The sequence below is a fragment of the Methylobacterium sp. E-066 genome (assembly GCF_022829635.1).
Taxonomy (GTDB): Bacteria; Pseudomonadota; Alphaproteobacteria; order Rhizobiales; family Beijerinckiaceae; genus Methylobacterium.
In genome coordinates this window covers 1-55452 of record NZ_JAKSYO010000183.1, presented here as the reverse complement: position 1 = coordinate 55452, position 55452 = coordinate 1, and the positions used below count along the sequence as shown (strand labels likewise).

The window sequence follows — 55452 nt, the reverse complement described above, 5'->3', positions numbered from 1 at the left end:
CCCCTGTACAGGGCCAGGGGGAGGCGCCGGTCGTTCAGGTAGACGTCGTTACCGCCGCCGGTCTCATACCAGCCGCCGATCTTGTAGCTGCCGGCATAGCTCGAGCCGCCGATCTTCGGGAACCAGCCCGCCTCGGACATGATGATCGCGCCGGTCCCCTTGCTGAAATTGAAGCTGAAGCCGTCGACGAGGTTGTCCGGATTGACTTGGTAGGCCCCGACCTGGACGTAGGCGGTGTCCGCCGTACCGACGCGCAGGCGCGTCGCCCACTGGCTGACCGGGAAGTTGTAGAGGTAGTAGCCGGCGAGCTTGCCAGTCGGGGCGCCACACAGCACGTTCAACTGGAACTCGCAGGCGAAGCCGGCAAAGTCGTCGCCGGACGGCATGCGGCCGATCTTCAGATCGACCCAGGGGCCAAATTTCTGGTCGTACCAGAACTGGCTCAACCGCCAGATCCGGCCGCGGCCGAAGATCTCCTCGACACTCGACTGCGTGCCGAGATGCGCGTCGGAAGTCAGGTCACGGCCGTGCCGGTGGCTGAGCGTGACCACGCCCGAGCCGCCCTCCAGACCGAACATCTTCTCGAAATCGAACAGGCCCTTGGCGGTGAATTGGGCGGCCCCACGCGCCAGCGTGCGATCCCCGCCGGCCGCGTTCGTAGCGCCCTCGTAGACGTAACCAAGATTGAGCAGGATGCCGTGCTCCCAGAGCGTGTCGCGGACGCCGCCGAGATTCCCGAGCAGGCCGAATTTCGGGCTCACGGTCCGTGGATCCACCGAGCCGACGGCGGGACGCGTGTTCGGCGCCGGCGTCGACGGCCGATCGAGCGGCAACCGTTGCGGCGCATTCGGATCCGGTATGATCGTTGATTCTTCCGTGTCTTGAGGCGCCGAAGGTTGTGCCTGCGCAAGTCCGATAAATGAACCCGCACCGATGACCAGCAACGCAACTGCACATCTCGAAAGAAATCTAGATTTCATGATCCATAACGCCCTCAGCCGACGGTTTTTCGTTCGGCGCCATGGGCTTACAGCATCGTAAAACCGCAGATTGCAAGCTTACACAGGCGATTGATCTTCAATAAATCGGAAATTATAATTCGCCAATCAGATCTTATTTGAACCGAACAGTGAATAAAACCCAAAGATGAGCAGTTTTTAATACGATTTCTGCGCTCAATACCGAAACACTTGGAACCGATAGAGAGACGAGGAGATCTTTCTCGTACGGCAATGCGCACGGTAACCGCATTCATGGCGATTACCGCCCGCCCTATCCCGGTCGGCAGCCGGCTTCGCACATTGCGAACAGCATCGCGACGGCCGAGGCTTCGCCGCAACACCCACGGTGGAATCCACTCGGATCGGTCCGTTTTGCGTGTGCGAAGCCGGCTCAGCGTCCCAACACGCCGGCCAGATGCGTGACCAGCCGGCGGGCAACCTCGTCCTTGCCGAGGCGCGGCCAGGTCTCCAGCGTGCCGTCGCGGTGGATCAGGTGGACCGTGTTGTCGGTGCCGCCCATGACGCCGCCCGCGACCGAGACGTCGTTGGCGACGATCAGGTCGCAGCCCTTGCGGGCGATCTTGGCCCGGGCGTGGTCCAGAACCGTGTCGGTCTCGGCGGCGAAGCCGACCACCAGGGGCGGGCGCCCAACCTCCATCCGCGACACGGTGGCGAGGATGTCGGGATTCTCCACGAGGGTCAGCGGCGCCGGGCCGCTGCCGTCCTTCTTGATCTTCTTCGAGCCGGCCTCGGTTTCCGGACGCCAATCAGCGACGGCGGCCGCGAAGATCGCGATCTCGGCGGGCAGGGCCGCCTCGACGGCGGCGAGCATCTCCCGGGCGGTCTCGACCCGCACCACGGTGACGCCCGCGGGGTCCGGGATCGAGACCGGCCCGGAGATCAACGTCACGGCGGCACCGGCCGCGGCGGCGGCGGCCGCGATGGCGTGGCCCTGGCGGCCGGAGGAGCGGTTGGCGAGGTAGCGCACCGGGTCGATCGGCTCATGGGTCGGCCCGGAGGTCACCACGACCCGCCTTCCGGCGAGGGGGCGGGCGGGCGGGCTCTGGCGGCCCGACAGGAAGCCGAGGCCGGGAGCCCCGGCACCGGCCTCGGTTAGCATCCGCTCAACGGCATCGGCGATCTCGTTGGGCTCGGCCATGCGGCCGGGACCGGTTTCCGCCTCGGCCATCTTGCCGGCATTGGGCCCGACGAGGCGCACGCCGTCGGCCTCCAGGGTGGCGCGGTTGCGCCGGGTCGCCGGATGCGCCCACATCTGCACGTTCATGGCCGGGGCGATCAGGATCGGCAGGGTGGTGGCCAGCAGGATCGTGGTGGCGAGGTCGGCGGCGTGGCCCCCGGCCATGCGGGCCATCAGGTTGGCGGTGGCCGGTGCCACCACGACGGCATCCGCCTGCCGGGCCAGCTTGATATGGCCGATATCGGCCTCTTCGGCCCGGTCGAACAGGTCGGTATGGGCCCGCTCACCGGCGAGCGCCGCGGCGGCGAGCGGCGTCACAAATTCCTGCGCGCCCGCGGTCAGGACCGGGCAGACGCTGGCGCCGCGTTCGCGCAGGCGCCGGATCAGGTCGAGGGCCTTGTAGGCCGCGATGCCGCCGCCGATGACGAGCAGGACGCGGCGGCTGGCGAGAGTCTCGGTCATGGTGGAAGCCTCTGCCTGAGGCGGCGCGCCCGTCAAGCGGGCGCGTGCGTTCAGGCCGCCGCCGGGACCGCCGTCTTCAGGCCGCCGAAGCGGCGGTCCCGGCGGGCGAACTCGGCCACCGCCGCGGCGAGATCGTCCGGGCCGAAATCGGGCCACATCCGGTCGGTGAAGTGGAGTTCGGCATAGGCCGCCTCCCAGAGCAGGAAATCCGAGAGCCGCTGCTCGCCGCCGGTGCGGATCACGAGATCGACGTCCACCGGCGAGCCGTGCATCTGTCCGGCGACCAGCGCGCCAAAACTCTCGCGGGTGGCGTCGGCGCCCTGGAGGGCCTGCGCCGCCGCGATGATCGCGTCCCGGGCGGAATAATCGACGCAGATGCGCAGGTGCAGGCGGCGGCCCGCGGCGGTGGCCTCCTCGGCGGCGGCGATCGCCTCCGGGATGCCCCGGGGCAGGCGGTCGCGCCGGCCGACGACGCTGAGCCGGGTGCCGGTGCGGGCGAGCCGCTGGGTCTCGTTGCGCAGGTAGGAGCGCAGCAGCCGCATCAGGCCGCCGACCTCGTCCTCCGGCCGCTGCCAGTTGTCGGCCGAGAAGGCGTAGAGCGTGAGCGTGCCGATGCCGAGATCCGGGCAGGCCTCGGCGGTGCGCCGGATCGCCTCGACGCCGCGATGATGGCCGGCGAGCCGCGGCAGGCCGCGCTGCGTCGCCCAGCGCCCGTTGCCGTCCATGATGATCGCGGCGTGCAGCCCCCCCGGCCCCGCTTCGCTTTGCATCGTAAAGTCTCCCGGCATGGGCGTAGCGTTGAGGTTTATGCGGTTTGCGTTGACAATCTCTGCGCGATTCGGCGGTCTCAGGCCGGTTTCGTGGCCGGATCGAGGCCGCGCACCCCGCCCTCGGGACTTCGCTCCGCCGCCGAGGCCGCGTCGCGCACCACCTGCTCGAGCACCCCGAGATAGCCGATGAAACGCCTGCGCCCGGTCGGCGTCATGCGGCAGATTGTCTGTGTGCGGTTGAAGGCGAAGCCCTTCTCGAGGCTCACCAGCTCGGCCTCACTGAGAACGGTCAAGTGCCGGCTCAGGTTGCCGTCGGTCAGCCCGCACAGGCGTTTGAGGTCCGGGAACGGCAGGCCCTTGGGATGCGCCACCAGGGAGGTGAGCACGCTCAGGCGTGCCCGCTCGTGGATGATCCGGTCGAGCCCCTCGTAGGAGAAGCGTCCGTCGTCGCGGTCAGAGGTCATCATCGAAGGCCCGGGCGCCGCGATGGATGATGCCGGCCAGCCAGCTCTGGCCGACCAGGAAGGGGAGCCCCATGGCCCAGGGCGACAGGGCGTGGCTCTCGGCCGAGATGGCGAGCACGGCGAGGCCGCTGAGCAGATACCAGGCGCCGACCCCCTGGACCGCCCGGGGCAGGATCCGCGCCGAGGCGAACAGACCGAGGCCGACCAGTACCTGCCAGAGGCCGGGCAGCATCCAGATCTCGGCCGGGGCGAAGCGGGCGATGACCAGGGCGAGGCAGGCCCCGGTGCCGGCGGCCGGCAAAAACACCTCGATGGCGTTCCAGACCATGGCGTCGGCGAGGCCGGAATGAAGCCGGCGGCTGCGCCGCACCGCCTCGACGCCGATCAGCGCGAAGGCCACCAGGGCGGCAGCGATCCAGAGGCCGAAGAACAGGACCGGCCGGGCGGCCGGATCGCCGAGCCAGAGGGCCTGGCCGATCGCGCAGGCCAGTGCCAGGCCGCCCGTGCCGGCGACGGTGGCCGCGCCCAAGCCGCGGAACGCCGTGTCGCGGGCGATCTGCGAACGGATCGCCACGATGTCGGCCAAGGCCTTGTCCAGATCCTGCATGAGCTTCAGCCCCCGCGCTGCATCATGCTTTGCACTGCAAAGTACCGGCGGGCCTCGGCCGCCGCAAGCCAATTCGCCGGGTGATGATGGCAAATTTTCTCAGCATCGGCCCGGTTGGTCCAGGCCAATGCACGGCGAATTCTACCTACACGTTGAAATTACCCATCTTCGCGGCGGAGATTGTCCAGATCGAGCCGCACTGTGACCATCCGCAGGGCGCCGTCCGGGTCGCGGGGCCATTCCGCCTCCGGGCGGTCCCGGTACAGCTCGACGCCGTTCCCGTCCGGATCGCGCAGGTACAGGGCTTCGCTGACGCCGTGGTCGCTGGCGCCGTCCAGGGGGATGCCGGCGGCCTCGACCCGGCGCAGGGCATCGGCCAGGGCGGCCCGATTCGGGTAGAGCAGGGCGAGATGGTACAGTCCGGTGGTGCCCGGGGCCGGCGGTGATCCGCCGAGGCTCTCCCAGGTGTTGAGCCCGATATGGTGGTGGTAGCCGCCGGCCGCGACGAAGGCGGCGCGCTCACCGTAGCGCTGGGTCAGGCCGAGGCCGAGGACACCGCAATAGAAGCCGAGCGCCCGGTCCAGGTCGGCGACCTTGAGATGCACGTGCCCGATGCGGGTCTCGGGATGGATCGGTTCGCTCATCGATGAGGCTCTCCCGTAGATGCCGAAAAACTCCGCGCCGCATAGGGTTTCTCGCGGCGTGTGCGCGGCCCATATTGATCCCATGCCTGCTCCGAAGAAACCGCGCGCCGCGTCCGTCTCGGCCACCTCCGCCAAGGCGTCGAAGCCCGAGCTGAAGCCGCTCGATACCTATCTGGCCGCGTTGCTGAACCCGGCGCTGAACCGCAACCGGCCGCCGCCGATCGCGCCGGAGCCGGAGAAGCCGCGCCCGGGCAAACCCAAGGGGCGCCCCGCCAAGGAGCCGATCAGCAAGGCCGCCACCCGCCGCGCCGAGATCGCCCGCGACGGTTTCGCCGAGGCGCCCCAGGCCGGCTACGCGCTCGGCGACGCGGCCGAGGTCGATCCGCGCCTCGCCCAAGCCCTCGGGCTGATTCCGCCCGAGGACGGGCCTGTGCCCGAGGGCGCCGAGCTGCCGGATCCGGCGGGCGACGGCGGCGCCTCCGCGACCGTGACGGCGCTGGAGCGGCTGCTCATTGAGGGTAACCCGCTGTTCAAGGACGGCCAAACCTGGGTGCCGCACCGGCCGGACCGGCCGCAGAAATCCGAGGGCGGCCTCCGGTTCACCCTGAAATCCGACTTCGAGCCGGCCGGCGACCAGCCCACCGCCATCGCCGAACTGGTCGGCGGCATCAGCGCGCTGGAGCGTGACCAAGTCCTGCTCGGGGTCACCGGCTCGGGCAAGACCTTCACGATGGCCAAGATCATCGAGCAGACCCAGCGCCCGGCGCTGATCCTCGCCCCGAACAAGACCCTGGCGGCGCAGCTCTACGGCGAGTTCAAGTCGTTCTTTCCCGACAACGCGGTCGAGTATTTCGTTTCGTATTACGACTACTATCAGCCGGAGGCCTACGTCCCGCGCTCGGACACGTTCATCGAGAAGGAATCGTCGATCAACGAGCAGATCGACCGGATGCGCCACTCCGCCACCCGCGCCCTGCTGGAGCGGGACGACGTGATCATCGTGGCCTCGGTGTCGTGCATCTACGGCATCGGCTCGGTCGAGACCTACACGGCGATGTCGTTCACCGTGAGCCTCGGCGAGAAGATCGAGCAGCGCCAGCTCGTGGCCGACCTCGTGGCCCTCCAGTACAAGCGGATCCAGGCGGATTTCGCCCGCGGCACCTTCCGGGTGCGCGGCGATTCGATCGAGCTGTGGCCGGCCCACTTGGAGGATCGCGGCTGGCGAATCGGCATGTTCGGCGACGAGATCGAGTCGATCGTCGAGTTCGACCCGCTCACCGGCAAGAAGATCGCCGAGCTGAAGTTCGTGAAGGTCTACGCCAATTCCCACTACGTCACGCCGCGGCCGACGCTGCAGCAGGCGATCAAGGGCATCAAGAATGAGCTGAATGGCCGGATCGAGGAGCTGACCAAGATGGGCCGGCTGATCGAGGCCCAGCGCATCGACCAGCGCTGCACCTTCGACATCGAGATGATCGAGGCCACCGGCGCCTGCAACGGCATCGAGAACTATTCGCGCTACCTCACCGGCCGCCGGCCCGGCGAGCCGCCCCCGACCCTGTTCGAGTACCTGCCCGACAACGCCCTGGTCTTCACCGACGAGAGCCACGTCACCGTGCCCCAGATCGGCGGCATGTACCGGGGCGATTTTCGTCGCAAGGCGACCTTGGCCGAGTACGGCTTCCGCCTGCCGTCCTGCCTGGACAACCGGCCGCTGCGGTTCGAGGAATGGGACGCGATGCGGCCCCAGACGGTCCACGTCTCGGCCACCCCCGGCAAGTGGGAGATGGAGCGCACCGGCGGCGTCTTCGCCGAGCAGGTGATCCGCCCCACCGGCCTGGTCGATCCGGTGATCGAGATCCGCCCGGCGCGCGCGCAGGTCGACGACCTGCTGGGCGAGGTCAAGGCGGTCGCCCTGGCCGGCTACCGGACGCTGGTGACCACGCTGACCAAGCGCATGGCCGAGGACCTCACCGAGTACCTGCACGAGAACGGCGTGCGGGTGCGCTACATGCACTCCGACATCGACACCCTGGAGCGCATCGAGATTATTCGCGATCTGCGGCTCGGCGCCTTCGACGTGCTGATCGGCATCAACCTTCTCCGGGAAGGTCTCGACATCCCGGAATGCGCCCTGGTGGCGATCCTCGACGCCGACAAGGAGGGCTTCCTGCGCTCCGAGACCTCCCTGGTCCAGACCATCGGACGGGCGGCCCGGAACGCCGACGCGCGCTGCATCCTGTACGCCGATTCCATCACCGGCTCGATGGAGCGGGCGATGGCCGAGACCGAGCGGCGGCGGACCAAGCAGCTCGCCTACAACGAGGAGCACGGCATCACGCCCCAGAGCGTGAAGCGCGGGATCAGCGACATCCTCAACAGCGTCTACGAGCGCGACCACGTCCAGGTCGATACCGGCCTGGCCAAGGACGCGATCACGGTGGGCCACAATCTCAAGGCGGTGCTGGCCGACCTGGAGAAGCGGATGCGCGCGGCCGCCGCGGATCTCGACTTCGAGGAGGCGGCGCGCCTGCGCGACGAGCTCAAGCGGCTCCAGGCCACGGAGCTGCTGGTCTCGGACGATCCCATGGCCCGGCAGGGGGACGTGGAGCGCGAGGCCGGCAAGTACGGCCGCAAGGCCCCCCGGGGCACGGGCTCTACCCGCATCTCGAAGCCCGACCTCGACAATATGGGCCCGGGCACCGACCGGGAGATGCCGGCGAACGCCGTGCCGTGGCAGGAGCGGCCCAAGCCGCGCTCGACCCAGGGCCTCGGCGGCCAGAAGCCGAAATACAAGGGCGGGGGCGGGCGGAAGCGGGGGTGACCGCTTCGGTCAGGCCCTATGGGCTACACCGATTTTGGTTGTCGCAGCGATGATGCCGTGGGCGCAGAAGGCGCTGGTCCCCTCTTCCGCTCGGGTTAGCGGATTCACACATCGCTGCCGGATGTGAGCCAAGGCAACCCCAAGCGCGTCTCCCTCCCCCCTCTGCGGGGGAGGGTGGCCCCTGCGTCAGCGGGGGTCGGGAGAGGGGAGCCCGGCTTCCGGATGAAGCAGAGCGGGCATGAAGGCCGCAGCCATATTATGCACCGTCGCTCCCCTCTCCCGACCCCCTCCGGGGGCCACCCTCCCCCGCAGAGGGGGGAGGGAGAGCCGCGGTGTCTCCGGCGTATCCTGCTGGCCGCGATGGGTGAATCTGCTAGCCCGCACGAGGGAGGGGGCGCGTTGAGCCCTGCAAAAGCACCTGCGCCTCAAACCCGTGCAGCCCGCAGACTTTAGGCGGCCCGGTCGTCCCGGCCGGCGAAGCGGCTTGCCACCGCCTCGCCCTCGTCGACCAGCGCCTCGGCGATCCGGAGGGCGAGGGCGTTGCAGGCCTCGTCATAGGCATGCGGATCCGCCTGGACGGCAGCGCGGGTGACCGCACCGACCCGGTCTCGGACGATCTCGCGGGCGACGCGCAGCGCGTCGGCGAAGGGCTCATAGGGGCGCGGCATGGTCGTCGCTCCGGCGGCATCGGGCCGTCACGGCCCGCGTGGCGGCTGCAACGGCCGTCCGGCAGAAAGCGTTCCCGCCAGCCGGCCGGATCGACCTGCTTGGAACCTTACGCGCTCCCAGGCACCCAATTGCGAGAAACCCGCCGCGTCTTGTCCGGATTGCGCACCACGTAGATGGCGACGACCTTGCCCTCCTGAACGTGCAGGGCCGTCGTCTGCACGATGCTGGGCGCCTCGACGGTGACGAAGCCCGGCAACCCGTCGATGACGGCGTAGCGCACGAGCCGGGACGGAGTCTGGATGAAGTCGCGGGCCATGGCCGCGTGGCGCACGAGCACCGCGTGCTGCCCGACGAGCGGCTGCGGCGATGCGGGAACCTTGCCGCCGCCATCGGCCGTGGCGACCACATCGTCGGCCAGGAGGGCGCGCAGCGCGGCCATGTCGCCGCTGCGCGAGGCGGCGAAGAACGCGGCGGCGATCTTCAAACCGTCCTCCCGAGGCACGGCAAAGCGCGGCCGGGTCTCCCGGAGATGCACGCGAGCACGGCTGGTGAGCTTACGGCACGCCGCTTCTTCCCGCCCGATCGCCTCGGCCACATCCGGGAACGCCATGCCGAACACGTCGTGCAGGAGGAAGGCCGCCCGCTCCAGCGGCGACAGGCGTTCCAGCGCGATCATCAGCGGCAGGGTGATGTCGTCGAGATCGTCCGGCTCGTCGGGATCGATGATCGGCTCGGGCAGCCACGGCCCGAGATAGGTTTCCCGCCGATGGCGGGCCGATTTGAGCTGGTTGAGACAGAGGCGCGTGACCACAACCCGCAGGAACGCGGCCGGCTCCCGCACCGCCGCCCGATCGGCGGCCAGCCAGCGTGCATAGGCGTCCTGAACCACGTCTTCCGCGTCGGCCATCGATCCGAGCATGCGGTAGGCGAGCCGGATCAGGCCCGGACGCGACGCCTGGAAGCCTGTTGCGGGGGCCGCCCCGTTGGACGACGCGCTCACAGACTCAGCGCCTCCCGGCCGCGCACGAACTGCCGCGTGATCTGCGCGACGCGCCGGCCGAGATGGCGCGCGGTCGCGAGGTCGGCCTCCGGCGGCGCGCGGTCGGGACCCTCGTCCGTATTCGATTGTGCCGCCGCGCCGAGCCAGCAGCCGAGCCGGTTCAGATCCTGCTCCGACCCCGTGGTCGAACAATTCGCGGGCGGGAGGTCGAGGCTGACCCAATGCATGCCATGTTGTGCCGCGAACAGGGCCATCTGGATGAGGGTGGCGAGCTTGTCGCCGGCCATCGCGCCGGAATTGGTGAACCCGGCGGCGATCTTGTCCTTCCACAGATAGCCCTTGGCCATCACGAGGTTCGAGGTCGATTCCTGGAACGTTTTGAACGCCGCGGACGCCCCTGCCACGTAGGTCGGCGCGCCGAAGACGATCGCCGGGGCGGCCTCGAGGACGGCCCAGGACCGCTCCACTTCCGCGACGGGCACAAGCAGGGCGTCGGCGCCGTCGACCAGCCGCACACCCTCCGCCACGGCTTCGGCCTGGCGACCGGTATGGCCGTAGCCGGTGTGAAACACGATGGCGATGCGCATCGGTTCGGGCTCCGTCGCCCGGTCCTCACGAAGCGCCTGCACGATGTTGTCGACCATGATCCCCCCTGTCGGTCCAGTCCCGGACGACATGACAAGGAAGCCCGGCCCGGTGTGACATCGGTTTGTGTCCCGCACCGACAATCTCCGAGACAGCGCTCCGCGCCGTGCTGGACAGGGCCGGCTTGCCGTCCCAGATCTGCACGTGGTTGCAGCAGGCGAGTGACGATGAACCCCGAGACGAACACGCCCCCGGTCCTCGACGACGAGACCCTGGCCTTTGCCGGCCGGGTCTTCCAGTACGCCCGGATGGGCCATGCCGAGGAGCTGGCCGAGCTGTTCGGCCAGGGCCTTCCGGCGAACCTGCGCAACGACAAGGGCGACAGCCTGCTGATGCTCGCCGCCTATAACGGCCAGGCGGAGACGACCCGGGCGATCCTGGAGGCCGGCGGCGACCCGGAACTCGCCAACGACCGCGGCCAGACCCCGCTGGCCGGCGCCGCCTTCAAGAACGACCTCGCCGTCGCCCGGCTGCTGCTCCAGCACGGCGCTGCGGTGGACGGCACCGGGGGGGGCACCCGCACGGCCCTGATGACCGCGGCGATGTTCGACCGCACCGAGATGGTGTCGCTGCTCCTCGAGCACGGCGCCGACCCGGATTTTCGCGATGCCGCCGGCCAGAGCGCCGCCGACATGGCCCGGGCCATGGGCGCCCAGGCGACCCCTGGCCAGCTCGACGCGGCGGCGCGGAAGGCGGGGTGAGGGGTCAGGGGTCAGAGAGTTTCGGCCGGGGTTGCAGGAGACGACGCCCTTAGGACGATCGCGATGTCTCGGTTTTCTTCTTCGTTTGATTAGGCGACGGCAACAAGACCAATTACCCTGTCATTCCGGGACCGCGCAGCGGAGCCCGGAATCCAGAAACACCGACATTTCAAGATCTTGCGCCGTCGGCGGCTCTGGATTCCGGGCTCGCCTCCGGCGCCCCGGAATGACGAGGTGGATGCTAGAATTCCAGGCCCCTTAAGAGGCCTTGCAAGAACGATGTTTTCAGCAATCTTCATCACGCGCTTGAGATCCGACTGCCGCGGCTTGCCGGGATTCGCCCGCGCCAACCGCTGAGCAGTCCCAAGAAGCTCTCGGCTCACCGCCGGCCGCGCGGCTCGGGCGTGGCTTCCGGTACCTTGTGCCTTATGTAGGCGAAGCGCGGCTCCTTCAGTTCGAACAGCTTGTCGTTGAGCTTCGTGAGCGTCTTGGATGCCACCTTGAAATCGGGCTCGGCTTCGGAAGCCCGATAATGGACGTTGACGAGGATGAGGGGATCCCCATCGGCGTCCTCGGAATCGATGACCTCGACCTCGCTGACACCGAAGCGGCCGAGTTCCTGCCGAACGACGGCTTCGATCGCGGCCTGAAGCGCCGGGGAGATTTCGGTGCCGATCATGTCCGTGCCCTACCGCGCCTGAGGACGATCTACGTTCGAAGCAGACATCGGGCCGAAGATGAACTCAGCATAGACCCTTGGTGCGGGCTGTCGATCTCTTTTGCGAATGGGATGATGTGCCCGGATCATGAGCCGGTCACTTATCCGAAGCTTTCAAGGAGATCTCAACGAGCCGAATCGAGACGGCGGTGGCAACCCCAAGGCGAGCTGAAACCGCAGGTGGCGGCAATTCCTGCTGAGTTCGCCACGGCCATGCAGCGCCGGAGGCAGCGCGTTGTGTTCGCGAGCGGTGCATATGAGTGAACAGAGAACCAACCAACAAGAGGAAACGCCATACCGCCCATGACCGGATTTCGCCCCGCGCTGATCGCCCTCGCGACCCTCCTGCCACTCCCGGCCATCGCCGCCGAGACCCCTTGGCCGGCCTTCGGGCACGACCACAGCAACCGCAACTTCTCCGACCTCACTGAGATCGACCGCGCCAGCGTCGGCCGGCTGCGGCCGGCCTGGATGTTCCAGACCGGGGTGACGGGCTATTTCCAAGCGCAGCCCGTGATGGTCGACGGCACGCTCTACATTTCGACGACCCAGAACAACGTCGCGGCGCTCGAGGCCCGCACCGGCCGGCCGCTCTGGACCTACGTGCACAAGGCCCGCACGGAAAAGATCTTCGGGCCGCCCTCGAACCGTGGGCTCGCGGTGTCGGAGGGCCTCGTGTTCGAGGCGACCATGGACGGGCGGCTGATCGCGCTGGACGCCAAGACCGGCCGGGTGGTCTGGGACAAGGAGGCGGTGCGCCCAGAGGAGGGCGAGAGCGAGACCGCCTCGGACCTCACCGCCAAGCTCGGCGGCAAGGCGGTGCAGGGGTCGAGCCGGCTCGGCTTCAAGATGCCGCCTCTGGTGGCCGAAGGGCTGGTGATCGTCGGCGTCACGGGCGCGGGCTACGGCCTGCATGTCGAGGACGAGGCCGGCGGGCTCGATGGTGGCGCCGTAGTCGGGATCGAAGGCGGCTACGGACGGCGCGGCTGGCTCGCGGCCTACGATGCCAAGACCGGCGCGGAGCGCTGGCGCTGGTACGTCACCCCGTCGGAGGGCTGGGAGGGCGGCTTCGTCGCGCAGACCGTGGACGGCGTGCCGCTCCAGCGGGACATCGCCGCCGAGAAGGCGGCGGCGCCGGCCAATCGCGAGGCGTGGCGGGTCGGCGGCGGCTCGCTCTGGATGACCCCGGCCTACGACCCGGATCTCGGCCTGATCTTCCTCGGCACCGGCAACCCAGCGCCGCAGAATTTCGGCCTCTCGCGCCCGGGGGACAACCTCTACACGATGTGCCTCGTGGCGCTCGACGTCCGCACCGGGCAGTTGCGCTGGTATTCCCAGCAGGTGCCGCATGACGAGTGGGGCTACGACGTCGCCGCGCCGCCGTTCCTGCTCGACGGGCCGAACGGCACCAAGGCGGTGGCCTCGGCCAGCAAGACCGGCTGGATCTACGTCCACGACCGCGCGACGGGGAAGCTGCTCGAACGCTCGGCCCCGCTGATCGAGCAAAAGAACCTGTTCGCGCCGCCGACCCCGCAGGGCACCGTGGTGGCGCCGGGGCCGCTCGGCGCCGTCTCGTGGCCGCCCACCGCCTATGACGGGCGCCTCGCCTACGTGCAGGTCCGCCACGGGGCGACGACCTACACGGTCAAGACCGTGCCGGCCGCTGGAGACCGGCCGGAGATCCGCTACACCGAGACCGGCGAGGCGAAGGGCGAGCCGTCCTTCAGCACCCTCACCGCGGTCGACCTCACGGACGGCGGCAAGATCGCCTGGACGATGCGCTCGGGCAGCCGGCTCTCCGGCGGCACCCTGGCGACGGCAAGTGGCCTCGTCTTCTCCGGCGAGGAGGATGGCCATCTCGACGCCCACGATTCCCGCGACGGCACGCTGCTCTGGCGCTTCCAGTGCGGCGCCGGCATCAGCGGCCCGGCCATGACCTACGCGCTCGACGGCAAGCAGTACCTGGCGGTGGCCGCGGGCGGCGCATCCTTCACCAAGGCGGCCGGGTTCGGCACCGGCGACGCACTGCTGGTCTTCGCGCTGCCCGATTGACGCCCGCCGAGCTTGACTGGAGGAGTTCCAGCCTTTGGCGGCGGGGATTCGTCCGGACCATGACGCAGGAACAGGGCAGGGACGGCGCGGCTGCGGACGCGCAGCCGACCCACCGCGGGGCGCCGGTGATCCGCACCATCGCGATGCCGGCCGATACCAACCCGGCCGGCGACATTTTTGGCGGCTGGCTGATGGCCCAGATGGACCTCGCGGCCGGCAACGTCGCGGCCCGGCGCTCGCGCGGGCGCTGCGCCACGATCGCGGTGGACGCGATCACCTTCCACCACCCGGTCTTCGTGGGCGACGAGGTCAGCCTCTATGCCTGGCTGATCAAGGTCGGGCGCTCGTCCCTGCGCATCCAGGTCGAGGTCTGGCGGCGGGAGCGGGCGAGCGAGACCACCATGAAGGTCACCGAGGCGACCTTCACCTTCGTGGCGATCGGCGAGGACCGCCGCCCGCGGCCGGTGCCGCCGGAGGCGGGCGGCGGGATGTGAGCGGCGGCCTTGCGCGCATCGAGAAGCCGTCAACGTAGGCGCCGCGTCAGATCAGGTGCGAGCCTGTCGGCGTGCGTCTGATCAGCGTTCCCCATCTTGGTGGTCTGCTACGCACGGTGTGTGTCAGTCTGCTCTCGAAGGGCGGACGCGTCGCATCGGACATCACGGGGCGGGCATCGTCGATGGTGTCGTGCTACCATCGGGTTCGGTCAGGAGCGGCAAATGAATCTGGTCACTCCTCACGATGTCCTGTCAGCCTACGCCCAGGCCAAGATCAGCTCGGACGTTGCGATCTCGTCGCTCGGCTTGAACGGGTTTCGCGACCTGATCATCGCGATGGCCGATGCGGGACACCGGCTCCCGCGCCCGGCCGAGGCGGAGACCGAGGCTCAGGTGGATTCGGCGATGCCGCTGCTGCTTTCTGTTCTCGATGACGGCCGTGGCGATACGCAGGATTGGACGGAAGACTACGACCGTCAGGCTGGTCTTTGATCGGTCATTCTGTTCTCGACTGCTGGCATCCGCGGAAGCGGCAACGCCCTGACTGTCCCGAGACCGGGCCTGTCAGCGCCTCGGGGGCGTTCTGGCGACATCAACACGCCCAGATGGATTAGAATCAGACGGCACGGAACCGAGCGAACCGCCCGCCTCACCCCCGTGCGATCGCATACCGCGTCCGCAACCGCAGCCCGAACACCGCCATCATGAACATGCAGCAGGTGGCGTTGTTGCCGTTGTAGAGGACGGTCTCGAACGAGGCCGAGACGAGCCCCAAAAACCACAGGCGCAGGAACAGCAGCGTCTCCGCGTCGAGCCCCCGGCCGCCGGCGACGCGCTGCAGGTCGCGCACCGGGGCCAGCACGAAGACCCAGATGGTAAGCACCAGGAACGGGAAGCCGCCGATCAGCGCCGTGTCGAGATAGGCGTTGTGCGAGTGGTTGGCGGTGTTGACCCAGGTCAGCTCCTCGGAGCCGCCATACATGGTCCGCTCGGTCATCCAGAAGGCGCCGATGCCCCAGCCCCGCCAGGGGCGGACCAGGATGTTGTCGAGGGCGAATTGCCAGATCTCGCTGCGGCCCGTGAAGGTCGCGTCGGTGAGCAGCGCGCCGATCGCGTCCTGGATCGCCGGGACCAGGATCGAGCCGATCGAGATCAGCGAGAACCCGACGATCGGCCCGAGCAGCAGCAGGCCGCGCAGGGCGCCGCCGGTGAAGATCCGGCACAGGCCGGTGACGGCGAGGATCACCGGCAGCAACAGGATCGCGGTCTTGGAGCCGCTCGCCACCAAGAGGCCGACGGCCAGGAGCACGATGCTCCAGCCGAGCACGCGGCTCGCCGCGGAGGCCACGTAGAGGCCGACGATCACCAGGATCACCATGGCGGCCCCGGCCTCGTTCTTCTGCGGGAAAATGCCCCGCCACAGGCCCGGATGGCTCGGATCGGAATTCACGTCGAAGGCCGAGTGGATCGCCAGATCCGGCACCAGGGCCACGGCGAGGTAGGACGACACCAGGATCACCAGGGCCGACCAGGCCATCGTCAACGCCAGCTGCCGGGGCGACCGGGCGACCAGCAGGACGCCGGCGGACAGCATCGCCGCGATGGCGAACAGGGCGAGCCGCCGCAGCGACAGGCTGGGCTCGACCGACAGGAGCGCGGTGACCCCGAGCCAGGCAGCGCAGAGCATCAGCGGCCAAGTCGCGAGCGGGCGCAGGTGGCGAAAGCCGATCCGGTGGAGCGCCGCCGCCATGCCGAGCCCGGCCGCCACGAACAGCACCTGGGTCAGCAGGCTGCCATCCTCGGAGGCCGCCAGCGACGACCGGTCGGACAGGTCCTTGAGCCAGACGTGGTTCCACAGCAGGACGAACACCGCCCCGTTCAGGAGCACACGCAGGACATCCGGCACGTCGCGCCCGGCCGCGCCATGCCGGGCGTTTTCAGCCGGGATCCCGATCGCCGCGTCCGCCGAAGCCATGCCGTTCCACCGCAGGGGCCGCGTGATGCGGCGTTGATCATTGTAGCGGGTGTGGTCGCCGGGGCGATGGGTCGACCGACGGTTGCACGGGTGGATTTGGCGATAACCTTAGCGGGGTGGTACGGCCCTGGCGCTTCGGAGCGGATCACGCATCCCGAGGATCGGAGCGTGTCACGAACGCCCAAGCTCCCTCCCTGTCATTCCGGGGCGCCGCAGGCGAGCCCGGAATCCAGAGCCGCCGACGGTGCAAGATCTTGTTCGACCTATGGTTCTGGATTCCGGGCTCCGCTTCGCGGCCCCGGAATGACAGAGCGGTTTATTCGGCTGGCGTCCCTTCGCTGACCGAAAAATAGCTCCAAGCAACCGCCGTTTTCCGAAAACGAACTCACTCGCGCGATTGCCGCGACCCTTTGGCCTGATAACCTAAGCTCGTTTCCGCGCCGCCGTCACTGCGAAGCGCAGCCACCGCCGATCCTGCAACCAACACGGCGGCATCGCGTCTACAGACGCTCCCGAGCGGGCCGGCTCCCGTTGCGGCACGCCCAGCCACGCGCAAAAAGAAAAACAGGTGCACCATGACCCAATCGGCATCCCGGGCGGTCATCGTCCAGCCCGGCGGCGGTTTCGACAAGGTGGGGTTCGGCGAGCGCCCCGTCGCGGAGCCGGGACCCGGCGAAATCACCGTGCGCCTGCGCGCGAGCTCGCTGAACTATCACGATTACGCCGTGGTCAGCGGCCTGTGGGGGCCGAGCGAGCCGCGGGTGCCGATGTCCGACGGCGCCGGCGAGGTCGAGGCGCTGGGTCCGGGAGTGGACGGGTTCGCGGTGGGCGACCGGGTCGTCAGCACGTTCTTCCCCACGTGGCTGGAAGGTGTGCCGCTGGTCGAGGGCTTCGCCACGGTGCCGGGCGACGGGGTCGACGGCTACGCCCGCGAGCGGGTTACGGCGCCGGCCACCGCCTTCACCCACGCCCCCCGGGGCTGGGACCACGCCGAGGCCGCGACCTTGACCACGGCAGCGCTGACCGCGTGGCGCGCGCTCCACGCCGATGCCGGGCTCAAGAGCGGCGACGTGGTGCTTGTGCAGGGCACCGGCGGCGTGTCGCTGTTCGCGCTGCAATTCGCCAAGGCGGCGGGCGCGACGGTGATCGCGACCTCATCGAGCGACGCGAAGCTCGAGCGCATGCGCGGCCTCGGGGCCGACCACCTGATCAACTACCGCGCCGATCCGGCCTGGGGCGCGACCGCAAGGCGGCTGACCGACGGGCGCGGGGTCGACCACGTGCTCGATGTCGGCGGCCCGGGCACGCTGGAACAGTCGATGGAAGCGGTGCGCGTCGCCGGCCACATCTCGGTGATCGGGATCCTGACGGGCGTGGCCGGTCCGCTGCCGCTGGTCCCGGCGCTGATCCGCCAGATCCGACTCCAGGGCGTGCTGGTCGGCAGCCGCCGCCATCAGATCGCGATGATCCGCGGCATCGAGGCCTGCGGCCTGCGTCCGGTCGTCGACAGGATCTACCCGCTGGCCGAGATCGTGGACGCCTTCCGGCACCAGGAGAGCAACCGCCATTTCGGCAAGATCTGCATCCAGATCTGAGGGGTCTCTTACCGCCGCATCGTGTACTGCGACCGCCCGGCGGCCTGGCGCATCAGGAACGAGGCCATCTCGGCGAGTTCAGGAGCCTTGGAGCGGAAGGTCACCGAGAGGGCGAGCAGCGTGTCCTTGTGGTCGAGCCCGGCATAGACCCGCTCCTGCACCGGCACGTGGGCGGCGCGCAGCTTGGCGGCGAGGCTCACCGTGTGCCGGGGCTTCACCACCGTGTCGGCCTCGCCGGTGGCCAGGAAGGTCGGGGGCGAGAGCGGGCCCGCGAAGGTCATCGGCTGGGTGAGCGGCAGGTCGGGGGCCTGCCCGAACACCTTGGTCGTGGTGTCCTGGTCGAGGGGCAGGAAGTCGTAGGGGCCGGACAGGCCGGCCACCGCCTTGATCACTTTGGGATCGACCCCGGCGGCGTTGAGGTAGCGCGGGTCGAGCCCGAGCATCACGGCGTTGTAGGCCCCGGCCGAATGGCCGGCCAGGACGATCCGGCGCGGGTCGCCGCCATAGGTCGCGATGTTGTCGCGCACCCAGGCCAGCGCCGCGGCGCCGTCCTCGAGGAAGCCCGGGAAGGCCGTCTCCGGGAAGAGCCGGTAATCCGGCAGCACCGTCACGAAGCCCTGGGCGGCGAGCGCGTGGCCGACGAAGGCGTAGTCGTCCTTGGAGCCGCTCTGCCAGGAGCCGCCGTAGAAGAACACCAGCACCGGCGCCCGCTCGGCCGCCACGGTGGGGACGTAGACATCGAGCCGCCGCCGCTTCCCCTCGCCGAAGGCCTGGTCGCGCACTGCCAGGCGGCCGCCGGCATCCCGCGGGCCGATCGCGTCGAACAGGGTCAGCGGCGAGGCGGCGCTGAAGCCGAAAGCCGCGAGCCCAAGGCCGAGAAGGCTGGCAAACGCGATGAGGAGCCGTGTCATATCCCGTCCGGTTGCCCTGATTGGCCCATTCAAGGCGCCGCTCGGGGCGGATTGATGACGGGAGCGGGGCGACAGGTAAAAAATCAGGTCCTCAGCACGATGCAGGCGCCCCCGACCTTGCGGATCCGGCCGCACAGGTCGTCGGCGGCCTGCCGGCTCTGGGCGGGGAGGCGGATCCGGTAGAAGGCGCGGGTGCCGCGGTTGCGCAGGCGGGTGCCGATGATCATCGGCCGCGCCTCGCCGATCACCCCGGCATAGGCGGTCCGGGTCCGGTTGAAGCTCTGCAGGGCCAGCGCCTTGGAGAAGTTCCCGGCGAGCTGGATGCCCCAGGGCGCCGCCGGCCCCTCGTTGGGCCCGATGGCGAACCGGTCGCCGCGGGACGGGATGCGCAGGCTGGCGGTGACCTGCAGGCAGGTCACCGGCGCCTCCGGCTTGGCATCGGGCTTGGCCTCGGGCTTGGCTTTGGCCTCCGGCGCCCCGCCCTCGGGATAGGTGATCGCGGCCGCATTGCCGCCCCGCCAATCCTCGGCCGGCGCCCCCGTGATGGCGGCGACGTAGGCGCGGGTCTCGGCGGGCAGGCCGCCATCGCCGGAAAGCCATTTGCTCACCCGGGCGGCCCCGCCGTTATAGGCGGCGGCCGCGAGCCCGAGATTGCCGAACTGGGTCTTGAGGTCGGCCAGCAGGTGGGCGGCGTGCGGGATCGCCTGCTCGGGATCGAACGGATCGAGCAGGCCACGCTCCCGCGCCGTACCGGGCATGAACTGCGCGACGCCCTGCGCGCCGGCCGAGCTCACCACGCCGACGCGAAAACTGCTCTCGCGCCAGATCAGCCGGGTCAGGAACGGCACCGGCAGCCCCCGCGCCTTGGCGGAGTCGTCGATGAGGCGGCAGAGCGCCTGCTCGACGGTCTCGGTCGCGCCCTCGGACGGGGCCGCGGCGGCCGGTCTGGCGAGGAGGAGCGGGAGGAGGGCGAGGAGGGCGCCGAGGCGCAGGCGGGGGGCGATCACGCAACCGCTTGTAGCGGGGCGCACCGGGGGATCAATCCGTACGGTTGGGGGGTGATGTCGCGCCGGGCACCGCCGGCCCGCGTCGTGAGCCCGAAGCCTGTCCCAATCTCTCGCCTCATCCTGAGGCGTGAGCGCAGCGAGCCTCGAAGGAGCCCTCCAGGGATCGCGCGTCTGGCTGGAGGCCTCCTTCGAGGCTTCCGCTACGCTTCGGCGCCTCAGGATGAGGGCGCAGATGGGAAAGACGAGCTCGGACAGCGCTCAGAGAATCCGAAGCAAGTCCGCCGACAAAGATGATGTCGTAAAGCCTTATGTCCGTCTAAGTTGCAAAATTGCGAGCGCATTCCCGCGTCTCGATCGTTCGACAACAGCGCTTCATCGGCACGACCTCACGCTTGGCCTTGGACTTGCTTTGACAGCAAGATCCTTGATGCATCCGGATCGGGAGACGGGACGCGAGATGACAAAAGAACCGGGGTTCAGTCGGCGCAAACTGATCGCCATGGTCGGCGCCGCGGCCGGGAGCGCGGCCGCCTATCAGGTCATGACCAGCCTCGGGTTCGCCGAGGAATCGCCCTACCGCGGGCCGATCCGGCTCGACGGCGACCCGAAGGGCGCCTCGGTGCTGATCCTGGGGGCCGGGCTTGCCGGCATGACCGCGGCGCTGGAGCTGCACCGGGCCGGGTACCGGGTGCAGATCCTCGAGTACAACACCCGCGCCGGCGGCCGGAATTGGTCGCTGCGCGGCGGCGACACCTACACGGAGCTGGGCGGCGCCACGCAGCGGTGCGAATTCGACGCCGGGCTCTACCTCAATCCCGGCCCCTGGCGGATTCCCTACCACCACCACGGCGTGCTCGATTACTGCCGCCGGCTCGGGGTCGCCCTGGAGCCGTTCATCCAGCTCAACCACAACGCCTTCGTGCACAGCACGACGGGCTTCGGCGGCAAGCCGCAGCGGATCCGCACGGTCAAGACCGATTTCGACGGCGCCACCGCCGAACTGCTGGCGAAGGCGACCCGCAAGGGCGCGCTGGACGCGCAGGTCTCCAAGGAGGATCAGGAGATCCTGATCGAGGCGCTGCGCGCGCTCGGCGGTCTCGACAAGGACCTCGCCTATCGCGCCGGACCGACCGCCTCGGAGTTCCGTGGCTTCGCCCACGATCCCGGCGGCGGGCTCTCGGCGCGCCCGGTCGACGGCGAGCCGATGGCGCTGCACGACATCCTGACCTCGCGGCTCTGGCGCGGCCTGGAGAATTTTCTGCTGTACGAGTTCCAGACCACGATGTTCCAGCCGGTCGGCGGCATGGGCCGGATCGGCGAGGCCTTCGCCCGCGCCCTGCCGCCGGACACGATCCGGTACGGCGCCAAGGTCACGGACATCGCCCAGGATGCCCACGGCGTCACGGCGACCTACCAGGACCTCGGCCAGGGCGGCGCGGTGCGGCAGGCCCATGCGGATTGGTGCGTCTGCGCCCTGCCGCTGACGGTGCTGAGCCAGATCTCCACCCAGGTCGGCCCCAAGATGAAGGCCGCCATCGACGCCGTGCCCTACGCCTCCTCGGTGAAGATCGGCCTGCAGTTCAAGCGGCGGTTCTGGGAGGAGGACGAGCACATCTTCGGCGGCATCTCCTACACCGACCTGCCGATCCGCCAGATCGCCTATCCCGCGACCGGCTACAATGCCGGCGGCAAGGGCGTGCTGCTCGGCGCCTATACCTGGAACGGGCCGAACTCCTACGAATTCACGGCGCTCAGCCCCGCCGAGCGGGTGCGCCGGGCGGTGGCCTACGGCAGCCAGATCCACCCGCAATACCGCACCGAGTTCGAGACCGGGATCGCGGTGGCCTGGCACCGGGTGCCGTTCACGCTGGGCTGCGCCGGCGACTGGACCGACGAGGCCCGGGCCGAACACTACGACAACCTCTGTGCGATCGACGGGCGGATCATGCTGGCCGGTGAGCACGCCTCGTACATCCCGGCCTGGCAGGAGGGCGCGATCCTCTCGGCGCTCGACGCGGTCACGCGGCTTCACAAGAGGGTCCTGGCGGCATGACTGTTTTTGCGATCACCCGAACCCTCGCGCTGTTCCTCGCCACGGGCGTCGGCGCCGCCGCGCAGGAGCACGCCATCCATGCGGCCCTGCCGTCGGCCGGCCCCGCGATGAGCGAGGGCAAAACCTTCACCGAGGCCGGGGGCGAGGCGCTCTACGCCCAGGTCTGCGCCGCCTGCCATCAGGCGGGCGGGGAGGGCGCGGTCGGCGCGGCCGCCTATCCGGCGCTCAGGCACAACGAAAAACTCGCCAGCGCCGGCTATCCCGTCACGGTGCTGCTGTACGGCCTGCGCGGCATGCCCCCGCTCGGGCGCATGATGAGCGACACCCAGGTGGCGGAGGTGGTGAACTACGTCCGCACCCATTTCGACAACCCGTACGGCGACGCGGTCGCCCCCGAGGATGTGAAGGCGGCACGGCCATGATCGGACGAACCTGGATTTCCGCAACCCTCGCGCTGGCGCTGGCGGCCGGCCCGGCGCTCGCCGAGGACATCACCCGGCATCCGATCCCGGGCTCGGACTTCCCGATCTCGGAGGCGGTCGAGGTGCCGGCCGGGCACGCGACCGTCTATCTCAGCGGCTTCGGGCCTTCGGTGACCAACCCCAACGCAGAAAAAAATTCTTTGGCCTCCTTTGGCGATACCCGCGCCCAGACCGCCTCGACCCTGGCCTCCATCGAGGCGGCCTTGAAGCGTCGGAACCTGTCGCTGCGCGACGTGGTGAAGATGACGGTGTTTCTGGTCGGCGATCCGGCCAAGGGCGGCCGCCTGGACTTCGCCGGCCTGATGGAGGCCTACCGCGAACAGTTCGGCACCGCGGCCCAACCGAACCTGCCGACCCGCTCGGCCGTCCAGGTCGCGGCGCTCGCCAATCCCGGCTGGCTGGTGGAGATCGAGGTCACCGCCGTGCGGCCGTGACCGGGGGCTGCGCGGACCTGCGAACAAGCACCACGTCATCCCGGGGCCGCGCAGCGATGCCTGGGATGACACCGTTTCGGGCCGGATCACGCGTCCGCTCGGCCCGCTCCGTCATCGCGAGCGCAGCGAAGCGACCCAGGGACACGCCATGGTCTGAGATCGCGCGCCGCCCTGGTTTGCTTCGCTCCGCTCGCAATGACGCTGTCGGGCGCCCTGAAGCGTTCGTTCGGAACAAATTTAAGAGACCCCAAACCCTTTGGCGCCCTGGCGCCTGAGCCGTCCGACCCACGTCCTCATCCTAAGACGTGAGCGCAGCGAGCCTCGAAGGCGCCCTCCAGCCGGCCGCGCGCTCCCTGGGGGGCTCCTTCGAGGCCCCCGCTGCCCGCCGCCACCTCAGATGACGGGGTGGGTGGGAGAGCCGCATGCCGGCTCAGGTTGGATCACGACGCCGAACGGCACAGCTTCCGTCGCCGGCGGCCGGTCCTATCCCGTGCCGCTCGGTTTTTTGGGGGGGCTTAGCGCGTCCCCTGTCGATGTGGCTTACCCGGCAGCTGGTACACCGCTGGTCGGAGGTAGGTGGTCTAAACCGGGCCATTGGCGCGATCCGCGAAGGGTGGATTTCTGCCGGTCCGCTTATGGTCGGCCCTGCATGGAAGCGGACCTCGTCTACGGACGCGCTTTTCATTAGTTCGGCAGCAGTCCCGCCTCTTGATAGCTCCTGATCAACGAGTCGAACAGGTTTATGTCCGAACGGCTTCGAGCGATGATCTGAGCTCCGGCTACAGCAGCATAGATGGCACGAGCTCTCGTCTCGCTGTCTTTTGGCTGAACCAGCTTTGCTGCAACCAACTGCTCGCGAAGCCAAGCCGTGTTCACGTCGGCGAAGGCCTGAACCTCCTTCAAGACCTGCTCGGGCAACGCGTCATATTCTGCCGCCATGAAGCTGCTGAGGCACATGCGGTTGTTGCGTTCCAGGGATAGGCGGAAGATGCCGGGGTACTGCCGCAAAGCTTCCGTCGGGCTTTCAGTCCTGGTCGAAAGGGCTTCAAGATCGCGAGCGATGTCCTCCCAATAGCGGCGCGCAACTGCTTCACCGAGGAGGGCCTTGTTGGCGAAGTAGTAGTTGATGCTTGCGGCCTTGATGCCGACGGCCTCCGCAAGGTCGCGGAAATTGATGCCACCGTAGCCATAGGCCATCGCGGCTTCCCTCGCAGCCGCGAGGATCGCCTCCCGCACATCCCTCTTCAACGTCGCCGCCATTCTCAACCTCCACCTGTCATATGGCAGACAGGGGTTGACGGGACAAGATGTCCTCCTTAGCTTGGTGTCTGTCATATGACAGACAGGCAGCGCTCTACGAAATCGAGATGACGATGTCCGACAAGCTCAAGCTCTTCACCTCTCCCTCGGCCTTCCCGAACCCGCAGCGCCTGCGGATCTTCATGCACGAGAAGGGCATCGCCGATCACTTCGACGAGACGGTCTACGACATGTCACCGGTGGGCGAGCAGCGAGGATGGAAGCACCTGAAGATGAACGCTTGGGGCGAGACACCGACCCTCGCGCTCGGCGAGGGCTCTTATCTCAGTGAGACCTCTGCCATCGCCCGCTACCTCGACGACGCGTTCGAAGGCCGCAAGATCATGGGCGGGACGGCGCACGAGCGCGGCCTCGATCAGATGTGGGACAACCGAGTGTGGGTGCACATCCTCTATCCCATCGTCACCGCCTTCCATGTGCTGCATCAGGGTCTGGGCCCGAAGCTCGAACTGACCAGCAATCCGGCTTGGGGCGAGCATTCCCGCAAGGTGGCACTGGCGCATGCCGGTCTCGTCGACCGGCATCTCGCCGACGGCCGCGAGTGGCTGCTGGGCGGCGAGATGCCGACGTTCTCGGACATCACGTTGGCGACGGCGATCGCCTTCTCCAAGTTCCCGGTCAACGCCACTCCGCTCGACGAGCGCTTCGAACATCTCGACGCATTTTGGCAGCGCTGGCAGACCCGGCCAACCTTTATCGCTGCCTATGCCGACCGGAGCAGTGGCGTACCGGAGATCGACAACCGCACCTGAGCGTCCAGCGGACTGTCCCGCCGGCCGTCTAACCGCAATCCTGCCCGAGGAGATCATCATGCCTTTTGCACGTATCGATCTGATCCAGGGGAAGCCGCCCGAGTACCGCGCCGCCGTGGCGGACATCGTCTATCGGGGCATAGTCGACGTCCTCGAAGCGCCCGATGGCGACCGCTTTGTAGTGGTTGGCGAGCACACACCCGACAATCTTATATATGATCCACAATTTCTTGGCTTCAGCCGGTCACCAGATTTCATCTTGATCCAGGTGACCAGCACCGTCGGCAATAAAAAGGACACCAAGTTCGCTTTCTATCGCTTCGTTGCCGACGAGCTGAAATCGAAAATAGGCGTCCGCCCAGACGATATCATGATCAACATGGTCTTTGTCGACAAGGAGGATTGGTCGTTCGGTGACGGTCAGCCGTGGTGACGACCTCTGACATCACCTCGATCTGAAGCCGCAGGACCGCCAACGAATGACCGGTTTGGAGAAGCGCCGACGGCTGTCGTGACGACTGCAACGGGTCGAGAGCAGACGGCACCGACCGGCAACCCGCCTGCGCCGTCCGCCCAATCTGGTTACCTTTCAAACCCGAATCCTACCGCGGGCCGACCCCTGGCTGCACCGCCCAGGCCGGCGCATCGTCCCCGAGACGGCGCGCAGCCCGGTCCCAGCGCATCGCGGTCCCGGCCACCGTGAGCGGCGGTCGCAGGCGCCGAGCCGGCCCCCAGGAGGTCGCCTCGACCTCCGGGGCGAGATCCTCCGGGGTCTCGGGGGTGAGCGCAGGCTCCGGCTCGGCCGGGCCGGCGGCGATCAGGAGCGCTGCTGTCCGGGCGAGCGACAGGCGCGCTTGGCCGCCGGTGCCGTCCCGGAGCCGCCGGGCCAGCAGCCGGAGCACGGCCGCCGCCATGAGGTAGCCGGTGGCGTGGTCGAGGGCCTGGACCGGGAGCGGTACCGGCACCTCGGCCTGCCGCCAGGCCTGGCCGGCCTCGGCGAGGCCGCAGCTCATCTGCACCAGGCTGTCGAAGCCGCGCCGGCCGGCCCAGGGGCCGGTCCAGCCATAGGCGTCGAGCGACACGTCGATCAGGCCCGGGGCCAGGGCGCGGCGCGCCTCCGGGCCGTAGCCGAGCCCGTCGAGGGCGCCGGGGCGGTAGCCGTGGACCAGCACGTCCGCCCCCGCCAGCAGAGCCTCGAAGGTCGCGCGGTCGGCCACCCGGCGGAGGTCGAGGCGGGAACAGGTTTTTCCCAGCGTCACCTCGGGCTCGATGGCCGGCTCGGTCCAGTCGGGTGAATCGATCCGCAGCACGTCCGCCCCGAACCCGGCGAGGAACCGGGTCGCCACGGGGCCGGCCAGAACCCGGGTCAGGTCGAGCACCCGTAGGCCGGCGAGCGGCCGCTCCGGCCGGGGGTGCCAGCGCGACGCGGTCCGCTCAGAAGTGGGGGTGAACGCGACCAGGGGTTCTTCGGCCACCGCCCGGCCCTGGGGATGGGCCGCCCAGGCGTCGAGCCCGCGCATCTCGGCGGCGCAACCGCCCTCGGCCAGGATTGCCGCCTCCAGCCCCGCCTTGTCCCAGCCGGCCACGGCTTGCGCCATGCCGGCCCGGTCGCCTTGCGCGCCGAGCACCCGCTCGGCCGCCGCCCGGTGGTGCGGGGCGTTGGTGTGGAGCCGGATCCATCCGTCCCGAGTCCGGTAATCGCCGGCCACCGGATCCCAGGGCGCCGGCACCCGCCACCCGACCGGCCGCAGCGAGGTCGCGAACCAGACCGAGGCGAGTCGCCGGTCCACCGTGATCGGCCCGTCGCCGCCCGCAACTTCCGCAAGAGCCAAGCCCGCCACTGCAATCGAGGCCGCGGCGAGGTCGGTGACCTGGAAACAGGAGGGGAGGGCGCCGGTGCCGGTGATGCGAAGAGACGGGGACGCCCGCGAAGAGTCTTCGACGGGAAGCCGGGTCTGCGCGGCCAATTCTTCGACGAGATCGGGCATGGCGAATCCCCGGGTTGCGGGTGGCGCGCATCATCGCGCATCCCGGTCCGGGTAGGCTAGGGTCCCGGCCGCGCTATAAGGGTCCCATGTCCGAGGCCGAAACCCCGCCGCTCCTGTCCGTCGAGGGCCTGTCCATCGCCTTCCGATCCCGGGAGGGCGAGACGGCGGCGGTCGATTCGATCGGCTTCACCATCCGCCGGGGCGAGACGGTGGCGCTGGTCGGTGAATCGGGCTCCGGCAAGTCGGTGACCGCCCTGGCGATCCTGAGACTGCTCGACGGCGCGGCCCGCCAGAGTGGAAAAATCCTGTTCAAGGGCAGGGACTTGGCGAGCCTGCCGGAGCGCCAGATGCGCGATGTGCGCGGCGCCGACATCACCATGGTTTTCCAGGAGCCGATGACCTCGCTCAACCCGCTCCACACGATCGAGCGGCAGATCGGCGAAGTGCTGGGCCTGCACCGGGGCCTGTCCGGCAAGGCCGCGCGCAAGCGAATTCTCGAGCTGCTGGACCTGGTTGGCCTGCGCGACGCCGAGCGCCGGATGGGCGCCTACCCGCACGAGCTCTCCGGCGGCCAGCGCCAGCGGGTGATGATCGCCATGGCGCTCGCCTGCGAACCGGACCTGCTGGTCGCCGACGAGCCGACCACCGCCCTCGATGTGACGGTGCAGGCGCAGATCCTGGCGCTGCTGGCCGACCTGCAGAAGCGGCTCGGCATGGCGCTGCTGTTCATCACCCACGATCTCGGCATCGTCGAGCGGATCGCCGATCGGGTCTGCGTGATGCTGAAAGGCAAGATCGTCGAGGCCGGCGAGACCCGGTCGGTCTTCGCCAACCCGCAGCACGCCTACACCCGCCGCCTGATCGCCTCGGAGCCGAAGGGCCGGGCCAACCCGGTCCCGGCCGATGCGCCGACGCTGGTGGAGGCCGGGCCGCTCAAGGTCTGGTTTCCGCTAAAATCGGGAGCGCTCCGGCGCGTCACCGGCCACGTCAAGGCGGTGGACGGGGTCTCGCTCAAGGTACGGGCCGGCGAAACCGTTGGCGTCGTTGGCGAATCCGGATCGGGCAAGACCACGCTCGGCCTCGCCCTGCTGCGGCTCACCGGCTCGGAGGGACCGATCGTGTTCCTCGGAAAACCCATCGACGGCTTCACCGTGGCGCAGATGCGGCCGCTTCGCCGGGACATGCAGGTGGTCTTCCAGGACCCCTACGGCTCGCTCTCGCCGCGCATGTCGGTGGCCGATATCGTCGCCGAAGGGTTGATCGTGCAGGGCGCGGCGCGCTCCCGGGCGGAGCGCCGGGCAGTGGTGTCGAAGGCGCTCACCGATGTCGGCCTCGACCCGGCCGCCATGGACCGCTACCCGCACGAATTCTCCGGCGGCCAGCGCCAGCGCATCGCCATCGCCCGGGCCATGGTGCTCGACCCCCGCTTCGTCGTGCTCGACGAGCCGACCTCGGCGCTGGACCGCTCGGTGCAGGCGCAGATCGTGACGCTTCTGCGCGACCTGCAGCGCACGCGCGGCCTCGCCTACCTGTTCATCAGCCACGACCTGAAGGTGGTCCGGGCGCTCGCGAACTACGTGGTGGTGATGCAGAACGGCCGGGTGGTCGAGGAAGGCCCCGCCGAGACGATTTTTTCCGATCCGCAGACACCCTATACAAAGGCGCTGTTCAAGGCCGCCTTCGCCCTCGACAGCGATGTCGCCGCCGAGCTGGAGCCCGCCTGATCGTGGCCCGCGCCCTCCTCATCGTGCTCGATTCCGTCGGCATCGGCGGCGCCCCGGATGCCGCCGCCTACGGCGATGCCGGGTCCGACACGCTGGGCCACATCGCCGAGGCCTGCGCGATCGGGCGTGGCGACCGGGCCGGCCTGCGTGCCGGCCCCCTGCGCCTGCCCCATCTGGCCGAGCTCGGGCTCGGCCTCGCCGCCGCCGGGGCCTCCGGCCGGATCCCGCCGAACCTCGCGCCTCAGGGGGATCCCCGCGGCGCCTACGGCCATGCCGTGGAGATGGCCGCCGGCAAGGACACACCGTCCGGCCATTGGGAGATTGCCGGCCTGCCGCTGCCCGAGCCCTGGGGCCATTTTCCGGACACGCAGCCGGCTTTCCCGCCCGCCCTGGTCGAAGCGCTGATCGCCGAGGGCGGCCTGCCCGGTATTCTGGGGGATCGGCACGCGCCGGGCGTCGCCATCATCGACGAACTCGGCGCCGAGCACGTCCGGACGGCCAAGCCGATCTGCTACACTTCAGCCGACAGCGTCTTTCAGATCGCCGCCCACGAGGAGACGTTCGGGCTGGAGCGGCTCTACGACCTGTGCCGCGTGGCGCGCCGGCTCTGCGACCCCTACCGGGTCTGCCGGGTCATCGCCCGACCGTTCCTGGGCTCGGCGGAGGCGGGCTTCCGCCGCACCGGCAACCGCAAGGATTTTGCGGTGGCGCCCCCCGGCCGCACCCTGCTCGACCGGGCCGAGGCCGAGGGCCGGGCGGTGGTCAGCGTCGGCAAGATCGGCGACATCTTCGCCCATCGCGCCACCGGCCACGAGATCAAGCCCGGCGCCAACGCCGCCTGCCTGCAGGCCGGGCTCGACGCTTTGGCCGACCTGCCCGAGGGCGGCTTGGTCTTCGTCAACCTGGTGGATTTCGACACGGAGCACGGCCATCGCCGGGACGTGCCGGGCTACGCTGCCGAGCTGGAGGCGTTCGACACACGCGTTCCCGCGATCCTGGCGGCACTCAAGCCCGGCGACCTCGCGGTGATCACCGCCGACCACGGCAACGATCCGACCTGGACGGGGACCGACCATACCCGCGAGCAGGTGCCGGTCCTGGCCTTCGGCCCCGGAATCGCCCCCGGGGCGATCGGCCGGCGGGACACGTTCGCCGATATCGGCGCCACCCTGGCGGGCCATCTCGGGCTCCCCTGGGACGGCGCCGGCCGCGTATTCCTGTAAGGAGCCGCGCCATGCGAGACGACGACGACCGGCCGCGCAAGGCTGTCGCCCACGAGATCGGGCAGCCCCTCGATACGCTGTCGCTCTCCGACCTCGACGCGCGCATCGCGCTGCTGCGGGAGGAGATCGCCCGCATCGAGGCGGCGCGGGCGGCCAAGCAAGCGGCGCAGGGCGCGGCCGACGCCTTCTTCAAGCGGGGCTGACACCTTGGACCGAACCAAAACCCTCGCCGCCCTGCGGCGCGGCGATCTTGTGGGCGCACGGGAGCTGCGGCTGCCCGACGGGCTCGCCGAATTTCCCCGCGCGATCTTTGGCCTCGCCGACACCCTGGAGGTGCTGGATCTCGGCCGGGGCGGCTTCACCGACCTGCCGGATGATCTCGGCCGCCTGAACCACCTGCGGGTGCTGTTCGCCTCCGGTAACCGGTTCGAGCGCCTGCCGCCGGTCCTGGGCGATTGCCCGACGCTCAGCCAGCTCGGCTTCCGCGGCTGCGGCATCCAGGAGGTGCCGGGGGAGGCGCTGCCGCGCGACCTGCGCTGGCTCACCCTCACCGACAACGCGATCGAGACCCTGCCGGACGCCCTCGGCGAGCGCCCGCTGCTGCAGAAGCTGATGCTGGCGGGCAACCGGATCGCGCGCCTGCCCCAGAGCCTCGCCGGTGCGAACAATCTCGAGCTGATCCGCCTGTCCTGCAACCGGCTCGACGCCCTGCCGCCCTGGCTGGCGCGCCTGCCGCGCCTCGCCTGGATTTCCTATGCGGGTAATCCCGCCGAGCCCGTCACGGAGCCTACCCCGTCGACGCCCGTGCCATGGTCGGCGCTGGAGGTCGGCGACCTGCTCGGGGAGGGGGCCTCGGGCCGGGTCCACCGGGCGCTCTGGCGCGGACCGTCCGGCCCGCAGGCGGTGGCGCTCAAGCTGTTCAAGGGCGCGATGACCAGCGACGGCCTGCCGGAGCGCGAGATGGAAGCCTGCCTCGCCGCCGGCACCCATCCGGCCCTCACCGGCGCCCTCGGCCGGCTCGTGGACCATCCCGACGGCGCGCAGGGGCTGCTGCTCCGGCTGCTGCCGGCGCAGTGGCGCGTGCTGGCCGGCCCGCCGAGCCTCGCGAGCTGCAGCCGCGATGTCTACCACCCCGCGCTCAAGCTCGACGCAGAAAAGGCCCTGCGGATCGCCCGCGCCGTGGCGGAAGCCGTGGCCCATCTGCACGGGCGCGGCCTGCTGCACGGCGATGTCTACGCCCACAACACGCTGTGGGATGCCGAGACCGGCGCAGCCGTGCTCAGCGATTTCGGCGCCGCCTCGGCGCTGCCTGCCGGTGACGAGGGCGCAGCGCTGCGGCGGATCGAGGTACGGGCCGTCGGGATCCTGCTCGGCGAGTTGCTCGACCGCTGCGACGCGGCGCCGGACGGATTGCGGGTTTTGGTGGAGGCGTGCCTGCAGGCCGATCCCGAGGGGCGACCGGGCTTGGGAGAGGTGGTCGCCGGGATCGGACAGATGTGAGATTGCGCGGCGGGGAAATTCTTAACCTGAAACATACAAAGCAGACTGCTGGCTTCAAGCGAGGCCTATTTTAAGTTGATTTTATGAATTCAGCATCATGCTGCAGATCCCGGCAAGCTTTGGCATTCCAGTTCAAAGTTTGACGCAGGGTAAGACATTTCCGTACAATGAGCCCGATCAGACTCGGCGAGAGTACACTATTGGGACAGAGACTTCAGCAACTGGATGGCCTACGAGGCGTCGCGGCCATCAGCGTCGTCGCCTTTCACATCCTGTCGGCTTTTAGCCCGGAGCTGGTCGCGGAACAGGAACAAAACACCGCCTGGATCGCATACACGCCCCTCTCCGTCTTCTGGAACGGAACGTTCGCCGTTTCGATTTTCTTTGTCTTGAGCGGGTTCGTGGTGACCCATGCCACGCTGCGAAAATCCGATCCTCTCTGGATCGATGCGGGCATTCGGTATTTGCGGCTTGCCATCCCGGCAACGGTCAGCGCGCTTATAGGCTGGTTGCTGCTCAGCTTGTACCCGACCTCGGCTACGGAAGCGTCATCCCTTTCGATGAGCCCATGGCTGCGATGGACATATCAAGACGTCATTCCAGGGCCGATTTCTGCCGTCTACGATGGCTTGCTCGATATCTTTCTGTCCGGAGGCTCGTTCTTCAACAATGCCCTCTGGACCATGCGGCCGGAATTACTCGGCTCGTTCGCATGCTTCGCAGTATGCCTATTCAAAACCGCCCATGTCAGGCTATGTTTCACGTTCTTTCTTGCATTAGTCGTCATCATTGCTGGAAAGTACGAATATGAATGCTTTGTCCTGGGCATCGTCTTACGCGAAGCTTGGGCTTCAGGCCGCCTCCCGACTGTGTTCCCCATCTCCGCACTGATCGTGGGACTGATCCTCGGCTCGCAAAGTATTGCGTCGATGAAATTGCTCGGTCTCGATTGGCTGCCGACCGCCTTCACACCCCAATTCCGCGGCGGGCTGCTCTACCCGATTGCGGCTGTGCTCGTGGTCTACGGCTGCATGCGCTCAGGTCCGATTGCCGCTGCCCTTTCAGGGCGGACCGGAGAATTTCTCGGTGCGATCTCGTTCCCGCTCTATCTCATTCACGTGCCGCTTTTATGCACGCTCGTTGCCGATCTTTACCTTACCTTGTCTGGAAGACCGATCCTGTTTTCCTTTGCGCTCGCACTCTTCAGTGTCCTCATGATCATTGTGGCCTACGCCATCGAAAGGTGGCTGGAGCGGCCATTCTTGAGACTTCTGAGTGGGCTGAGATCCGCTCTTCGAGCGAAGAGCGGACATGAGGCTGTGATGCGCGCCTCCGCTTAGAGCGCTCGCCCGCCGACGAAGTGGATACCGCTTCGGCGGCGAGCGCTCTAGCGATCCAACGGCAGCAGACGCCGGCGGACTGGTTGGGCCTTCACGATGGCGGTGTTGGTTTCAGCTTTGTCGGCGATGCGGTCCAGTATCCCGTCGAGATCGCCGATCGTGCGCACGTGGAGCCGCGCGAAGAAACAATCTTCGCCCGTCACCTTATCGCATTCCACGATTTCGGGCAGGTCCTCGATCAGCCGCTGAACCACGTGGAGCTTTCCGGGCAGCGGACGGATGCGCACCAACGCCTGAAGCGAATAGCCGAGCGCGGCCGGATCGATGTCCAGGGTGAAGCCGCGAATGACCCCGCGTTCTTCCAGGCGCTTCAGCCGTTCCGATGTGCTGGGTGAGGACAAGCCGACCCGAGCGGCCAGATCCTTCAGCGATTGGCGCGCATCGCCGGCCAGAACCGTGAGGATGCGCCGGTCGATGTCATCGAGCATGTCAGACGCCATGAGGCAGGACGGCGCTTTTGCCGAACATGCGGAGGAGAATAGCCGTTAGCGCCTCACACTACACATGGATCGCCGTCGTCCGCCACCCGACAATGGAACCGTCGGATCCAGGCAGGCGAGGGCGGCATGATCGAGACCAGAACACGCGGCGTCGTGGAGATGAGCGCCGCCATGGCGATTTCAGGGACGATCGGCCTGTTCGTCGTGATGTCGAAACAGCCGCTCGCGACTGTCGTATTCTGGCGCTGCGCGTTCGGCGCCGTGACGCTCCTGCTCATCTGCGCAGCCTTCGGCTTTCTAAGGCCCGGGCTCATCACGGGGCGCCAGTTCGCGCTCGCGGCCCTCGGAGGCGTGGCGATCGTCGCCAACTGGCTCTTCCTGTTCGCCGCCTATCCGCTCGCCTCGATCGCGATCGCGACCGCCGTCTACAACACCCAGCCGTTCATGCTGGTGGCTCTGGGCATCGTGGTGATCAAGGAGCGTCCGAGCATCGCGAAGCTGGCATGGCTCGTCCTCGCCTTCGCCGGCATGCTCGCCATCGTCGAGGCACACCCCGAATCCGGAGGCGAGGCCGGCAACTACACGCTCGGCATCGTCTTCGCGCTCACGGCCGCGTTCCTCTATGCGCTCGCCGCGATCGTCGCGAAGGCGCTGAACGGCGTGCCGCCGCATCTGATCGCGCTGATCCAGGTCGCGGTCGGCATCGTCATGCTGGCCCCATGGGCGGATGTCGCGGCGCTGCCCGGTACGGCCATCGACTGGCTCTGGCTCGTCGCGATCGGCGTGGTCCATACCGGCGTGATGTATAGCCTCCTGTACGGCGCCATCCAGAAGCTACCCACGAGCCTGACCGGCGCGCTGTCGTTCATCTATCCGATCGTCGCGATTCTGGTCGATCGCCTCGCCTTCGATCATCACCTGGCATTCATGCAGTGGCTCGGCATCGCCGCGATCCTGCTGGCCGCCGCGGGATCGACCCTCGGCTGGCGGATCGGCGCCGGCACGGCCGCGGAGGGCGCGGCCTGAGCGGGACCGGGCGTCGCCCCCTTACCGGCCTACCGGACCCGGATCGATCGCCGGCAATTCGTTCGCCGGCAGGCCCGCACCGGCCTGCGCCTGGACAGCGCCGACGCCGCGGGCGCGGTTGGCGAGCGTCACGGTCAGGCGTTCGGCCGTATCGGGCTGCATCACCGCCAGGATCTCGGACATCTTGCGGGGGTTCATGGCCAGGACGATCGGCACCAGCACGTCCTGGCCCAGGCGGTCGAACACCCGGGCGGCATCCTTCGGCTTCATCGACTCGTACATCGTGACGATGTTCTTCAGCCCCTGCTTCTCGGCCTCCTCGCGGGCCTTGGCGGCCGTATCGACTTTCTCCTCCGCCTGCTTGAGGTCGCCCAGCCCGGTCTCGAGCTTGCGCTCGGCCTCGTTGAGCATCTTCTCGCGCAGTTCCAGCTCGTCGTTCTTCTGGCGCAGCGCGTCGCGCCGGGCGCCGAGCTTTTCCAGGAGCGCGCGCTCGGTGGGCGAGCCGGAGGCCGCCTTGGCCGGATCGGGGGCGGGCATCTCCGGCGGTTTTTCCGCCGGCGCCGCGGGCGCCTCCTCCTTGGCCCCGACCGAGCCGGTGGTGACGGGGTCGGGCGGCTCGTAGCCGGTGCGCGCCCGGGCCACCGCCCGGCCGTATTCGGGCAGGGTTCCGACCCCCGGCATGCCGACCTGCGCCAGGGTGAGCAGCTTGAGCAGCAGCAGGCCGCCGGCCGCGATCGCCACGGCATCGATCAGGCGCAGCCGCACCGGCCGCACCGGCTTCAGGCGCGAGCGGCGCAGGGCCGTGGCGGCCGGGCGCGGTGCCTTCGGGACGGCTTTGGGCGCCGGCGGGATTTTTGGGGCTGGGACGCCGGTCACGCGGCGCGCGCCCGCACGCGGGCCAGGGCGCGCTCGCTCATCGCCAGGGCGGCCGCTGCGGCGGCACCGAGGCGTTCACCGTTCGGGCTCGTGGGCTCGGAGCGGACGGCGGGTAGCTCGGGCTCTGGCGCAGGCCGCGGGGCCGGCGGCGGCTCGGCCCGGACCGGCACGGCCCGCATCTGCGCGACGATCGCGCCGATGCGCATCACCACGGTTTCCCCGGCCTCGACCTGCGCGGCCAGCTCGGCGGAGCGGGCGGTGGCCGCCTCGATCCGGGTGGTGAGGGTGCGGTCGCCGTCGTCGATCGCCGAACGGAGACCCGCGATGGCGCGCTCGGCCGTGCCGGTGGCGACCATCAGGTCGCCGATGGTCTGGCGCAACGCCGCCTCGTCACCCTTGAGCTGGCTGATCCGCCGCGACAGGCGCAGGCACGTGACGATCGTGGCCGCGAGCAGGACCGCGACCAGAATGTCGGCGGCGAGCGTGACGAAGAGACTCATGATCGGGACCGCACGCTAAACATCGGAATGGCTGTTCATCGAGGCCTCGTAGGCCTGGATGGTCGTGCGCGAGCGGCGCAGGGGCCGCGTGACCTGGACGGCGATGTTGCCATCGACCTGGCCGATCCGCCCCTGGGTCAGCGCCCAGTCGCCGCAGCGCACGGCGATCAGGTCGGAGGGCTTGGCATCGAACATCAGGGTGTCGCCGACCTTGAGGCGCATCACCTGCTTGAGCGGCAGCATCATCTCGTGCAGCACCGCCTGCATGGTCACATCGGCCTGCCAGATCTCGGTGGCGAGGTGGCCCTCCCAGACGTGGTCGCGGCCGAGCTTCTCGCCCATGAAGCTCTGGGTCAGCAGCTCCCGGATCGGCTCGATGGTCGCGTAGGGAAACAGGATCTGCAGCATGCCGCCGCGCCCGTCGACGTCGAGGCGCAGGCTGATCAGGATCGCGGCATTGCCGGGCCGCGTGATGGTGGCGAAGCGCGGGTTGGTCTCGATCCGGTCGATGTCGAAGGTCACGGGCGAGAGCGGCTGGAACGACTGCTCCAGGTCGCCCAGGATGATCTCCACCAGCCGGCGCACCAGCGTCATCTCGATCGACGTGAACGGCCGGCCGTCGAGGCGGCTCGACGAGCCGCCGCGCTTGCCCCCGAGCAGGAGGTCGAAGGTCGCGTAGGCGAGGTTGGAATCGACCGTGACGAGGCCGGAATTCTCCCATTGCTCCGCGCGGAACACGCCCAGCAGGGTCGGCAGCGGGATCGCGTTGAGATAGTCGCCGAACCGCACCGAGGTGATGTTGTCCAGCGTCACCTCGACGTTGTCCTGGAACAGGTTGCGCAGGGAGGTCGACAGCAACCGGATCATCCGGTCGAAGACGATCTCCAGCATCGGCAGGCGTTCGTACTGGACGACGCCCGAGTCGACGATGGCCTGAACGCCCCCGGCCCCAGAGGCCGAGAGTTCGCGCATGGAGAAGCCGAGGACGCCGTCAATCTCGTCCTGGTTCAGCACCCGGTCGTTGCCGGCGAGCTCGGGGAGGTTGTCGCTCTCCCCGTCCTCGATCATCGTCGCCCATTCGGCGGCGACGTCTCCGGCGTTGCGCGTGGTGCCCTGCTCGGCGAGCGCCGCGCCCCATTCCTCGGCGAGCGACGTGTCGCCGCCCTCGGCGCCCTGCTCCAGAAGGGCGGCCGACCAATCGTCTTCGGGAAGTTCGTCCTCGGGTTCCATCAGGCGCGTCCGCTCAAGGCCTGGTTGGTGGCGACCGACAGGGTCATCGGTTGAGTCACTGGACGATCACGTCCTTGAACAGCACCGCCTCGACCTTGGCGGGGTAGACGGCGACATTGACCCGCCGCAGCAGCTCCTCGCGCAGCCGATAGAGGCCGACCGAGCCGGTGAGGTCGCTCACGCGCAGCTCGCGCATGTAGACCTGGAGGGTGTCCTCGATGCGCGGCATCAGGGGCTTTACCTCGTCCTCGACCCCGGAATCCTTGAGTTCGAGGGCGAGCCGCAGCTTGGCGTACTTGGCTTTCTCCTGCGGCATGTCCGGGCTGAGGTTCAGCAGCATCTCGCGCAGCTCGACGAACACGATCGGCTTCTTGCCGTCGGGGCCGACGCCCTTGGCGGCATCCCCGCCATGCCCGCCGCCACCATGCCCCCCGCCATGACCGCCGCCCCCGGCGGCCGCCTCCCTGCCTTCGGCGTTGCCGCCTTGGCCCATCATCATGAAGGCGCCCCCGCCGCCGACCACCAGCAGAGCGGCGGCGGCAGCGATAATGATGAGCTTCTTCTTGCTCTTGGGGGCGGCATCGGCGCCGGCCTCACCGTCTTCGGCGGCCTTCTTGGGCTTCTTGGCCATGGGAAATAATGCTCTATCGCGGATATCCGCGTGCCAGGTATCCTCGGATATCGAAGCATTACGGTTAACGTGTCGTTAAGCGGGCAAATCCTGCCGGGCCAGGATTGCCGCCGCGCAGCTCCGGCCTGTCAGAAGGGTTACCGGACCCGCGCGCAAATCCTTACACTTGCACGCAAAATCGGTTTTTCGGGTGTTGGCACAGCGGATGCTGAATGGATCGTTGCCGCCACCGCGGCACGCGAGTGTCAGAGTCCACGATGCAGAATGCCCTCTTCGTCGGCGTGTCGAGCCAGATGGCGCTCCAGCGCGAGCTGGACGTGATCTCCAACAACATGGCGAACGTGTCGACCTCCGGCTTCAAGGGCCGGAGCACGCGTTTCCAGGAATACCTGATGCCGGTGGCGAGCGCGGATTCCTTCGCCCGGCCCGACCGGCGGCTCTCCTACGTCATCGACCAGGGCACCACGCTGGACCTGGGCCAGGGGCCGATCGAGCAGACCGGCAACCCGCTCAACGTCGCCGTCAAGGGCTCGGCCTTCATCGCGGTCCAGTCGCCGCAGGGCGAGCGCTACACCCGCAACGGCGCCTTCGAGATCGACCCGACCGGCGCCCTCGTGACCAGCGACGGCTACAAGGTGGCGGGCGATGGCGGCCCGATCACCATTAACCCGCAGGAGACCGGGCTGACGATCGGGACCGACGGCACCGTGTCGACCAATCTCGGCATCCGCGGCAAGATCAAGCTCGTCACCTTCGCCAACCCGCAGCGGCTCACCAACGAGGGCGGCAACCTCTACGCCTCGCCGGAGCCCGCGCGCCCGGCCGGGCTCGAGGGCCGCGTGGAATCCGGTGCGCTCGAGCGCTCGAACGTGCGGCCCGTCATCGAGATGACCCGGCTGATGGACGTGAACCGGTCCTACGCCATGGTGTCGAGCATGATCACCCGCCTCGACGACCTGCGGGGCACGGCGATCCGCCGCCTCGCCGACGTCGCCTAAGGGGGCCTGACCGATGCGCGCCCTCTACTCAGCCGCCACCGGCATGGCGGCCCAGGAACTCAACGTCCAGGTCATCTCCAACAACATCGCGAACCTGCGCACCACCGGCTACAAGCGCCAGCAGGTGCACTTCCAGGATCTGCTCTACCAAAACCTGCGCCGGGCCGGCTCCTCGACCTCCGAGCAGAACACCCAGCTCCCCGCCGGCCTCGCCCTCGGCTCGGGCGTGAAGACGACCTCCACGGCCCGCGTCATGTCGCAGGGCACCCTGAGTTCGACCGAAAAGGATTACGACGTCGCGGTCCGCGGCGAGGGCTTCTTCCGGGTGACGATGCCGGACGGCCGCACCGCCTATTCCCGGGACGGCTCGTTCGACCTGTCGGCCACCGGCCAGCTCGTCACCCGGGACGGCTACCTGCTCGACCCGGCGATCACCGTGCCGCAGACGGCGACCGCGGTGACGATCAGCGCCACCGGCGCCGTCCAGGCGACGCTCCCCGGGCAGACCGCGCCACAGGCGCTTGGCCAGTTCCAGCTGTCGCGCTTCATCAACAAGGTCGGCCTCGAATCGATCGGCGACAACCTGTTCATCGAGACCGCGGCCTCCGGGCCGGCGATCAGCGGCCTGCCGGGGGCGGAAGGGTTCGGTAACCTTCAGCAGAGCTACCTGGAAGAAGCGAACGTCAACGCCGTCACCGAGATCTCGTCGCTGATCGCCGCGCAGCGGGCCTACGAGATGAACTCGAAGGTCGTCACCGCCGCCGACCAGATGCTCTCCACCACCTCGCAGATGTTCCGCAGCTGACCGCGCGTCCTGCCATCACTTCAGGTCTCCGCTCATGTATGCCGGCTTCCACCCCGACACGGTTCTCGCCGATCTGCCCCTCCTCAGCACGGCGGCGGACGAGAGCGACCTCAGCCCGATCGTGCGCCGGGCCCGGCCGCGGGTGCCCACCCCCGGCGCCGCGGTGCTGCTGCGCGCGGCGCTCGCCTTCATGACCTTCGCGGCCATCGGCGCCCTGGCGATCCCCGCCATGGCCGAGCCCGGGATGCAGCCGGGCGAGACGCAGAAGACCCAGCCGCGGCTGCGCGGCGACGTGACCGCGCGGGGCGACGTCCTGGCGCTCGCCGACCTCGTCGAGGGCGCGCCGGACTTCCTCGCCGCCCGTCCGCTGTTCCGCTCGCCGGCTTTGGGCGCCACCGGGACGATCCAGACCCGCCGCATCGTCGAGGCCGCCGCCGCCCTGGGCGTCACCGGCCTGGAGACCGGGGGCCGGATGCAGATCGCCGTGCAGCGCGCCGCCCGGCGCCTGGGGCCGCCGGATATCGAGGCGGCGCTCAAGCGCGGCCTGGAATCCGGCTACGGCCTCGATCCGCGCAGCGTCGCGGTGCGCTTCGACGGCGACGGCCCGACGCTGCTGGCACCGGTTGACCTTGCCGGCCAGGCCGCCGCCCTCGACCTGACCTACGATCCGCGCTCGCGCCGAGTCTCGGGCCTTGTGAGCCTGGGCGAGCGGCAGGCGTCGCTGCGGGTCTCGGGCGTCGTGATCGAGCTGCGCGAGGTGGCGGTGCTGACCCGGGCGCTCAACCGGGGCGATCCGGTGCGGGAGGGCGACCTCGTCGTCGAGCGCCGTCCCCGGGAAGCCGTCGCGACCGATGCGCAGCTCGGCGTCAGCACGGTCGCGGGCGAGGTCGCCCAGCACGCGCTCCCGGCCGGCACGGTGCTGCGGGTCTCCGACACCGCGCTGCCCGAACTCGTGGCAAGGGGCGAGAGCGTGACCATCGTGTACGAGACCGCCAGCGTCAGCCTGTCGATGCGCGGCCTCTCCAACGAGGCCGGCCGCATGGGCGCGGTCGTCAACGTCGTGAACGTCGCCTCGAAGAAAGTCCTCCAGGCCACCGTGATCGGCCCAGGCCGCGTCTCGGTCGGCCCCGGCCCGGTCGCCCAGCAGAGCGCCGGCACCCAGCCAGTCCAGGCGACCGCGTCCCTGCGCTGATCGCCCTTATCGATGCGTCAACGAGTTCCCCCGATGGCCAGCCGCCTTGTCCTCAACCCGCTCGCCGCCGCGCTGATCGCCGGCGCGCTCGGCGCCTGCAACACCGCCGACCGGCTGTCCCAGGTCGGCGCCACGCCGGCCCTGTCGGCGATCGAGGATCCCACGACGCAGCCCGGCTACAAACCGGTGCGGATGCCGATGCCCGACGTGCAGCCGGTCTCCTACGCACCGAACTCGCTGTGGCGGACCGGCTCCCGGGCGTTCTTTAAGGACCAGCGCGCGGCCCGGCTCGGCGACCTGCTGACCGTAAAGGTCAACGTCACCGACCAGGCCAACATCAGCAACGAGACCAAGCGGTCCCGGGCCAACACCGAGAGTTTTGGCCTGCCGAACGCCCTCGGGCTGGAGAACAACGCCGTCGGCAAGTCCTTCGGTGTCGGCGGCAGCGCGCTCCTGTCCGCCACCTCGGCCACCGCCAATGACGGCGCCGGCTCGGTCCAGCGGGCCGAGACCGTGACCACGAACGTCGCCGCGGTGGTCACCCAGGTCCTGCCCAACGGCAACCTCGTGGTCGAGGGCAAGCAGGAGATCCGGGTGAACTTCGAGGTCCGTGAGATGGTGGTGGCCGGCGTCGTCCGGCCGGAGGACATCGAATCCGACAACACCATCGACTCGACCAAGATCGCCCAGGCCCGCATCGCCTATGGCGGCCGCGGCCAGATCACCGACGTGCAGCAACCCCGTTACGGCCAGCAGATCGTGGATATCCTGCTGCCGTTCTGAGGTGGCGATTCGGGCACGGCATGAACCGGCAGGCGTGGAAGAAGCGATCCAGGAATCAACTCCGCGCCGCTCAAACGCTTCTGGCGGCGGGCCAGTACAGCGTCGCCTATCATCTGGCCGGATTGGCGGTCGAATGCGCCCTCAAGGCTCGGATCGCGCGCTCGTTCCGGAGCGGGACATGGCCGCTCCGGCAATTCGCCATCGACATCCACACCCACGACCTGTCGAAGCTCGTCATCCTCGCTGACTTGCGCGACCAGCGGCAGATCGATGAGAAGCGCGACCCTTCGTTTCTCGATGCCTGGGATATCGTGGCGAAGTGGACGATCGAGTCCCGGTATGCCGAATGGTCAGAGGAGGAGGCATCCGATATGCTCGACGCTATCGCGCGGCGGCGTTCTGGTGTGATGCCATGGATAAGACGTCACTGGTAGACGAAGATATCGAGGTCGGCCGCCGGTTCGTCGCAGCGCTGGAGCAGGCCGGATTGCCGGTCGCCGCGGCGATGTGGTTCAAGCGACCGACATACGACACTTGGACGTTGGGGATCGCGAGTCCCAACGTCCAAGTGTACGGTCCTCTCTCGGTCGTAAGGCTAGCGAGCGCGGTCCTTGAGAATGGCTTTTCCGATCGGATCGGAAGAGACGATTTGTTCTACTTCAATACGTCGAAGCAGGCTCTCGACGATCTCGCGTCGCTGCCGAAAACGCTGACGGAGGGGGTTCGGGAGATTTGGAGCTTCCGATTGAACCATGTCGACATCGACAAGGCGTTCTTCTTCCACCTCGCCCTCGATCGGCGCGCGTCGGACGCGGCGCCGATCCCCCCCGATCAGAAGAAGAAAAGCGCCCCTCGCAAGCGTGTAGCCTGAATCCCGGTGCCGTTCTGAAAGACCTCAGTTCGGCTCCTCCGGCTCCGGTCCCCGGGTCACGTCGAGGCCTGTGCCGGCGCCCGCGGGCGGGCCGACCTTGACCGGGGCGCCGGTCCGGGCGGATTCGTAGATCGCCTCCATCAGCACCTGATCCTGCAGCCCCTCCTCGCCGGGGGTGCGGGGGCGCAGGTTCTCCTGGATGCACCGGGAGAAATGGTCGATCTCCAGGGCGAACTGGTTCTTCGGGCTCAGAACCTTCTCGTCGCGCGCACCGGACTTGCCGTCGCGGTGGGACACGAACAGGCGCTGACCCTCGTACGCGAAGGCGTTCTGCAGATCGACCGCGGCGTTGCCGGTGTGCAGCGTCAGGCTGCGCGCCTCGTAGACGCCGTAGCTCGATGTGCATTGCGCGATCACGCCGGACGGGAAGTGCAGCGTGAAGCTCACCGTCTCCTCGACCTCGCGGAACTTCGGATCGTCGGGCGGCGAATGGATCTGGGCCTGGATCAGATCCGGCTCCTCGCCGAGCACCGCCCGGGTGGTGTTGAGGCAGTACAATCCGATATCCGGCAGCGAGCCGCCGCCCGCCAGTGCCTTCTTCAGACGCCATTGCTCGGGCAGCCCGGTGGTCTGGCCGTTGAACGCCTGGATCATCCGGGGACGGCCGAACTCGCCCGACCGGGCGAGCTTGATGACGGCGCGGTTATGCGGCTCGTACTGGCAACGATAGGCGATCATCAGCTTGACGTTGGCCTGGTTGCAGGCCGCGATCATGTCGCGGCATTCCTGCGACGCCACCGCCATCGGCTTCTCGCACAGCACCTGCTTGCCGGCCGCCGCCGCGGCCAGGACGTTGTCCCGGTGCACGCCGTTGGGCGTCACGATGTAGACCGCCTGGATCGCGGGATTGGCCTTGAGCCGGTCCCACTCGTCGTAACCGTAGACGGCATCGTCCGGCAGCCCGTATTGCCGGGCCACGAGCTTGGCCTTGTCGGGCGTTCCCGACATCACCGCGGCGAGCCGCGAGCGCTTGGTCGCCCCGAAGGCCGGGAGGATCTCATCGAGGCTCAGCCGCCCGAGGCCGACGACGCAATAGCCGATCCGCTGTCCCGGAGGCTGGGGCGCCGGGCTCGGCGCCGGCGGACGGTCGGCCTGGCCGCGCCAGTTCGGGAACATCACGCGCCCGCCCTGGACCGCGCCGGTATCGGCTGGAACCGTCGGGCCGGGCTGCGCCGCCTGAGCCGCACCGCCGAGGCTGGCGCCCGCCAGGGCACTCCCCGCGGCCAGGAGGGTGCGTCGTGAGAGCCGGGTGTCGTCCGCCATGAGCCTCGCCGTTTCACTGAATTCGCGTCACGGCACCGAATCGCCGCGCCATGGGGCGAGCGTCCGCTATCGCTGCTGTCCCATCAGTGAACGCAAGCTGGTGCCCGGTCGTTTCCGCCGAGCAGCGCGGCGCGCAGACGCGTGACCTCGGCCTCGCTGTCGGCGAGGCGGCGGGCGAGCGCCGCTGGTTCGGAGGCCGCCCGCGTCTCGGCAAAGCCGATGCCGATCGTCGCGCCCGAGCGCCACGCCACGAAGGCCCGCCGGGTCTCGTTCCGGCAGGGGATGAACAGGTCGAAACAATCCGGCAGCGTGGCCTCGGCCGGGACGCCGATCCTGGCACCGCCGAGTGAGACGTCGCGCACGACGCAGTCGATTTCCGGCAGGAAGGCGGCGGTCCGAACGCGTCCGCCCAGGCAGACACGGCGGCGGGCGGTTTGGCGACGCTCGATCACGATCGCTGTCCTCAGGTTATCGGTCGTTCCGACAACCTCAATCGAGCCCGGATGGCACCCTGAGGTCCACCTTAACCTCCGGTTTACCTTAATCGCCCGGTTACGGCGGTGGCGGGTCCGGCGCCTCGACCTCTCCACGCCGCTGCAGCTGGAGGGCGATGAACCAGCACAGGCAGGCCCAGGCCGCCCCGATGCACCAGCCGGCCAGCACGTCGCTCGGCCAGTGGACGCCGAGATAGATCCGGCTGAGTCCGACGAGCAGCGTCAGGCCGACCCCGAGCCCGAGCACCAGGGCCTTCGCGCTCCGGTTGCGATCGACCCGCGCGACCAGGGTCGCGAGGGTCAGGTAGGCGATGGCCGACATGGTGGCGTGGCCGCTGGGGAAGCTCGCGGTGAACACCTCCATGCCGTGGGGCACGAGGTCCGGCCGCGGCCGCTGGTAGAACAGCTTCAGCACCGTCGAGACCAGTTCGCCGCCGCCAACCGCGGCGAGCACGAACACGCCGATCCGGCGCCGCCCGGACACTGCCAGATAGGCCGCCACCGCGCAGGTCAGGAACAGCACCGTGAAGACGCTGCCGAGCCCGGTGATGTCGCGCATCGTCTCCTCGAGCCAGGGCGGCCCGATCGGGTCGGAGAGGTCGGCCGGGTTGCGCAGGGCGAGCAGGATCTTGCGGTCGAGCGCCGCGGTCGAGCCCTCTCCGACCTCGTGGGCGAGGTAGAAGAACCCGTAGCCGAGGATGCTGACGCCCAGCAGGGCGACCAGCGGGCCGACCTCGTTGAGCCGCAGGCGCAGCCAGACCGCCATCGCCCGCCCGGTGAGCGGATTGTGCTGCAGACGACTCGGCGCCCTCATGGCGCGCTCTCCCCGATGCGCATGCGGACCATCAGGCATTCTCTCCGAAGGCCAGGACGGCGACCGCCTCCCAGGGGCCGCCGAGATAGCGCCACAGCCGGGTTGCAGGCGCCGTGAAGTGGAACGGCGCGAACCCGGCAGCCAGATCGGCATGGAGCGCACGCGCCTTGTCGGGGGCGACCTTGTTCTGCACGGTCACGTGCGGGCGCCAGCCCTGGCGATCCTGCGCGGTGAGATGGGGCTCGAAGGTCTTGGCGAGCCGGGCCCGGAAGTTCGACAGCGATTCGGATTCGAGCACGTAGGCCACGCCCCGCCCGGTGAAGCGCAGGCCGGTGACGGCGACCTCCGGGGCCGGCACCGTGCGGGCCAGGGTCGTTACTGCTTCGATCACGCCGCGCTCCTTATCCCCCGGCAGGTGGTGGAACAGCGTCGCGTGGGCTGGGATGAGGTTCAGGGCCTCGGGGAAATTCCGCCGCCGCTCGCCGTCGAAGCGCGCGAAGGTCGGCTCGTCGAAGGCGAGGGTCAGGATCAGGGGGGCCGCGTCATGCATGCGGGGCGACATGGCGCCTGAACCCGCTCAGGTCCAGTACAGCATCCGCGCGGCCGGCAGGTCGCGGGCCAGTCGCTCCGTGAGATGCGCCCGCATCGCCTGCATCAGCGGCTTCGGGAAGACGTGCTTCACCGTGCCGAACTTGGTGCGCTTCTCGACCCGGTCGGCCTCGTCGAGGGGCAGGTCCGACCCCGGATACCAGCCGCGCAGGACCGCCTTCGAGATCGGCGTGAACCGGTGGGTGATCAGCTCGGCGGTCAGGTCGAGATCGGGGATGCCGGCGAGCGCGTTGGCGGCGTCGCGGATCAGGCCGGCATAGGCGTCCTCCCAACCCTCCACCGGGATGATCGGCGCGATGGTCAGGCCCACGGGATAGCCGGCCATGGCCATGGCACCCATCGCGGAGAGCCGCGCGTCGAGCGGGTCGGTGCCGCCCTCGTAGCGCGAGGCAGGCCGGGCATTGACCGAGAAGCGGATGCGCGTGCGCCGGTTGTGCGGCAGGTCGAGGAGCGGCGCGACGGCGGCGAATTTCGTGGTGAAGCGCAGCTGCACCGGCGCATCCCAGGCGCCGAAATGACGGATCGCGGCCGAGAGCGAGCCGGTAAGATGCTCGATGCCGAGCGGATCCGTGTAGCAGGAGGCCTCGAAGGTCGTGCCCTCATGCGCCCGCTCGGCCGAGGCCGAGGTGACGGCGCCCTGGCCGGCATAGGCCGCGAGGTTGTCGAGGATGGCGTCGAGATTGGCGTAGGCCCGGGTCACCGGCGGCCCCTGGAGCGAGCCGGCGAGGTAGCAATACTGGCAATGGGCCGGGCAGCCCTCTGCCAGGTCGAAGCGCCAGTCGGCCGAGGGTGGAATCGGCTGGAGCCGCAGCTTGGTCGGTGGCGCCACCGTGATCGCGAGGGTCGCCTTGGCCGAGGTGTAGGCCTTGCGCGGATCGGCATCGCGCAGGCCGGTGAGGCGGTTGGAAGCGAGCCGTTCCACCGGCAACCCCATCGCCTCGGCCCGCTCGGCCATGGCCCGGCCATGGGCGAAATCGAGCGCGGCCGGCGTCACCAGGACCCGGCGCGGGCGCCAGAGCCGGGCCGGACGGGGGCGGGCCGGAACGGGGCTTTCGATCGCCGGGGCGGGCATCAGGAGCGAGGGGGACGACATAGTTGTCGAACGCGCGCCCGCGGCGCCGGGTCCGGCCCGGGCGCCCGAGCGCGGTGCGGCCGAAGCGCTCGCCGCCGAAGGGGCAGCCGGCTCGTCCGCGAGTCCTTATCGCCAGGAGGGCCGAGCCGTTCCCGATTGCAAGCCGATCGGGAACGGCTCTAAAGCACGGCCATGGCTTCAGGCAGGGAGAGCGTACATGTCGGCCGCGACGGATGGCTGTTCCTCACCGGCGGCAGCAACCGCGTCATGGACCGCTACCGGGGTGGCCTGCGGCACTGGCTGCTGCTGCGCGGCTGGGCGCGGCTGATCGAGACGAGAGCGCGGCGGGCCGAAAGCCTCGGGATCCGCTGCCTGCACGTGATCGTGCCGGAGAAGCTGTCGGTCTACGACGACAAGGTCGAGGGGCTGCGCTACGCCCCGGCTAAGGCCTCGACCCGGCGCCTGGCCCGGCGCCTAGCCCGGCACCCGGCCTATCTCGATCTCCTGGCCCCGCTGCGGGCGGGTCGCGACGGCCCGGTGCCGCTGTACCTGCGCACCGATACGCACTGGACCATCCAGGGCTGCCTGCTCGCCTATCGCGAGATCATGCGCGCCCTCGGGGCGATCCCGCCGGCCGATATCGGGGCGCGGCCGCAGGTGGTCTCGGAGGAGGTCATGGATCTCGGCGAGAAGCTGCGCGATAGCCCCCGGGAGCGGCTGGACCGGCTCATGCTGCAGCGCGACGCCAAGCGGGTCGAGGTCGGCCCGATGCTCGCCGCCTACGAGGCGCAGGGGCGGGACCGGGAGGCGCATGTCGGCGCCCATGTCGTATACCGGAACGAGGCGGAGGCCGCCGATCCGCGCCGCCTCGTCCTGTTCGGCGATTCCTGCGCGCATTTCGACCCGTTCCTGCTGACCGGGCTGCTAGCCGAGAGCTTTCGCGAGGTCCACTTCGTCTGGTCGGCGAGCCTGGACTGGCACTACATCGAGCGCGTGCGTCCCGACATCCTGCTGTTCGAGCTGGCCGAGCGCTTCCTGGCCCGGCTCCCGAAGGACGATTTCGATGTGACGGTCTCGGGCCAGCGCGGCACCGGCGGGCGCGTGGCGCAGATGAAAGCCGCCGCGGCTCAGTAGATCGCCGGATCCAGGCGAGCGTACTCGGTGATGCTCGCCGCCTGATACTTGGCGAAGGATTCCGGCGCGCAGGCGATGCCGATCATCAGGACCAGCAGCGTCGCCACGCAGGCCAGCGTCGCCGTGACGAGGTCCGCGTGCCGCCTGAGGGTGTGGATGATCAGGCACCCCAGGGTGAACAGGGCCGCCTCTGCGACGGGCACCAGCGCGAACGACATCTTCCAGCTCCATCCAGTCTCCCGCCGGGCCGGGGTCGCTGCGGGCACGCAGCGGCGGGCGGGTGTCGTGTCAATGGCCGATTATGCTGCACTGCAACAGAAGCGTGGGCGCAGGCCTGCGTTGCACGCGGCTCTTAAGCGAATCGCAACCGGGACGGATCGTCCGGCGCATGGCCCTTTCCGCGCGACGCCCGGCTCCCATCTCGCCTGGATCACCTCTCGCAACGGGACATCACCCATGGGCCTCCTCGTCGACGGCGTCTGGCGCGACCAATGGTACGACACCGCCTCGACCGGCGGCCGGTTCGAGCGGAAGGCCTCGTCCTTCCGCAACTGGGTGACCGCGGACGGCGCGCCCGGCCCCTCGGGGGAGGGCGGCTTCAAGGCCGAGCCGGGGCGCTACCACCTCTACGTCTCGTTGGCCTGCCCCTGGGCCCACCGCACCCTGATCGGGCGCGCCCTGAAGGGGTTGGAGGAGGCGATCACCGTCTCGGTGGTCGATCCGCATATGGGCGAAGAGGGCTGGGTGTTCGGCGACACGCCGGGGGCGACGCCGGATCCGATCCACCAGGCGACCCGCCTCTACGAGGTCTACCGGGCGGCGGACCCGTCCTATACCGGCCGCGTCACGGTGCCGGTGCTGTGGGACCGGCAGCGCGGCACCATCGTGTCGAACGAATCCGCCGAGATCCTGCGGATGTTCAACGGCGCCTTCGGTGGGACCGGGCCGGACCTGTACCCGGAGGATCTGCGCGCCGCGATCGATGCGATCAACGCGCGGGTCTACGACCGGGTGAACAACGGCGTCTACAAGGCCGGCTTCGCCACCGCGCAGGACGCCTACGCGGCCGCGTTCGAGGCCCTGTTCGCCGAGCTCGACGCCCTGGAAGAGTGCCTCGACCGGGGCCGCTACCTCTGCGGCGACCGCCTGACCGAGGCCGACATCCGGCTGTTCACCACGCTGGTGCGGTTCGATGCAGTCTATGTCGGGCACTTCAAGTGCAACCGCCGCCGGATCGCCGATTATCCGAACCTGTCGAACTACCTGCGCGACCTCTACGCGCTGCCCGGCGTCGCCCCGACCGTGAATCTCACCCACATCAAGCGCCACTATTACGAGAGCCACCCGACCATCAATCCGACCCGGATCGTGCCGCTCGGTCCGGACCTGGATTTCTCGGCGCCGAACGACCGCGCCCTTCGGTTCGGCTAATCAAACACTGTCTTTCGGAGATTCCGTCGAATTATTTACCAGGGTTCTGACGAATAAAGTCGATGATATCAACTACATCTTTGCTTGAAAGGCGAACCAATGAATATTTCATTGGTCGCTAAACAACAAATTTAAAATGTTTCCATCCCATGCAGGCTTCCAACACTAAGAGTTGGAAAATAAACGACTACCAGATCTTCGGTATGATTTCTCCGAAGACACCGTAGTTTATTTTCTATCTCTTTGCGAAAGTTCCAGGCACCTATAACGAAGAGACATGGCACTGTCTCTTTAGAAGCGTCAACAAAAGAAGAAATCTTCACATCACCGCCCGGCACGTAGCGCCCAACTTTCAACGGTGCCTCATCGATTACGTCGTCAAACTTGGCCCCTGAAACTTGACAAACTGTAATCGCCTTCGCAGCAGCACCGACGAGTACAAATTTGCGTCCGCTTTGACGAGCTAATTTTTCGAAGGAAAGAATGGAGGCACAAGTTTGTCGAGCAAAGTTTTGAAAACACTCGGCCTCCAATCGCGTAGGACGATCACTCGAGCTTAGAGAACCAAGTGCAAACTCACCATCTACCAAGTTCGACAAAGCGTCTTCAATCGGACTGTCGTCAAAACCAAACAACGCCAATATTGAATTTCCATGAACTGCCGTTTTGCAAAATTGTATCTTCGTAAAACCGCATCGCCTGCCTAATTCCGCGAGCGAACTGGGACAAAAGAATGAAAAATGCTCATGGTACAAGGTATCAAATTCATAATTAACAAACATATCAGCCTGAGAAACTTGAATATATGCGATGCCGTTTGCGCTCATGCAGTCTTTTACAGCCGATAGAAACCTATGGGGGTCGGGAACGTGCGCTAGGACATTCATTGCAACAATACGTGAAATTTTTTTGTTCAATTGCAAATCTGGCCAAAATGCGTGATGCACATCCAACCCACGGTCACGGCTGATTGAAACTAAGTTGCTAGCGGGTTCCACGCCGCTGCAATCCAGGCCATGAAGCTTTAAGGCTGACAGGAAAGAACCATCATTGGAAGCAATTTCAAACACATGATCTGATGGTTCGCAGTTTTGAGAGATCTTTCCTGCCAGCCACTCAAAGTATTTATTCAATGTTCGAGTCGTTCCGCTTTGATATAGGTAGTTACCGAAAAGTTCTTCTGGGGGATAGAATTGATCTTGTTGCGCATGCCCGCAATTTTCACAAATTCGCAATGCCAACGGAACGCGCTTTACGAATGCGTTTGGGCTATCAGGCAAAAGGTTCGCTGCGGGCTGAAGCCCGAAATCGAGTATAATTTTGGTATTCTCACTTAAACACGCTAAGCATGTCGGCATCTTTTTCAATCCCCCAACCCATTTGACTTGCGAACAGCTCACACCGACGTCTGATACTTGAATACACACTATTACCGAGCGCAGGCAATCGGCTCAATTCACGATCACTCAAGAAAAAAGAGTACGTTCCAGAATTGGCCTCAAATTCAAGGGGCACATTCCAGTAATCTGAAATTTCAGCCCCTAGTGTACCAATCGTACCGGACCAACTTGCTAGACCAATCTGAGAGGCAGCGGAATAAATACCGGGCGATACGTGGTCTTGCAATTTATCTACAAGATATGCACATAAGTCTTCGATAAACAGAACACTTCTGAACGCAGAATTATTCTGTACAACCACAACACCGTTTTTTCTGGCAGACGCATTCATAGCATTAAAGACAAGATCCCATCTCATATTGGGAGACCAGCCACTTACCGTCGCCATTCTTAGCCCGACGCAATGAACCCCGAGGTGCGGAGTTACGATATCAAATGCCAATTTGCTTGCGTCGTATGAGTTAGAACTAACTTCAGTCGCAACATGAGAATATTGATCGTCCGAGGAAGAGAGCACTGAGGCCGAAGAGGCATAAATAATCCATTTTCCAAGCTTACCAACCCTATGAAATAATCTAGATAAATCGAAAACATTATTCTCTATAGCCTCGTAAGGTTGCTGTTGGGCCATTTTTACTGAACTGTGCCCAGCGAACCAAAGAAAAGCATCACACCGCATCAGTGATTGGTCATCCAAATCTTGATATCTGTGCTCATGGTACTCAACGAAGTTTTCGGGGTTAAGGCTGGGACGAATGTCGCAACCTACAATCGCGAATCCCCGTCTCGATAACTCGAGCGAAAGTCGGCTCCCAATATAACCCGCGGCCCCGATCAACATAATCCGAGACAGCGCCGGATTCCTTCTCACAGAGGCGTGTTGATTTTCGATCACCTTACGATCTCCGGCAAAACTTCAAAGAGAATTTCAGTTCGATAGCTCTCACAAAATAATATTTAGACTAGCTCGAAATAAACTTATAAAATATTCTCGTTCCTCGCAAATTTACGCTCTTACCACAGCGTTGCAAAGATTTTCCTTACGGGTAGAATTACGCTGCCACATGAGTGATGCTTATCACCGCAGAATTCCGGCGCAACCCCGCTGCACGTGTCGACTAATAATTTTGCTTTAGAAAGATATCACAGATGCCGTCGTCGAAAATTGGAAATATTGAGTCGCTTGATCGGACGCAGGGCCGACGAATAGAGATTCGCGACGGAAATTTTATCAACCGAAATTTTTCTGTCGCATATCTAGCACTAAATGATTCCTCGCTTATAATTAAAGTTTTCGCTATTTGGATAAAATCAACTGTAAGGCAAAATTGTATCTTGACGACCGCACCGACGCTCAAGAAATAGAGGCATTAAACGCTGCGGAAATTGATTTTACGTTCTTAAATAACGATCATGACTTTGTCGAAGGATTATACGGCAAAGTTGCCGCCAATACATCAAATGAATGGCTGCTTATATTAACCAGCGATGAGATTCCGACAACTGAAATGTTGATTGCGACGGCTGAATTAATAGACGGCTTGAGTAAAGACGTGAATTGCGCAGCATTTGCTCGGCGGTGGGTTTATAGAGAACCCGGAGGTGATCTTAAGCACAGTACGGCGCCCTTTATCGGCGACGATTATCAGCCCCGTTTGATTCGCCATAAAGACGTGTTTTTTCGTCCCATCGTGCATACGGGTGGTTTCGACATAGACCCACAGCGCCAAAAAATGATCCCTCGTGAATTTCCAGTTTACCATTTTGACTGGCTGGTTCACTCAAAATCACTCCGCCAAAGAAAATTAGCTTTTTATGATCGAATTTTGCCTGGAGCAGCACAGTCATTCGCAAAATGGTACTTGCCCGAAAACTGCCTCCAAGAACACGCCATGCAATCGGTTTCCGAGAAAGATGTAATCGATTTTTCCAATACACTTGATACGGAAGATCATGGCGCTTGGGTAGACAAACTCGCGATCAAGTACAATTATCCTCGTTAGTCGTGGAATGCATTCACGTACAATCTTTGTTTGTTGGCCGCCCCCCCGTGGCGTACGGCTTGGTAGCAGGGGTTGGTCGCAAGCCCATGGCGACGGCGTTTGGCGAGCTCAAATTCCAACCGATGTGTTGAAACATTTCTCTCTAGAAAGTTCGTGGTGTATGGCGTCGCAAGTTCCGTTGGCATCCGTACGAACCCCGCCATGAAAACCCGCCTCAGCCTCGCGCTGCTCTGCGCCCTTCTCGGATTGCCCTATGCGGCGCACGCGCAGGCCACACTGCGGCTCGAAGGGGCTTGCGAGAAGCTGGTCGTCGACGGACGCGACCTCAGCGCCTCCTGCGGCAACGTGCTGATGAACGCGGTGAGCCGCAACCGCACGAGCTTCGATTTCTCCGCGGCGGACGGCCAGGCGCTGAGCTTCAGCGGCAACGGCGCCCAGCAGGAGGCCACCGAGGAGACCGACCCGCTGCAACCGATCAACCTCGTGATGGTCGGCAAGGACGGGGCGCCGACGCTCGCGATCGGCGCCTGCCGGTTTTCCACACCGGAACCCGGCCGCACCGCGATCACCTGCGAGGCGAGCACCGCGGACGGCCACGCCTATGCGGGGACCTTCGTGACCGCCGCCAAAGCTGCAGAGAAGGCGCCCCCCGGGACGCCGGCGCGCTGAGTCTGGGCTGGTCAGAGCCGGTTCGAAGCCCCATCTAAGGCGCTCCACGAAAAAGTTCCGAAGCCAGGCCAATGCTGAATGACACCTTCGCCGGGGGCGCTGCCCCGGCCGGCGATACCGATGCCCTGATCAAGGACACGACCACCGCGGGCTTCCGGCAGGATGTCATCGCCGAGTCGATGCACCGGCCAGTCCTGGTCGATTTCTGGGCGCCGTGGTGCGGCCCCTGCAAGCAGCTCACGCCGGTCCTGGAGAGGGCGGTCAAGGCGGCCAAGGGCGCGGTCGCCCTGGTCAAGATGAACATCGACGACCATCCCTCGATCGCCGGCCAGCTCGGCATCCAGTCGATCCCGGCCGTGATCGTCTTCCAGAAGGGCCAGCCCGTCGACGGCTTCATGGGCGCGGTGCCGGAGAGCCAGATCAAGGAGCTGATCGACCGCGTCGCCGGCCCCGCTCAGGATCCGGTCGAGCTGGCGCTCGCCGACGCCGCCGCCCTGATCGAGGAGGGCGACCTCGCGGGCGCCTCCGAGATCTACGCGGCGGTGCTGGAGCAGCAGCCCGACAACGTCACGGCGCTCGCCGGCCTGGCGAAGATGCAGCTCGACGCGGGTGAGATCGAGAACGCCAAGCGTGTGCTGGCGATGGTGCCGGAGGCGAAGGCCGCCGACCCGGCGCTCACTGGCATCCGCGCGGCCCTCGAACTCGCCGAGCAGGCGGCCTCGCTCGGCGACCTCGCGGGCTTGCAGCGGGAGGTCGAGGCCAACCCGGACGCCCACCAGGCGCGGTTCGACCTCGCGCTCGGACTCGCCGCCGCGGGCGAGCGCGGCCAGGCGGTCGATCACCTCATCGAGCTGCGCAAGCGCGACAAGGACTGGAACGAGGATGCGGCGCGCAAGCAGCTCCTGCAGTTCTTCGAGGCCTGGGGCGTGATGGATCCCGACACGATCCGCGGACGGCGCAAGCTCTCGGCGCTCCTGTTCTCGTGACGCTTCGGCTCGCACCGGGGCGGATTATCCGGCCCGGCTTCGGGCCCATCGGGGAGGCGCCATGAGCACCCAAGCGAGCTACAAGGGCCCGGCGGATTGCCCCGCCGTCATCCCGGTCTTTCCGCTGCCCGGGGCGCTGCTGCTGCCGCGCGGCCAGATGCCCCTCAACATCTTCGAGCCGCGCTATGTGTCGATGATCGACGACGCGATGCGCACGGACCGGATCATCGGGATGATCCAGCCCGATCCCGAGGGCTCGGGCGCGGCCAACCCAAAACTCTTCCGGGTCGGCTGCGCCGGACGGATCACGCAATACGCCGAGACCGGTGACGGCCGCTACCTTGTCTCGCTCACCGGGATCAGCCGGTTTCGGGTCGAGAGCGAGTTGGCCTCCGCCAGCACCTACCGCCGCTGCCACGTCTCCTACGACGACTTCGCGGTGGACTTCGAGCCGCGCGCAGGCGAGGAACAGGTCGACCGCGACGGCGTGCTCAAGGCGCTGCGCGACTTCGTGGACTCGAACGACCTGAAGGTGGATTGGGCCGGGATCGACGAGGCGCCCGACGAGGCGCTGGTCAACGCCCTCTGCATGATGAGCCCGTTCGGCGTGCGCGAGAAGCAGGCGATGCTGGAGGCCCCGGACCTCAAGACCCGGGCCGAGATCCTGATCGCGGTCACGCAGATGGAACTGGTTCGCGGCTCCGGCCCCGAGCCGACGATGCAATAGGCTGCACGGCTGTCATGACCAACGACCTCACCAACCCCGTCGAGGCGACGCGCGTGGACCCGAAGCTCCTGGAGATCCTGGTCTGTCCCTTGACCAAGGGCACGCTGGACTACGATGCCGCCCGCCAGGAGCTGATCAGCCGCTCCGCCAAGCTCGCCTACCCGATCCGCGACGGCATCCCGATCATGCTGCCGGAAGAGGCACGCCCGCTGACGGATTGAGAGCCGAGGTCGGGGTTACACGGCCGGATAGGTTTGGCCGCGCTGCTCTTGGAGCATCGGGCTCGCTTTCCTGTTCGGGCTACGAACCAGGCGGGTCTTGAAGCACAGGCACTCTTGCCAGCCGCGACGTGCCCCCTCTCCCGTGCGGGTTAGGGGCTAAACAGGTTGGAAGATTCATCTCCCGAGGATCGATAACCCATACCCGATAACCCGCGCCGTCATTCCGGGGCGCCGCAGGCGAGCCCGGAATCCAGAAACATCGTGGGTGCAAGAGCTTGGCACGTCGGCGGCTCTGGATCCCGGGTTCCGCTGCGCGGCCCCGGGATGACGGTGCGTGGCAGCATCGGTCGAGCTTTCGCTTGAAGAACAAGACTGAGTTTTCTGGGCCGCGGAGAGATGAAAATTCTAACCTGTGTAACCCGTAGCCCATGCGGGAGAGGGTTGGGGTGAGGGACCAGGTTTTTCCGGACAGGTTGCACCCCTCACCCTGTCCCTCTCCCGCACGGGCTACAATGCTCACACATCTGCGGACGAAGCGCGGGTCCCCTCGCCCCGCTTGCGGGGAGAGGCCCGCACGGACCCCGTCGTCCGTGCGGGAAGCGCA

58 protein-coding genes (1 of these 58 only partly in view) are annotated in these 55452 nt (G+C 67.4%); 30 read left to right on the top strand and 28 right to left on the bottom strand.

The window, feature by feature from the left end:
• The 6 genes from MKL20_RS26210 to MKL20_RS26185 all read right to left on the bottom strand — a co-directional run.
• Window positions 1-761 carry the 5' portion of a carbohydrate porin gene (locus MKL20_RS26210; RefSeq protein ID WP_244039113.1) on the bottom strand. The gene continues 454 nt to the left of window position 1, outside the view, so 761 of the gene's 1215 nt are visible here — the first part of the coding sequence; its start codon is at window positions 759-761; its stop codon lies off the left edge, out of view.
• 631 nt (window positions 762-1392) lie between these two features.
• Window positions 1393-2661 carry a bifunctional phosphopantothenoylcysteine decarboxylase/phosphopantothenate--cysteine ligase CoaBC gene (gene coaBC / locus MKL20_RS26205; RefSeq protein ID WP_244039112.1) on the bottom strand — a complete coding sequence of 423 codons (1269 nt, stop codon included), beginning with the start codon at window positions 2659-2661 and terminating at the stop codon, window positions 1393-1395.
• A gap of 50 nt (window positions 2662-2711) precedes the next feature.
• A complete protein-coding gene (locus tag MKL20_RS26200) occupies window positions 2712-3431 on the bottom strand; it encodes a di-trans,poly-cis-decaprenylcistransferase (protein ID WP_243971187.1) in 720 nt (239 codons plus the stop codon).
• Between the two features lie 77 nt (window positions 3432-3508).
• On the bottom strand, window positions 3509-3898 hold the full coding sequence (locus tag MKL20_RS26195) for a transcriptional regulator (RefSeq protein WP_244039111.1): 390 nt from the start codon (window positions 3896-3898) through the stop codon (window positions 3509-3511).
• Window positions 3885-4502 carry a hypothetical protein gene (locus MKL20_RS26190; RefSeq protein ID WP_244039110.1) on the bottom strand — a complete coding sequence of 206 codons (618 nt, stop codon included), beginning with the start codon at window positions 4500-4502 and terminating at the stop codon, window positions 3885-3887. Before MKL20_RS26190 ends, MKL20_RS26195 begins: the two co-directional genes overlap by 14 nt.
• A gap of 158 nt (window positions 4503-4660) precedes the next feature.
• A complete protein-coding gene (locus tag MKL20_RS26185) occupies window positions 4661-5146 on the bottom strand; it encodes a VOC family protein (RefSeq protein ID WP_243971181.1) in 486 nt (161 codons plus the stop codon).
• 82 nt (window positions 5147-5228) lie between these two features.
• Between MKL20_RS26185 and uvrB the strand changes: the two genes are divergently transcribed.
• Complete coding sequence (gene uvrB, locus MKL20_RS26180) at window positions 5229-7970, top strand: excinuclease ABC subunit UvrB (protein ID WP_244039109.1); 2742 nt, start codon at window positions 5229-5231, stop codon at window positions 7968-7970.
• Window positions 7971-8419: 449 nt separating this feature from the next.
• Here the strand turns inward: uvrB and MKL20_RS26175 are convergent, their stop codons facing one another.
• The 3 genes from MKL20_RS26175 to MKL20_RS26165 all read right to left on the bottom strand — a co-directional run bounded on the left by MKL20_RS26175 (window position 8420) and on the right by MKL20_RS26165 (window position 10226).
• Window positions 8420-8638, bottom strand: coding sequence for a hypothetical protein (locus MKL20_RS26175; protein WP_243971177.1), 219 nt, complete (start codon window positions 8636-8638; stop codon window positions 8420-8422).
• A 107-nt stretch (window positions 8639-8745) separates the two neighbouring features.
• Window positions 8746-9639: a sigma-70 family RNA polymerase sigma factor gene (locus MKL20_RS26170; RefSeq protein WP_244039108.1), complete on the bottom strand. Its 894-nt coding sequence runs from the start codon at window positions 9637-9639 to the stop codon at window positions 8746-8748.
• Window positions 9636-10226, bottom strand: coding sequence for a flavodoxin family protein (locus tag MKL20_RS26165; protein ID WP_409568206.1), 591 nt, complete (start codon window positions 10224-10226; stop codon window positions 9636-9638). Before MKL20_RS26165 ends, MKL20_RS26170 begins: the two co-directional genes overlap by 4 nt.
• Window positions 10227-10451: 225 nt before the next feature.
• Here MKL20_RS26165 and MKL20_RS26160 point away from each other — a divergent pair, with 225 nt between their 5' ends.
• The gene (locus tag MKL20_RS26160; RefSeq protein WP_244039106.1) at window positions 10452-10985 is read left to right on the top strand and encodes an ankyrin repeat domain-containing protein; all 534 of its coding nucleotides are present in this window, start codon (window positions 10452-10454) and stop codon (window positions 10983-10985) included.
• A 379-nt stretch (window positions 10986-11364) separates the two neighbouring features.
• Here MKL20_RS26160 and MKL20_RS26155 read toward each other — a convergent pair whose 3' ends face one another.
• On the bottom strand, window positions 11365-11664 hold the full coding sequence (locus MKL20_RS26155) for a hypothetical protein (RefSeq protein WP_243971169.1): 300 nt from the start codon (window positions 11662-11664) through the stop codon (window positions 11365-11367).
• 342 nt (window positions 11665-12006) lie between these two features.
• Between MKL20_RS26155 and MKL20_RS26150 the strand changes: the two genes are divergently transcribed.
• From MKL20_RS26150 to MKL20_RS26140, 3 genes are all read left to right on the top strand, one after another.
• Window positions 12007-13755 (top strand): pyrroloquinoline quinone-dependent dehydrogenase, encoded by a 1749-nt coding sequence (locus MKL20_RS26150; RefSeq protein WP_244039105.1) that lies wholly within the window; start codon window positions 12007-12009, stop codon window positions 13753-13755.
• Between the two features lie 59 nt (window positions 13756-13814).
• A complete protein-coding gene (locus MKL20_RS26145; protein ID WP_244039104.1) occupies window positions 13815-14249 on the top strand; it encodes an acyl-CoA thioesterase in 435 nt (144 codons plus the stop codon).
• Window positions 14250-14471: 222 nt separating this feature from the next.
• Window positions 14472-14741 (top strand): hypothetical protein, encoded by a 270-nt coding sequence (locus MKL20_RS26140; protein ID WP_244039103.1) that lies wholly within the window; start codon window positions 14472-14474, stop codon window positions 14739-14741.
• A 157-nt stretch (window positions 14742-14898) separates the two neighbouring features.
• On the opposite strand, the gene MKL20_RS26135 is transcribed toward MKL20_RS26140, so the two are convergent.
• Window positions 14899-16224, bottom strand: a complete 1326-nt coding sequence (locus tag MKL20_RS26135; RefSeq protein WP_244039102.1) for an O-antigen ligase family protein — start codon at window positions 16222-16224, stop codon at window positions 14899-14901.
• 575 nt (window positions 16225-16799) lie between these two features.
• Here MKL20_RS26135 and MKL20_RS26130 point away from each other — a divergent pair.
• On the top strand, window positions 16800-17819 hold the full coding sequence (locus MKL20_RS26130) for a zinc-dependent alcohol dehydrogenase family protein (protein ID WP_244039101.1): 1020 nt from the start codon (window positions 16800-16802) through the stop codon (window positions 17817-17819).
• 8 nt (window positions 17820-17827) lie between these two features.
• On the opposite strand, the gene MKL20_RS26125 is transcribed toward MKL20_RS26130, so the two are convergent.
• Complete coding sequence (locus MKL20_RS26125) at window positions 17828-18730, bottom strand: alpha/beta hydrolase (RefSeq protein WP_244039100.1); 903 nt, start codon at window positions 18728-18730, stop codon at window positions 17828-17830.
• A gap of 83 nt (window positions 18731-18813) precedes the next feature.
• Window positions 18814-19737: a lytic transglycosylase domain-containing protein gene (locus tag MKL20_RS26120; RefSeq protein ID WP_244039099.1), complete on the bottom strand. Its 924-nt coding sequence runs from the start codon at window positions 19735-19737 to the stop codon at window positions 18814-18816.
• Between the two features lie 457 nt (window positions 19738-20194).
• Here MKL20_RS26120 and MKL20_RS26115 point away from each other — a divergent pair, with 457 nt between their 5' ends.
• The 3 genes from MKL20_RS26115 to MKL20_RS26105 are packed head-to-tail and all read left to right on the top strand — an operon-like array spanning window position 20195 to window position 22706.
• Window positions 20195-21790, top strand: coding sequence for a flavin monoamine oxidase family protein (locus MKL20_RS26115; protein WP_244039098.1), 1596 nt, complete (start codon window positions 20195-20197; stop codon window positions 21788-21790).
• Window positions 21787-22212: a c-type cytochrome gene (locus MKL20_RS26110; protein ID WP_244039097.1), complete on the top strand. Its 426-nt coding sequence runs from the start codon at window positions 21787-21789 to the stop codon at window positions 22210-22212. Before MKL20_RS26115 ends, MKL20_RS26110 begins: the two co-directional genes overlap by 4 nt.
• Window positions 22209-22706 (top strand): RidA family protein, encoded by a 498-nt coding sequence (locus MKL20_RS26105; protein WP_244039096.1) that lies wholly within the window; start codon window positions 22209-22211, stop codon window positions 22704-22706. The genes MKL20_RS26110 and MKL20_RS26105 overlap by 4 nt, the downstream gene beginning before the upstream one ends.
• A gap of 684 nt (window positions 22707-23390) precedes the next feature.
• Here MKL20_RS26105 and MKL20_RS26100 read toward each other — a convergent pair.
• Window positions 23391-23966: a TetR/AcrR family transcriptional regulator gene (locus MKL20_RS26100; RefSeq protein ID WP_244039095.1), complete on the bottom strand. Its 576-nt coding sequence runs from the start codon at window positions 23964-23966 to the stop codon at window positions 23391-23393.
• Between the two features lie 113 nt (window positions 23967-24079).
• On the opposite strand from MKL20_RS26100, the gene MKL20_RS26095 reads away from it, so the two are divergent.
• Complete coding sequence (locus tag MKL20_RS26095; protein WP_244039094.1) at window positions 24080-24778, top strand: glutathione S-transferase family protein; 699 nt, start codon at window positions 24080-24082, stop codon at window positions 24776-24778.
• A 58-nt stretch (window positions 24779-24836) separates the two neighbouring features.
• Window positions 24837-25211 (top strand): tautomerase family protein, encoded by a 375-nt coding sequence (locus tag MKL20_RS26090; RefSeq protein WP_244039093.1) that lies wholly within the window; start codon window positions 24837-24839, stop codon window positions 25209-25211.
• Between the two features lie 169 nt (window positions 25212-25380).
• Here the strand turns inward: MKL20_RS26090 and MKL20_RS26085 are convergent, their stop codons facing one another.
• Entirely contained in the window at window positions 25381-26766 is a 1386-nt protein-coding gene (locus MKL20_RS26085) for a CoA transferase (RefSeq protein WP_244039092.1), read from the bottom strand.
• A gap of 86 nt (window positions 26767-26852) precedes the next feature.
• On the opposite strand from MKL20_RS26085, the gene MKL20_RS26080 reads away from it, so the two are divergent.
• From MKL20_RS26080 to MKL20_RS26060, 5 genes are all read left to right on the top strand, one after another.
• Window positions 26853-28490, top strand: coding sequence for an ABC transporter ATP-binding protein (locus tag MKL20_RS26080; protein ID WP_244039091.1), 1638 nt, complete (start codon window positions 26853-26855; stop codon window positions 28488-28490).
• A 2-nt stretch (window positions 28491-28492) separates the two neighbouring features.
• Window positions 28493-29713: a phosphopentomutase gene (locus MKL20_RS26075; protein ID WP_244039090.1), complete on the top strand. Its 1221-nt coding sequence runs from the start codon at window positions 28493-28495 to the stop codon at window positions 29711-29713.
• Window positions 29714-29724: 11 nt separating this feature from the next.
• A complete protein-coding gene (locus MKL20_RS26070; protein WP_243942499.1) occupies window positions 29725-29916 on the top strand; it encodes a DUF1192 domain-containing protein in 192 nt (63 codons plus the stop codon).
• 4 nt (window positions 29917-29920) lie between these two features.
• Window positions 29921-31213 (top strand): leucine-rich repeat-containing protein kinase family protein, encoded by a 1293-nt coding sequence (locus tag MKL20_RS26065; protein ID WP_244039089.1) that lies wholly within the window; start codon window positions 29921-29923, stop codon window positions 31211-31213.
• A gap of 167 nt (window positions 31214-31380) precedes the next feature.
• Window positions 31381-32553, top strand: coding sequence for an acyltransferase family protein (locus MKL20_RS26060; RefSeq protein WP_244039088.1), 1173 nt, complete (start codon window positions 31381-31383; stop codon window positions 32551-32553).
• A gap of 47 nt (window positions 32554-32600) precedes the next feature.
• Here the strand turns inward: MKL20_RS26060 and MKL20_RS26055 are convergent, their stop codons facing one another.
• Entirely contained in the window at window positions 32601-33041 is a 441-nt protein-coding gene (locus MKL20_RS26055; protein WP_244039087.1) for an Lrp/AsnC family transcriptional regulator, read from the bottom strand.
• 138 nt (window positions 33042-33179) lie between these two features.
• Between MKL20_RS26055 and MKL20_RS26050 the strand changes: the two genes are divergently transcribed.
• Window positions 33180-34079 carry a DMT family transporter gene (locus tag MKL20_RS26050; protein ID WP_244039086.1) on the top strand — a complete coding sequence of 300 codons (900 nt, stop codon included), beginning with the start codon at window positions 33180-33182 and terminating at the stop codon, window positions 34077-34079.
• Window positions 34080-34100: 21 nt separating this feature from the next.
• On the opposite strand, the gene MKL20_RS26045 is transcribed toward MKL20_RS26050, so the two are convergent.
• The 4 genes from MKL20_RS26045 to fliL are packed head-to-tail and all read right to left on the bottom strand — an operon-like array spanning window position 34101 to window position 37316.
• Complete coding sequence (locus MKL20_RS26045; protein ID WP_244039085.1) at window positions 34101-34955, bottom strand: MotE family protein; 855 nt, start codon at window positions 34953-34955, stop codon at window positions 34101-34103.
• Window positions 34952-35455 carry a DUF6468 domain-containing protein gene (locus MKL20_RS26040; RefSeq protein WP_244039084.1) on the bottom strand — a complete coding sequence of 168 codons (504 nt, stop codon included), beginning with the start codon at window positions 35453-35455 and terminating at the stop codon, window positions 34952-34954. The genes MKL20_RS26045 and MKL20_RS26040 overlap by 4 nt, the downstream gene beginning before the upstream one ends.
• Window positions 35456-35470: 15 nt before the next feature.
• A complete protein-coding gene (fliM, locus tag MKL20_RS26035; RefSeq protein ID WP_409566926.1) occupies window positions 35471-36685 on the bottom strand; it encodes a flagellar motor switch protein FliM in 1215 nt (404 codons plus the stop codon).
• Window positions 36686-36740: 55 nt separating this feature from the next.
• A complete protein-coding gene (fliL, locus tag MKL20_RS26030) occupies window positions 36741-37316 on the bottom strand; it encodes a flagellar basal body-associated protein FliL (protein WP_244039083.1) in 576 nt (191 codons plus the stop codon).
• Between the two features lie 257 nt (window positions 37317-37573).
• Between fliL and flgF the strand changes: the two genes are divergently transcribed.
• From flgF to MKL20_RS26000, 6 genes are read left to right on the top strand one after another with little or no spacing between them, the layout of a single operon-like run.
• Window positions 37574-38314 carry a flagellar basal-body rod protein FlgF gene (gene flgF, locus MKL20_RS26025; RefSeq protein WP_243963664.1) on the top strand — a complete coding sequence of 247 codons (741 nt, stop codon included), beginning with the start codon at window positions 37574-37576 and terminating at the stop codon, window positions 38312-38314.
• Window positions 38315-38327: 13 nt separating this feature from the next.
• Window positions 38328-39119: a flagellar basal-body rod protein FlgG gene (gene flgG, locus MKL20_RS26020; protein ID WP_243963665.1), complete on the top strand. Its 792-nt coding sequence runs from the start codon at window positions 38328-38330 to the stop codon at window positions 39117-39119.
• Window positions 39120-39153: 34 nt separating this feature from the next.
• The gene (gene flgA / locus MKL20_RS26015; protein ID WP_244039082.1) at window positions 39154-40311 is read left to right on the top strand and encodes a flagellar basal body P-ring formation chaperone FlgA; all 1158 of its coding nucleotides are present in this window, start codon (window positions 39154-39156) and stop codon (window positions 40309-40311) included.
• 33 nt (window positions 40312-40344) lie between these two features.
• Window positions 40345-41094: a flagellar basal body L-ring protein FlgH gene (flgH, locus tag MKL20_RS26010; protein ID WP_243963669.1), complete on the top strand. Its 750-nt coding sequence runs from the start codon at window positions 40345-40347 to the stop codon at window positions 41092-41094.
• A 20-nt stretch (window positions 41095-41114) separates the two neighbouring features.
• On the top strand, window positions 41115-41528 hold the full coding sequence (locus tag MKL20_RS26005; protein WP_244039081.1) for a HEPN domain-containing protein: 414 nt from the start codon (window positions 41115-41117) through the stop codon (window positions 41526-41528).
• Window positions 41507-41965: a hypothetical protein gene (locus MKL20_RS26000; protein WP_244039080.1), complete on the top strand. Its 459-nt coding sequence runs from the start codon at window positions 41507-41509 to the stop codon at window positions 41963-41965. The genes MKL20_RS26005 and MKL20_RS26000 overlap by 22 nt, the downstream gene beginning before the upstream one ends.
• Before the next feature lie 24 nt (window positions 41966-41989).
• Here the strand turns inward: MKL20_RS26000 and MKL20_RS25995 are convergent, their stop codons facing one another.
• From MKL20_RS25995 to MKL20_RS25975, 5 genes are all read right to left on the bottom strand, one after another.
• Window positions 41990-43288, bottom strand: coding sequence for a Gfo/Idh/MocA family protein (locus MKL20_RS25995; RefSeq protein ID WP_244039079.1), 1299 nt, complete (start codon window positions 43286-43288; stop codon window positions 41990-41992).
• 83 nt (window positions 43289-43371) lie between these two features.
• Window positions 43372-43740: a PilZ domain-containing protein gene (locus MKL20_RS25990; protein ID WP_244039078.1), complete on the bottom strand. Its 369-nt coding sequence runs from the start codon at window positions 43738-43740 to the stop codon at window positions 43372-43374.
• Between the two features lie 100 nt (window positions 43741-43840).
• Complete coding sequence (locus tag MKL20_RS25985; protein WP_244039077.1) at window positions 43841-44596, bottom strand: phosphatase PAP2 family protein; 756 nt, start codon at window positions 44594-44596, stop codon at window positions 43841-43843.
• A gap of 31 nt (window positions 44597-44627) precedes the next feature.
• On the bottom strand, window positions 44628-45146 hold the full coding sequence (locus tag MKL20_RS25980) for a 2'-5' RNA ligase family protein (protein WP_243963720.1): 519 nt from the start codon (window positions 45144-45146) through the stop codon (window positions 44628-44630).
• A gap of 27 nt (window positions 45147-45173) precedes the next feature.
• Window positions 45174-46277: an SPL family radical SAM protein gene (locus tag MKL20_RS25975; protein ID WP_244039311.1), complete on the bottom strand. Its 1104-nt coding sequence runs from the start codon at window positions 46275-46277 to the stop codon at window positions 45174-45176.
• A gap of 192 nt (window positions 46278-46469) precedes the next feature.
• Here MKL20_RS25975 and MKL20_RS25970 point away from each other — a divergent pair, with 192 nt between their 5' ends.
• A complete protein-coding gene (locus MKL20_RS25970; protein WP_244039076.1) occupies window positions 46470-47411 on the top strand; it encodes an alginate O-acetyltransferase AlgX-related protein in 942 nt (313 codons plus the stop codon).
• Here the strand turns inward: MKL20_RS25970 and MKL20_RS25965 are convergent.
• Window positions 47405-47629: a hypothetical protein gene (locus tag MKL20_RS25965; RefSeq protein ID WP_244039075.1), complete on the bottom strand. Its 225-nt coding sequence runs from the start codon at window positions 47627-47629 to the stop codon at window positions 47405-47407. The genes MKL20_RS25970 and MKL20_RS25965 overlap by 7 nt on opposite strands.
• A gap of 238 nt (window positions 47630-47867) precedes the next feature.
• Here MKL20_RS25965 and MKL20_RS25960 point away from each other — a divergent pair, with 238 nt between their 5' ends.
• Window positions 47868-48842 (top strand): glutathione S-transferase family protein, encoded by a 975-nt coding sequence (locus tag MKL20_RS25960; protein ID WP_244039074.1) that lies wholly within the window; start codon window positions 47868-47870, stop codon window positions 48840-48842.
• Window positions 48843-48973: 131 nt separating this feature from the next.
• Here the strand turns inward: MKL20_RS25960 and MKL20_RS25955 are convergent, their stop codons facing one another.
• Complete coding sequence (locus MKL20_RS25955) at window positions 48974-50200, bottom strand: class I SAM-dependent methyltransferase (RefSeq protein ID WP_244039310.1); 1227 nt, start codon at window positions 50198-50200, stop codon at window positions 48974-48976.
• On the bottom strand, window positions 50172-51083 hold the full coding sequence (locus MKL20_RS25950; RefSeq protein ID WP_244039309.1) for an NAD-dependent epimerase/dehydratase family protein: 912 nt from the start codon (window positions 51081-51083) through the stop codon (window positions 50172-50174). Before MKL20_RS25950 ends, MKL20_RS25955 begins: the two co-directional genes overlap by 29 nt.
• Window positions 51084-51543: 460 nt before the next feature.
• Between MKL20_RS25950 and MKL20_RS25945 the strand changes: the two genes are divergently transcribed.
• From MKL20_RS25945 to MKL20_RS25925, 5 genes are all read left to right on the top strand, one after another.
• The gene (locus MKL20_RS25945; RefSeq protein WP_244039073.1) at window positions 51544-52245 is read left to right on the top strand and encodes a hypothetical protein; all 702 of its coding nucleotides are present in this window, start codon (window positions 51544-51546) and stop codon (window positions 52243-52245) included.
• Window positions 52246-52446: 201 nt separating this feature from the next.
• Window positions 52447-52914, top strand: a complete 468-nt coding sequence (locus MKL20_RS25940) for a hypothetical protein (protein WP_244039072.1) — start codon at window positions 52447-52449, stop codon at window positions 52912-52914.
• A gap of 71 nt (window positions 52915-52985) precedes the next feature.
• Entirely contained in the window at window positions 52986-53900 is a 915-nt protein-coding gene (gene trxA, locus MKL20_RS25935; RefSeq protein ID WP_244039071.1) for a thioredoxin, read from the top strand.
• A gap of 61 nt (window positions 53901-53961) precedes the next feature.
• A complete protein-coding gene (locus MKL20_RS25930) occupies window positions 53962-54627 on the top strand; it encodes an LON peptidase substrate-binding domain-containing protein (RefSeq protein WP_244039070.1) in 666 nt (221 codons plus the stop codon).
• A 14-nt stretch (window positions 54628-54641) separates the two neighbouring features.
• A complete protein-coding gene (locus tag MKL20_RS25925; protein ID WP_243963683.1) occupies window positions 54642-54848 on the top strand; it encodes a Trm112 family protein in 207 nt (68 codons plus the stop codon).
• The last annotated feature ends 604 nt before the right edge of the window (window positions 54849-55452 follow it).

Coding starts and splice junctions, on each gene's coding strand:
- MKL20_RS26000 (WP_244039080.1), top strand. CDS start 41,507: ATGGATAAGACGTCACTGGTAGACGAAGATATCGAGGTCGGCCGCCGG.
- MKL20_RS26135 (WP_244039102.1), bottom strand. CDS start 16,224: ATGGCTTCGGCGGACGCGGCGATCGGGATCCCGGCTGAAAACGCCCGG.
- MKL20_RS26140 (WP_244039103.1), top strand. CDS start 14,472: ATGAATCTGGTCACTCCTCACGATGTCCTGTCAGCCTACGCCCAGGCC.
- MKL20_RS26195 (WP_244039111.1), bottom strand. CDS start 3,898: ATGATGACCTCTGACCGCGACGACGGACGCTTCTCCTACGAGGGGCTC.
- MKL20_RS25995 (WP_244039079.1), bottom strand. CDS start 43,288: ATGGCGGACGACACCCGGCTCTCACGACGCACCCTCCTGGCCGCGGGG.
- coaBC (WP_244039112.1), bottom strand. CDS start 2,661: ATGACCGAGACTCTCGCCAGCCGCCGCGTCCTGCTCGTCATCGGCGGC.
- MKL20_RS26155 (WP_243971169.1), bottom strand. CDS start 11,664: ATGATCGGCACCGAAATCTCCCCGGCGCTTCAGGCCGCGATCGAAGCC.
- MKL20_RS25970 (WP_244039076.1), top strand. CDS start 46,470: ATGGCTTCAGGCAGGGAGAGCGTACATGTCGGCCGCGACGGATGGCTG.
- MKL20_RS26145 (WP_244039104.1), top strand. CDS start 13,815: ATGACGCAGGAACAGGGCAGGGACGGCGCGGCTGCGGACGCGCAGCCG.
- MKL20_RS26185 (WP_243971181.1), bottom strand. CDS start 5,146: ATGAGCGAACCGATCCATCCCGAGACCCGCATCGGGCACGTGCATCTC.
- flgA (WP_244039082.1), top strand. CDS start 39,154: ATGTATGCCGGCTTCCACCCCGACACGGTTCTCGCCGATCTGCCCCTC.
- MKL20_RS26160 (WP_244039106.1), top strand. CDS start 10,452: ATGAACCCCGAGACGAACACGCCCCCGGTCCTCGACGACGAGACCCTG.
- MKL20_RS25985 (WP_244039077.1), bottom strand. CDS start 44,596: ATGAGGGCGCCGAGTCGTCTGCAGCACAATCCGCTCACCGGGCGGGCG.
- flgG (WP_243963665.1), top strand. CDS start 38,328: ATGCGCGCCCTCTACTCAGCCGCCACCGGCATGGCGGCCCAGGAACTC.
- MKL20_RS26070 (WP_243942499.1), top strand. CDS start 29,725: ATGCGAGACGACGACGACCGGCCGCGCAAGGCTGTCGCCCACGAGATC.
- MKL20_RS25955 (WP_244039310.1), bottom strand. CDS start 50,200: ATGCCGACATGCTTAGCGTGTTTAAGTGAGAATACCAAAATTATACTC.
- MKL20_RS26090 (WP_244039093.1), top strand. CDS start 24,837: ATGCCTTTTGCACGTATCGATCTGATCCAGGGGAAGCCGCCCGAGTAC.
- MKL20_RS25925 (WP_243963683.1), top strand. CDS start 54,642: ATGACCAACGACCTCACCAACCCCGTCGAGGCGACGCGCGTGGACCCG.
- MKL20_RS25975 (WP_244039311.1), bottom strand. CDS start 46,277: ATGCCCGCCCCGGCGATCGAAAGCCCCGTTCCGGCCCGCCCCCGTCCG.
- fliL (WP_244039083.1), bottom strand. CDS start 37,316: ATGGCCAAGAAGCCCAAGAAGGCCGCCGAAGACGGTGAGGCCGGCGCC.
- MKL20_RS26110 (WP_244039097.1), top strand. CDS start 21,787: ATGACTGTTTTTGCGATCACCCGAACCCTCGCGCTGTTCCTCGCCACG.
- MKL20_RS26150 (WP_244039105.1), top strand. CDS start 12,007: ATGACCGGATTTCGCCCCGCGCTGATCGCCCTCGCGACCCTCCTGCCA.
- MKL20_RS25930 (WP_244039070.1), top strand. CDS start 53,962: ATGAGCACCCAAGCGAGCTACAAGGGCCCGGCGGATTGCCCCGCCGTC.
- MKL20_RS26125 (WP_244039100.1), bottom strand. CDS start 18,730: ATGACACGGCTCCTCATCGCGTTTGCCAGCCTTCTCGGCCTTGGGCTC.
- MKL20_RS25980 (WP_243963720.1), bottom strand. CDS start 45,146: ATGCATGACGCGGCCCCCCTGATCCTGACCCTCGCCTTCGACGAGCCG.
- MKL20_RS26055 (WP_244039087.1), bottom strand. CDS start 33,041: ATGCTCGATGACATCGACCGGCGCATCCTCACGGTTCTGGCCGGCGAT.
- MKL20_RS25940 (WP_244039072.1), top strand. CDS start 52,447: ATGAAAACCCGCCTCAGCCTCGCGCTGCTCTGCGCCCTTCTCGGATTG.
- MKL20_RS25965 (WP_244039075.1), bottom strand. CDS start 47,629: ATGTCGTTCGCGCTGGTGCCCGTCGCAGAGGCGGCCCTGTTCACCCTG.
- uvrB (WP_244039109.1), top strand. CDS start 5,229: ATGCCTGCTCCGAAGAAACCGCGCGCCGCGTCCGTCTCGGCCACCTCC.
- MKL20_RS25950 (WP_244039309.1), bottom strand. CDS start 51,083: ATGTTGATCGGGGCCGCGGGTTATATTGGGAGCCGACTTTCGCTCGAG.
- flgH (WP_243963669.1), top strand. CDS start 40,345: ATGGCCAGCCGCCTTGTCCTCAACCCGCTCGCCGCCGCGCTGATCGCC.
- MKL20_RS26080 (WP_244039091.1), top strand. CDS start 26,853: ATGTCCGAGGCCGAAACCCCGCCGCTCCTGTCCGTCGAGGGCCTGTCC.
- MKL20_RS26115 (WP_244039098.1), top strand. CDS start 20,195: ATGACAAAAGAACCGGGGTTCAGTCGGCGCAAACTGATCGCCATGGTC.
- MKL20_RS26200 (WP_243971187.1), bottom strand. CDS start 3,431: ATGCAAAGCGAAGCGGGGCCGGGGGGGCTGCACGCCGCGATCATCATG.
- MKL20_RS26060 (WP_244039088.1), top strand. CDS start 31,381: ATGAGCCCGATCAGACTCGGCGAGAGTACACTATTGGGACAGAGACTT.
- MKL20_RS26005 (WP_244039081.1), top strand. CDS start 41,115: ATGAACCGGCAGGCGTGGAAGAAGCGATCCAGGAATCAACTCCGCGCC.
- MKL20_RS26095 (WP_244039094.1), top strand. CDS start 24,080: ATGTCCGACAAGCTCAAGCTCTTCACCTCTCCCTCGGCCTTCCCGAAC.
- MKL20_RS26190 (WP_244039110.1), bottom strand. CDS start 4,502: ATGCAGGATCTGGACAAGGCCTTGGCCGACATCGTGGCGATCCGTTCG.
- MKL20_RS26085 (WP_244039092.1), bottom strand. CDS start 26,766: ATGCCCGATCTCGTCGAAGAATTGGCCGCGCAGACCCGGCTTCCCGTC.
- MKL20_RS26105 (WP_244039096.1), top strand. CDS start 22,209: ATGATCGGACGAACCTGGATTTCCGCAACCCTCGCGCTGGCGCTGGCG.
- MKL20_RS25960 (WP_244039074.1), top strand. CDS start 47,868: ATGGGCCTCCTCGTCGACGGCGTCTGGCGCGACCAATGGTACGACACC.
- MKL20_RS26165 (WP_409568206.1), bottom strand. CDS start 10,226: ATGCGCATCGCCATCGTGTTTCACACCGGCTACGGCCATACCGGTCGC.
- MKL20_RS26175 (WP_243971177.1), bottom strand. CDS start 8,638: ATGCCGCGCCCCTATGAGCCCTTCGCCGACGCGCTGCGCGTCGCCCGC.
- flgF (WP_243963664.1), top strand. CDS start 37,574: ATGCAGAATGCCCTCTTCGTCGGCGTGTCGAGCCAGATGGCGCTCCAG.
- trxA (WP_244039071.1), top strand. CDS start 52,986: ATGCTGAATGACACCTTCGCCGGGGGCGCTGCCCCGGCCGGCGATACC.
- MKL20_RS26050 (WP_244039086.1), top strand. CDS start 33,180: ATGATCGAGACCAGAACACGCGGCGTCGTGGAGATGAGCGCCGCCATG.
- fliM (WP_409566926.1), bottom strand. CDS start 36,685: ATGGAACCCGAGGACGAACTTCCCGAAGACGATTGGTCGGCCGCCCTT.
- MKL20_RS26100 (WP_244039095.1), bottom strand. CDS start 23,966: ATGGCGGCGACGTTGAAGAGGGATGTGCGGGAGGCGATCCTCGCGGCT.
- MKL20_RS26130 (WP_244039101.1), top strand. CDS start 16,800: ATGACCCAATCGGCATCCCGGGCGGTCATCGTCCAGCCCGGCGGCGGT.
- MKL20_RS26040 (WP_244039084.1), bottom strand. CDS start 35,455: ATGAGTCTCTTCGTCACGCTCGCCGCCGACATTCTGGTCGCGGTCCTG.